Below are 57671 nucleotides of genomic sequence, written 5' to 3'. Positions count from 1 at the left end.
AATAATTACATCTTGTAACGATTTAAGATAGGCTTGGCGAGAAAGTGTACTCGCACCAAGGCTTAAAAGATGATCATTGACCAGTTGGCAATCAATCCACGGAAGCTGATTTTCCTGCCCGATCAGCATTAAGGTATAGAACGCCATTTTCGAAACATCGGTTTCAGTACTAAACATCGACTCACCAAAACAGCCTTTGCCTATGGTAACGCCATATAAGCCACCTACCAGCTTCTCTTGTTGCCAGACTTCAACACTATAGGCATAGCCCGCTTTAAATAAGTCACAATAGCCTTGAATAATGTCTTCACTGATCCAAGTTTCATTGGCATAACTGCGCGGTAAAGAACAGGAACGAATGACCTCTTCAAAAGCATGGTTAATGGTAATTCGGTAATCATGCTTTTTCATATTGCGAATGAGTGACTTACTGGGCTTGTATTGTTGTGGTTCAATCACACAGCGCGGTTCAGGACTCCACCAGCAGATCGGCTCATCTTCATTGAACCAGGGGAACAGACCGTGTGTGTAGGCTTCAAATAATGTAGACGGACTAAGATCAGCACCGATACAGATAAAGCCTTGGCCTTCCGGATCTGCTTCTACAGGATCTGGAAAAATATATTGCGAGGGTGGAAGCTGTTGCATAGCAAAGAAAGTAAATAGGAATGATTCTAAACTAACTGAACTGAGTAGGAATGGCAATCTTGAAGATTGCCATTTGCACTAAGCGCTTAATTAAATAAGCGCAGTTGTTTGGCAATTTGCAGCTTTTTGCTGTCTAGGAAAAATTGAGCCTTGGCTTGAATGACCTCCAGACTCTTTTCTCGATCAGATACAGTTTTACCTTCACTATCCAGTACTAGCCAGTTGAGCTGGCTAATGACATTTTGAACATAGTCTGCAAACTCAGTTGCTGATTCTAAGCCATCAATGAAATGTGCGCGGTAGAACAATTGCTGGAAATGATCGGCTGGAATACCGATACCTGTAATCGGGCTAATTAAGACATTATAGTTTTGATGAAAACTTGCCTGTTCCAATAAATAATGATTTAAGCGATGACTTTGTTGCATTATTTCATTATTCGGTTCCAGTGTCTGACAGGGTTGGGCCAAACCTAGATGAGATAAAATCACCAAAGCATTGAGAATCTGAGCGTAATTCAGTTCTGGAAAACTTTGTTCCAGTTCAGCAATAGTGATTGGACGATAGTTTTCTTCTGCAAATTTATTGCCGATCGGGGTATAGATATCTTCAATTAAATTAAATGTTCCTAAAAGTCCATTGATACTATGAGGCAGTTTTTCTTTGGCAGTCAGTAAAACGAAGGCTGTTTTTCTCAAACGCTCCTGAACTTGCAATGGGGTCAAATTATTTTTGCCACGAATAAATAAATCGCGTCTAAATTGGGTATTGGCAAAATAATCACGACATTGTTCTTTGAAAATAGGATGTTCTATCGCATTTAAAAAGTTCTGATGCTCTTGGGAGAAGTTAATGCTATCTAAATGGGTATTTAAATCAGTAGAGCCTGCATAAGATAATTTGATCTCATCTAAAATTCGCACCACTTGCTGGAAAGAGAAGCATTGCCAGTCCTGATTGAGATATTCATGAATCAAGTAGTTGGGATTTTGTTGTTTAAGATCGGCAACTTTCTGAACCGCATTTGGATTACGTTGTGCAAAAATCGGATTCTGTTTGAGCAGGTCTTCGCTAAAGCTGAGCGCCTCATTGACCTTTTGCAGGGGATTGGTGCTTTTGCTATTAAATTTGAAATGACTATGAAATAGTTCACGGATTGGCATATTGGCTGCCCAGCCTGTGACGCAGTTGTAGCTGATATAGACAATGCCATTAGGTTTTAAGAACTGACGGATAAATTTTAAAATAATGTGCTGATTTTCGTGGCTAATCCAGCTCCAGATGCCATGTAAGCTGATTGAGTCAAACATGGGTAAATCTTGACGGTTGAGTAGCTCTTCAAAACTGTCGTCATAAAAATAATGCTCAACCTTACTTTGCTCCGCCAGTTGATTGGCATGTGCGGCGTGTGCTGGGTTGAAGTCGGTGCCATAAAAGCTGGCTTGGTTGCTGGTGGCATGAATATTAATACTGACACCTTGCCCAAATCCAAGTTCGCAGTGATTCTGGTTTTCCTGAAAGTCTGGACTATCGATCCCATTTAATAATAAACAAAACTTTTGGAAATTCGGGCTGAGATCTCGATAATAACCGTAGGTATAATTCACTTCTGTTTGATAGCCATTTGTCCAGGTCGTTGTCATTTATCTATCCTATTCATCAATGTATTTCTATCTATTAAAAAAAGCAGCTTTGTCTAAAAAGTCATCATTTTTGATTGTAGGGATGCTGGCATAAAAAAACCACCAATGTCTGGTGGTTTTTAAATTGTGGCCCGATTAGTTTAAATTATCGAGATATTTCTCTGCATCGAGGGCTGCCATACAACCTGAACCCGCTGAAGTAATCGCTTGACGGTAAACGCTATCTGCAACATCGCCTGCAGCGAATACACCTTCAATTGAAGCAGCAGTTGCATTACCAGCAGTACCACTGTGTACTTGAATATAGCCATCGCGTAAATTCAACTGACCATCAAACATACCGGTATTTGGTTTATGGCCGATTGCAACAAACAGACCTTGTACCTGAACGTCCTGAGTGCTTTCATCTTGAGTTGATTTAATACGAACAGCGGTTACGCCGGTATTGTCGCCCAAGACTTCATCGACTTGATGATTCCAGATAATGCTGATTTTGCCTTCTTTTTCTTTGGCAAAAAGGTGATCTTGCAAGATCTTTTCTGAACGTAAGCTATCACGACGGTGAACAAGTGTGACATGTGCTGCAATATTCGAAAGATAAAGTGCTTCTTCAACTGCTGTGTTACCGCCACCAACAACCATGACATTCTGGTTCTTATAGAAGAAACCATCACAGGTTGCACATGCGCTTACGCCTTGACCCATGAAAGCTGCTTCAGATTCAAGACCTAAATATTGTGCAGTTGCACCTGTTGCAATAATCAGCGCATCACATGTGTACTCTTCCATATCACCTTTGAGGACGAATGGACGAGTCTTAAGATCAACTTCATTGATATGATCATAGACGATTTCTGTACCAAAACGTTCCGCATGAGCTTGCATACGTTCCATAAGTACAGGACCAGTTAATCCTTCAGGGTCACCAGGCCAGTTATCAACTTCAGTCGTCGTTGTTAATTGACCACCAAGTTGTATACCAGCAATGAGTGTCGGTTTGAGGTTAGCACGTGCTGCATAGACTGCTGCGCTATAACCTGCAGGACCAGAACCCAAAATAATTAACCGTGAGTGACGAGCGCTCATTAAAGAACATCCTTTTTATATTGAAACTGCTAAAATTATACGTGAATCGAGAGGGGAGTGGGGTAAATCGATCCGGATAATATTGATTAACTCAATCGAATTGAGCTATATCAGTGCAGAATGTTAACAACAACAGTAAACAATCGTGCATCTTTTTTGTAAGAACGAGTGCATAATATAAAACTTATTGATTAAGGTAAGTTAGACCTTAAAAGATACCAACAAATAACGAATTGGGTTACAGGACTGTATATGACTGCGGTGTCAAGTGTTTATGCACAACGCTTTTTAATGACATTATTTTTGATTTCCTTTGGCATTTATTTATTTCTTGCCACAGTAACTTATACACCGTTTGATCCTGGGTGGATGCACATTTCCAGCGATACCCAACAGGTTTCGAATGCAAGCGGTGTGGCAGGTGCTTGGATCGCAGATTTACTCTTTGGATTTCTGGGGTGGGCGAGTTTGCTTATTCCTTTGTTCCTGTTTATAGAAGCCATTCAGGTCTGGTGGCCAAGAAGCTTTCTGAATCGCCCATTTCGTTATGCTGCCCAGTTTTTCTTAATTCTTTCGATTTCAAGCTTGTTGTATTTGCACTGGAACATGCCCGCAGATACTTTGGACAATGCAGCTGGCGGTATCATTGGTTATGAGCTGGGTGCGAGCTTATCCCAGTTGCTGACGATTTATGGCGCGACCTTGTTTTTACTCGCATTCAGTATTTTGTTGCTGACTTTGGCTTTTGGCATTCAGTGGAACAAGACTTGGGTAACATTGAAAAATACCCCAGCGTATCTTCAAGATCTATTCTATAAAAACGTACCACAAAATGAATCTGCATATGATTTAACTGAGCAGTTGACGCCCGCTGAAACTCCAGCTGTCACAAGTAAAGCCCAAGCTGCGACTGAAAGCTCGGATGATAAAAATGAGACCAAGACCAATCAGGTTCAAGCGAAGCTAATTAAAATTGATGATTCACATCATCAACTCATGGCAGAAAAATTATTTGCCGATGTGGTTGCGAAAGAACAGCAACAAAGCGCTGAACCACAACAAACAACGGCACCTGATGATGACTTTGAGCAAACCTTACAGCGTGCGCATCAATTTGAAACTGAAAGCCAGCGTTTAGTGAAAACAGGTGAAGTATGGCGTGCATTACAACGTGATGATGCCAGCCATAAACAGGAAATTGATGCATTACTGCGTGCTGCTGATGAGTCAGCCCATGTAGCGCCTCAACTTGAACCTGCAGCACATGCTGATGCAGTCATGCAAAAAGGCAATCCTAGCAGTCTGGACTGGAATGATGACCAGATTTTTGATGAGTTATTGGCTGCGGTACCAAACAGTAAAACAGCAACAGATGCGCATACACCGATCATTCAGGCTGTGCCAGCAATGACACACACACCTGTTGAGCAGGAAAACGAGTTTGAAGCAGATATTGAAGCTTTGATTAGTGAGTCTAATCAGGTGAATACGACTCAAAATCACAGCGCTGCTGTGCAAAATCCACTTCAAGAAGACAAACATAATTTTGTTGCTGAAGAGATTGATGAGTTTAACGATCTTTTGGTTGAAGAGGAGCGTGAACAAACCGCTCCGCGTACCACAAGTTATGCGCAATCGTCTGCTTTTGTAAAAGCCCCGATTGAAGTATCAAATGCACCGAAAGAAGCATTGTCTAAAGAAGCCTTTATCGAAGCATGGCAAGAAACTGCGGGTAAAGCAGAGCCTGAAACCGATTTGGATCTTGAAGAAGATTTTGATTTAGATGCACCATTAACAGATGCATTTGGTCGTCCGATATCGCGTGCGATGCAAGTGGCGAAAAAACGTCTTGATTTGCCAACCTTACCAGGTCTGGAATTGCTGGATGAAGTTGATCCAAACAAAAAGGTGAACTTCACTGCCGAACAATTGGCACGTCTTTCTGAATTGCTAGAAATCAAACTGCAAGAGTTTAATGTCAAAGCGCAAGTGGTTGAAGCTCAACCTGGCCCAGTCGTTACCCGTTTTGAACTGGATCTTGCGCCGGGTGTAAAAGCCTCTAAAGTGACCAATATTTCACGCGATTTGGCACGTTCAATGTCGATGGCATCTGTTCGTGTGGTTGAAGTGATTGCAGGAAAACCGTATATCGGAATTGAAGTACCGAATAGCAGCCGTGAAATGGTGCGGTTGATTGAGCTATTAAAAACGCCAGCTTTTGAAGATCCTGCTGGTTTGCTCTCTATGGCGATGGGTAAAGACATTTCAGGCAATCCTGTCATTACTGACCTTGGTAAAGCACCGCATATGTTGGTTGCGGGAACGACAGGTTCTGGTAAGTCGGTTGCAGTGAACTCGATGATTTTGTCGATGTTGCTGAAATATACACCAGATCAGCTTCGCTTGATTCTGATCGATCCAAAACAGCTTGAATTAGCCAACTATAATGATATTCCTCATCTACTCACACCTGTTGTAACCGACATGAAAGATGCAGTTAGCGCATTAAACTGGTGTGTAAATGAGATGGAACGCCGTTATAAACTGATGTCATTCCTGAAAATCCGTAAGCTCAGTGACTATAACCGTAAAGTTGAAGAGGCGATTGCCAACGGTGAAGACCTGATCGATCCAACGTGGAAAGCCAGTGATTCAGTTGTGGGTGAACGTGCGCCGCGTTTAACGCCGTTACCTTCAATTGTGATCGTGGCCGATGAGTTTGCCGACATGATTATGCAGGTCGGTAAAAAGGCTGAAGAAATGATTACCCGTCTGGCGCAGAAATCTCGTGCCGCAGGTATTCACCTTTTACTTGCGACACAACGTCCTTCTGTGGATGTTATTACGGGTCTGATCAAGGCGAATATTCCAACGCGTGTTGCATTACGTGTGAACAGTAAGATTGACTCGCGTACTATTCTGGATGCGGGTGGGGCAGAAGACTTGCTCGGTCATGGTGATATGTTGTTCCTCGGCCCTGGTAAAATTGAGCCTGAGCGTGTACATGGGGCCTTCATTAGCGATGATGAAGTAAACCGTATTTGTGACGCGTGGCGCGAACGTGGTGAGCCAGATTACGTGGATGAGATTCTCACGCCATTTGATGAAGAGCCTTCATCGCGTGGTTTCGAAGATGGTGATGGTGATCCGAGCCGAGATGCGCTTTATGATCAATGTGTCTCTTTCGTTTTAGAAACACGTAAAGCATCAACCTCTTCATTGCAGCGTAAATTTAGCTTAGGTTACAACCGCGCAGCACGGATCATTGACCAGATGGAAGAGAATGGAATCGTAAGCTCAATGGGTGCCAATGGTAAGCGAGACATTCTCGTTTAACGAAAATTATAATTAAAAAAAGCCTCTTTATAGAGGCTTTTTTGCTTTAGATTTTCGAATTTTTATGTGGTAAAAATCACATTTTTTATTTAAGCTTGCCCTTTAAAATCTCAACGTTGAGGTGAGTCGTGTTAGTTGCATTAAGTACGCTAATTTTTATTCATTTCTGTGCATTGATTACACCGGGACCAGACTTTTTTCTGGTTTCACAAACGGCTATTAGCCGCTCTCGTAAAGAAGCGCTTCTGGTGGTACTGGGCATTTGTTTAGGGGCAATGCTGTGGTCACTTCTTGCTTTGATGGGACTCAATATTATTTTTGAAAAAATGGCGTGGCTTAAACAAGGACTGCTTATTGCGGGTGGCTTATACTTGTGTTGGCTTGGCTTTCAAATGCTTCGCTCTGCCTTCTCTAAAAATAATCAAACCATAAATCCAATTAGCTTACCTCAGTCACCTTATTTATTCTTTATGAAAGGCTTGTTGACCAACCTTTCCAATCCTAAAGCGATTATCTACTTCGGTAGTGTCTTCTCACTGTTTTTGGCAAATCCTTTATTTGATCAGCACCATTCTCTACTTTTTATTATTGTTTCGATTGAGACAATTCTATGGTTTGTCTTGGTCGCTTTTGTATTTTCTCTACCGACATTCCGCAATGCATACCAAAATTTTGCAAAATGGATTGATGGCGTGTCTGGTGGGATATTTACCTTATTGGGTGTTTATCTGATTGGAAGTCGTTAATCAAGAAATCAAAAAGCCTGCATCATGCAGGCTTTTTTATAAATGGATTATTCGTCATGCTTTCATTATTCAATATTAAGAAACAACCCCATCAATAAGAGTATCCAGAAGATAGAGCCAATAATAATGACAATAATTTGAGCAGTATTAAATTTTTCCTGTATTACCACATTGAATTCATGCGACTGTCTTTTTGCATCATTGAGTGCTAAAAATGCGGGGACAAGGAAAATAAAACTGAGCGAAGAAATTAACCAATAAGGGTCAGGTAAGCGAGCCAGCAAGAGAGCGAAAACGAGATAGCCGACATACATCCAGCCTGAAGAGAAATCTTGAGCATAGCCTTTTTCTTTGGCATATTCCCTGATTCTCTTGAAGAGTGAATATAAGAAGAAAATAGAAAAAATAGCTCGGGCAGCAGGCATGATATTTAAATTATCTTTTAGTGCCAGAAAACGCCATGCTTTAAAGATCCACCACAGTTCATATAATCCTAAAGAGATAACCGATAAAAAGATAAATTTCTTCAGGCTAATGATGGTTAAATCGGCTAGATGATGATTTACAGGAGCATTTTCAAATACGCTTGTGTTTTGGTCAGTCATTGTCTTTCTTAAAATAGAGAGGTTAAAAATATAAAAATTATGAGTTGGAGTTATTAATCAGAGCATGTCAAAAATATCATTATTTTAATTAAAACCACATAATTTACGCGTCAATTTGTTCATATTGATAAATTATGTGGCCTTTATTCTAGAATTGATTAAGCAAATTTCGCTAAAACTTCCAGAAAACCCTCTTTCTGGCGAGGAAATTGTGCAATCACATCATGAATGCGTTGGCCTTCAGGATTGGTTGCATTCAAGTCACGACCATCTGCCAAAAACTTGGTAATCAAGCGCTCATAGTCATTTGGGCGCATATGTTTGAAGGCATGATAGAGCACATGAAAGTCGGCATTTACGCCAGCTGGAGGAAGCTGGTTAAGGTAGGCAAACACACGCTCATCTGACCATTCTTCATTGAAAGTTGCTGGCTGTGATAATGCCATGACAATCTCCTCAGTCTTATAAAATAATAAAGGCAAAATATGAGGCAGGATGAGAAAAGCATCGCTTTTCCCTACCGCAACACTAGAAGCTAGGCTTCAAGTGGGGAGGGAAAAGAAAAGTCATACTTTTCAAATTCTACGACGTATTTTGCCCTTATTTACGAAAAATCGCTAATGAAAAAACTTCTAACGATCTTCAGGTAAATTGATATTCATTTCTAGCATTTCAATGTTTGCTTCTGAGCGAACCTGCATTTGAATATGCTGTTCATCTACCCCACGAACATAACGACTCACGACCTGCATGATTTCTTTTTTCATTTGGTCGATTTTGTCTTGGCCTAAGCGACGGCCCAAGCCTTGTTCAGAGGCAACAATAACTTTTAAACGATCTTTGGCAGTTTGTGCACTTGATGGTTTTTCATCACTGCTAAAAAGTTTACTCCAGAATCCTGCCATAATTACGCTCCAAATAGTCTAGCTAACCAACCTTTTGGCTGTACTGCAATGTGTCGATAAGGACGGTCTTCGCCAAGGAAGCGAGCCACTAAGTCATCATACGCTTGTCCAGCTTTTTCTTCTGAATACAGAATCACTGGTTTACCTTCGTTTGATGCTTGAAGTACGCTTGGGCACTCAGGAATTACACCCAGAGTCGGCACACGTAAAATATCTTTAGAAATATCGTCGATCGTTAACATTTCCTGTTTATCAGCACGTTCCGGATTGAAACGGGTGATACATAAATGCTTACGGATGCGACCTTCGTTTTGTTCAACTTTTTTGGTCTTGCTATCAAGCATACCAATAATACGGTCAGAGTCACGTACTGATGAGATTTCAGGATTCGTCACAATGATCGCTTCATCTGCATGATACATTGCTAAAATCGCACCACGCTCGATACCAGCAGGTGAATCACAGATGATGTAGTCGAATTCTTGAGAAAGTTCGTCGATCACACGTGCAACACCTTCATCACTCAACGCATCTTTATCGCGGGTTTGTGACGCAGGGAGAATATATAAGTTTTCAATATCTTTATCACGGATGAGTGCTTGTTGTAAGCGAGCTTCATTATTGATGACATTGACAAAGTCATAAACTACACGGCGTTCGCAGCCCATGATCAAATCAAGATTACGTAAACCCACATCGAAATCGATCACAACAGTTTTATGACCACGTAGGGCTAAACCTGTTGCAAAAGATGCGCTTGTTGTAGTTTTACCTACACCACCTTTGCCTGACGTTACGACAACAATTTTGGCCACCGAATCCACTCCTATTTATGGTCATACGCCCCTAAAAGGGCTTTTTTGGTGTTTAATGAGATAAATTAAAACTGCAAGGCCTCAAATTCAAGTTCTTGCTTGTTATTTAAATAAATATGTACAGACTTTTTGATCATATCTTTTGGAATATCATCTGCAACACAATAGGTTCCTGCAATCGAGATTAATTCGGCTTCTAACGAGTGGCAGAAAATACGTGCTGCAGTTTGTCCACCTGCACCTGCAATGACTCTACCACGAGCATTGCCATAAATGTGAATATTTCCAGATGCAATGACTTCCGAACCACTATTCATGCCTGCATTTAAAATGATATCACCCTGATCTTGCACCAAACATTGGCCTGTACGCAAAATTTCATCATGATACGAGGTGATATATGCATTCGATGTGTTTTTTTGTGGTGTTTGTATTGCTGAATTATCCGCTGCTTTCGCTGGAGCTGGATCAACCACCTGTTCTTTAGATGCCTTGATACGTTGCAATGGCTGATCTACGGGTAGAACAGGGAATTGAATGGCGCGGGCTTCATCACCCAGAATGCCATCAATCACAGCCATAGGCTGTAAACCTAGATCAATCAAAAGCTGAATTAATGCAATCAGTTCTTGCTCAACAGTACTGTCAATAATGACCAATGTACCGATATAAGAACCTTCATTCAGCGTGCTGGTAAGTTGCTGTCGGATTGCATTATGGTCATTTGTGTCGAACGTGAGTCGACTAAAATTCACCATTCTGCCCGTAATCCGTATATCAGCCATAATTTATCCTTCAGGGCTTTTTAAGCGCTCTATTGTGTTAAAGCAGTTGTAAATAAAAGCAAATGCTAGAACAAATTACACGAATTCTCTAGCTCGATTGGTAATTTTTCTTGTAATCATTCCGCTTTTTTATCCAATTGATCAGATTCTTGCAAAATCTGCTGCCATTGCTTCACTTTTACTTGTTTTCTTATCGCTTCAAGGCTTTCAAATACGACAGATTCGACCAGTTCTTCCAGATATTGATTATCAATATTCAACTGGCTGACTTGCTCTGCAATATATTGATAATTTTCATTTGGTCGTTGAGTTGAGCCTGCCGTAAATGGCTCGATCAAACCCGCACTGATATTTTCACCTAAACGTTGACCAATACTTTGAATCTGTTGCTCGATTCTTCCCCCAACAATCGGAATCAGGCGTAAGAGTTGCGTCAGTTCAGGCGTATCTTCAATGGCCTGATTGACAATAACGCCGACTTTTTGGGTAATTAATGGTTGCTGTTGTTGTAACGCTGTTGCAAGTGACTCTTGTAGCAGGGAAGCCAAGGTGACCGTAAACAGTTGTCGATGATGATCAACCAGATCATGAATGATTTTTTTGTGCTGTGAACTGGTTTGCAGCTCATGACGAATGCCATCAATCACGGTGATGACTACACGATCTGATAATTCTTCCATGACTACGCGATAATAAAAGACGGCTTTAATCCGGATTCCATCTGGTACGACTTTGTAGCCCAGCTCATACAAACGATAAGCGATGATCCCGGCACGGAATAAACGTAAAAAACGGAAATGCGGGATCACCGCAAGAATTTCATACCAGTGAATGAAAGGGAAGAACCACCAACGTGCATGGTGTTTTTGTACAATTGAAAGAAACCAGCGAATGACCAGTTCTACAATTAAAAAGATAATAAACCATGCTTCAGTGGTAATTACCCACGGGTGTAAATGGGTTCGATAAAACTCCAGCACCGTCGGGAGTTGGATGGTATTAAAAAACCAAGACCCGATATTGCTCATCAGGAAAAAGTTCATGCCTAAGCAGAACAGGTTAAAAACAATAATAAAAACCATAAAAATGTCATAGACCAAAAACAGCTTAAAGAATTTGCTGTTCGGATTGACATAGTTATATTTAGAGTTCTTTCCTGAGTCCTGCTGGGTCATGTCTTACTACAATTCCTTTTGAAACTATTGCTGGTATTTGGCTTTCATTTGGCTAATGAGCTGGTCTTTTTCAGTCCAGATCTGATCCACCCATTTCTGGAAGCGTTCACGATAAACGGGATCATCCTCATAATTACCACCAAGTACCCACTCTGGAATATCTATTTTACGTAAATCTACTGCAATGCGAGACACATCACCGAGCCAGAATTCGCCGTAACCAGGCGCACCGTCTGGATAAACAATAGTCATATCGACCAATGCATCAATTTTATCTCCAAGAATATTTAATGCTAACGCAAGACCGCCTGCTTTAGGTTTAAGCAGGTTTTGATAAGGGGATTGTTGTGCAGCATGTTTTTCAGGAGTAAAACGGGTTCCTTCTAAATAGTTGAGTAGGGTAAAAGGTTGACTAAGTAGCTGTTCACAGGCTTTACGTGCTTCCAGCATATCGCGTGATTTTAGTTCGGGATTCTTCGCGATTTGCTCTTTTGTATGACGTTTCATCATCGGGAAGCCGAGGATTTTAAATGCTTGCCCGACAAATGGAATAAAAATAAGTTCCCATTTGGTAAAAAAGCGGGTGAGCGGCATACGGGTTAGGCCAAAATATTGATTGACTGTGGTATCGACCCAGCTTTGATGGTTACACATCATCATATATCGACCTTGCAGATTCAGGTCGAGGCTTTTATCAATACTGATATCCCAGTGTAAATCTGGCAATACATTGTCAATTAACCAGTTATTTACCCCTAACCAACTGTTGGTAATCTGAATATTGGTTTCGTCTACTTTTGATGATTTTTTAAATAATTTGGTTAAACCTAATGCCAGTACAGGTGGGCCATGAAAAAATGTACTTCCTGTAATGACTGAACTAACGGTTAATCCTTTACTGACTTTTTGCAATAAGGACGCTTTTTTATTGGCGTTAGACATAAATCGAGCCTTGAGTGCAGATGTTTGAAAAAAGAGATGTTCCAACTATAAACAACAGATGTTGAAATACAACTGTATATTTTCAGATGTTGACAATTTTTATATATTTAGGCGGGTTAACACTGCTTTTTCCGATTAAATGTGATTTTTGAAGGAGGGAAAGCGGATTTTCATGTATGTGATAATTGTCACATAAAATATTTATTGTGTGACAATCATAAACATGAAGAAATTGTGGTGCTTTATTCAAGTAAAATGCATCAAAATATTACAAAAATACAAATAAAGTGTTTATTATTAACAAAATATCAATGGTCTAGGCCAGTTTTCTCATTCATTATTTGTCCAGACAACAAAATACATAGACAGGAGCTACGCAATGCGTGCATTAGTAATTTCAACACTCGTAGGGGCTGGATTGGTACTTTCTGGTTGCCAAACTACAGGTAATAACATCGGTGGCGTAGAATATGACAAATCTGCTCTAGGTGCATTAATTGGTGCAGCTGCAGGTTATGGCGTATCTAAAGGTAACGCAAATACAAGTAAACAAAACAACCGTGCTGCGGCAATCGGTGCTGTTCTTGGTGCTGCTGGTGGTTTATATCTCGACAATAAAGAGAAAAAATTACGTGAGCAAATGGCTGGTACTGGCGTAGAAGTAGGCCGTAACCCAGATGGTTCTGTTCAGTTAATCATGCCTGGTAGCATTACTTTTGATACAAACAAATCAAACATCAAACCTAACTTCTACAGCACTTTAAACAAAGTAGCGCAAACTTTAGGTGAAGATAACAAGAGTGCGATTCTTGTAACTGGTTATACAGATAATACAGGTAACGATTCAATCAACATCCCATTATCTCAAGCACGTGCTCAATCAGTTAAAAACTATTTAGCTAACCAAGGCGTATCTTCTAGCCGTATCGATGCGCAAGGTTATGGTTCTTCTAACCCGATCGCTTCAAACGCGACTGCTGCTGGTAAAGAGCAAAACCGTCGTGTAGAAATCAGCATTTATGCAAAACAGTAATTTTTACTGATTTCTAAAAAACCACCTTCGGGTGGTTTTTTTATTGGGATTTGAAAAGGAATGTTTTGTCAAATGAAGAATACTTTTCTAAGAACTTTATCAACTGACTATTTGATTCTGACTAGACGGGCATTTGCATCCGAGGGTAGAGATACTCTGTATTCTAATTCAGCATTCGACTTAATATTTGCTTCTTGTGAATCTACAATAGTGGGGCAAAGACTATTTTTGCTAGTCTCAAGTCTAAAAATATATGAATCAGGTTTTAAGAAAATTGTTGCTTGTTCATTTTGTTTGAGTGAAAAAGATTTTTGATTATTAATATATAGATCATATGAGCAACCAAAGCCTGTTAGTCCTTTATCCCGGAAGAAAACAACTTTAGCCTCAATACTATTTTTATGTTCTGTAAAATACGTTTGTTGATAGATTCTTTGGGGAGGCACAACATTTGCACTTTCAATTGTTGTGGGGGTTGTTGCACAAGCAGAGAGAGCTGTTATTAGGGCAATTACCGCTAGAAATTTCATGTCAAATCCTTAATAAGTATAGACGTTTGAAGCTAATCTTGATTTATTTTTGAGTCAAAAAGCTATTTTAAGATAATTAAAATCAAGATACTAACTATACTTTTTATGTTGAGCGACAATCAGTGTCGTTATTAAAAATTGAAACATCATAATTTATACATATCCCTAGATTTACTATTGGGATTCTAAAACATAGATGTCTATAATTGTGCTCGAAAAATCAGGCTCGGAAACGAGAGAGGAATAACCAATGTCATCTGCCAGTCAACTTAATGACAAGCAACTTGAAGCCATGAAATATGTTCAGGGGCCTTTGTTGGTACTCGCAGGTGCAGGTTCGGGTAAAACTTCAGTAATTACCCGAAAAGTGGCTTTCTTGGTACAACAATGTGGTATTCCAGCCTATCGTATTACGGCAATGACCTTTACCAATAAGGCTGCACGTGAAATGAAAGAACGTGTAGGTAAATTACTTTCACGTGAAGAGGCAAAAGGACTTTCGGTTTCGACCTTCCATACTTTTGGTTTGAATTTACTTCGTCTTGAATTAAAACATTTACCGCTTAAAAACAACTTTTCTATTTTAGATGCGGATGACTGTAAGCGAATCCTGATGGATTTGATGCAGCGCGATAATTTGTCAGGGGCAGAGAGTAAAGAACTTCTTGCCAAGGCAATGAAGAAAATTTCAGACTGGAAAAACGATCTTATCGTTCCAGAACAAGCACATTCAACTTGTGAAACGGTTGAAGATGTCCAGTTTGCACATCTTTATCAGCTCTATGAGCGTAACTTACGTGCCTATAACGCCGTAGACTTTGATGACCTGATCGTGATGCCGACACGTTTGCTTCAGGAAAATGCTGAAGTACGTGACAAATGGCAAAACCGCGTTCGCTATTTACTGGTCGATGAATATCAGGATACCAATACTGCGCAATATACCTTGGTTAAGCTGTTGGTTGGGGTGATGGGGCAGTTCACCGCCGTAGGTGATGATGACCAGTCCATTTATGCATGGCGTGGTGCAAAGCCTGAAAACATGGCGTTATTGAAGGATGACTTCCATAATCTTAAAGTCATCAAACTTGAGCAGAACTATCGTTCAACCAGTCGTATTCTAAAAGCGGCCAATGCCGTGATTGAGAACAACCCGCATATTTTCGATAAGAAATTGTGGAGTGATAAAGGTCATGGCGAAACCATTCGTGTCATTACCTGCTTAAATGACGATGATGAAGCAGAACGCGTGGTCAAAGATCTGATCACGCACAAATTGATGAACGGTAAAAACTGGAAAGATTATGCGGTGCTATATCGCGGAAACTTCCAGGCGCGTGTCATTGAAACCCAATTACGTCAGATGCAAATCCCTTATAAACTGTCGGGCGGTCAGTCTTTCTTCGCGCGTGCAGAAATTAAGGATGTGATGAGTTATTTACGTCTCATCATTAACCCGGAAGATGACAGTGCATTCTTGCGTATTATTAATACGCCAAAACGGGCGATTGGGCCTGTGACTTTGGAAAAGCTGGGTTTATTTGCCCAAGAAAATACCTTGTCTTTGCTAACAGCATCTTCTGACCAGCGCTTAAGCATGGTGTTACCGAAGAAAGCAGCTACACAATTGCATGAGTTTGCTGATTTTATCGCGACATTTACCCGTGAGTTACTTGATGATGATGAGCCGATGCCAAAGGTTCGTCAGATGATCAATGAAGCTGGTTATATCGATTATATTCGTGAACAGGCGGCAACACCTGCTCAGGAAAAAACCAAGCTCGATAGCATCGAAAGTTTATATAGCAGTATTCAAAACTTATTGAATCGTACGGACGATGTCGATGAGAAAAATATTGAAAGCGTGATTCGTAAGCTGGTACTGCTGGATATGCTTGAGCAGCAACAGGAAGAAGAAGATACTGATAAAGTGAACTTGTTGACTTTGCATGCGGCAAAAGGTCTGGAGTTCCCTTATGTGTATATGATTGGTCTGGAAGAAGAACTATTACCACACAAGAACTCGATTGCATCGGAAACCATCGAGGAAGAACGCCGTTTGATGTACGTGGGAATTACCCGTGCGCGTCAAGGTCTGACTTTGACACTGGCAGAACAGCGTAAGAACGGTGGACAAATGCGTCAGATGACGCCAAGTCGCTTCTTGGATGAAATGCCACAAGATGATCTGGAATGGCATGGCCGTAAAAAGAAACTGGCGCCGAATGTTGATCCAAAAGAGCAGGCGCAGCAGTATCTTGCCAATTTAAAAGCATTGTTGAAACGATAGTTTTTTGTGAAGCGATATATTTTTATTACTTTTCTATCATTGCTGTTTTTTAGCCAAACCGTAACAGCAGAAGAAACCTATTTTACTGCAAAAGGTTTTGAAAATGGAAAAGTTCTAGTATTTCGTGGCAAATATGCAGAAGGTATAGTCAAGTCGAATTATCCATATTTATTGAGAATTTATTGGCATTACTCAGATATTAATAAGAGTGGAATGCCTGATTCTCCAACAATGGGTGCACAATTTGATTTTGAAGAAGATATTTCTAAATTAGATACCAAAGATCTAGGCCAACTAGTTTTAGTTGTAACTGGAAACTCTAGAAAAGAATGGGTCTGGTATGTAAAAAATCCGATTGTTTGGAAAAAGAAATTCAATCAAGTTTTAAAGGGTAAGAAAATTTATCCAATAAAAATTGTTGAAACTTATCAACCAGATTGGGATTTGTATTCAAATTTTATGAGAAATTTAAAAGATTAGTTGATTACATATCTTCTAGTCTTTGGAAGTAGAAGTTTTATATTCGAAAGGTTAGCTTTATGAAAGTCCAAGTTAAAGTATTAGATGCACGTTTAGGTCAAGAGTGGGCTTTGCCTTCTTATGCAACCACAGGTTCAGCAGGTTTAGATTTACGTGCATGTTTAGATGCAGCGATTGATATTGCGCCAGGTGAAACTGTTTTGGTTAAAACTGGTTTGGCGATTTATATCGAAGATCCAAACTTTGCTGGTTTGATTTTGCCTCGTTCAGGTCTAGGCCATAAACACGGTATCGTTTTAGGTAACTTGGTTGGCTTGATTGATTCAGATTATCAAGGTGAATTGATGGTATCTGTCTGGAACCGTGGTCAAAATACATTCCGTTTAGAACCAGGTGAGCGTTTGGCACAATATGTTCTTGTACCAGTCGTACAAGCTGAGTTTGAACAAGTGAGTGAATTTGTTGCAACTGAGCGCGGTGCTGGTGGTTTCGGACATACGGGCAAGCAATAATTTTCCGGTAAATATCACTTAAAATGCAATGTTTTACTGGAAAACATTGCATTTTTCATATTGATTGTTTGTTTAAAGTATATTACAAAGCAACTGATTAATTATTTTAATTTTTCTGAACAAGGGTTAATTAATTACTTAATAATTTCGCCATTTTTGAATAATCGAATGATTATAAAAATAGGGGCTTGCTGTGAATATACAACAAACATTTCCTTTGAATATTTTTCGTGCTTATGATATTCGCGGAAAACTTTCAAATCTCACGCCAAATATTATTTGTTCAATTGCCCACGCCTTAGCTTTACAATATAAAAACGCTGGACAGAATCAGGTTGTTGTTGGTTATGATGCGCGATTAACCAGCCCTCATTATGCTGAAATTATTCAGCACGCGCTTCAACAAGAAGGTCTGCAAGTGACCAGTATTGGTTGCTGCTCATCACCGATGATGTATTACATTGCCCGTGATTTTGGTGGGAATGGCATTATGGTGACTGCAAGCCATAATCCAAAGTCTGATAACGGAATTAAGTGGATTGTCAAAGGAGAGCCTCCGAGTCCTGAAACGATTCAATCCGTTGGTCAACTCGCGCAAATTTCTCTACCGACTGCCAAAGAATATTTTTCCTCAGATATCCGCTCGCATCACACTATTCCGCAATATTGTTTACAGTATCAACACGCATTAATTGATGATATTCAATTGGCTCGACCGTTAAAAGTTGCTCTTGATGGTTTACATGGTTCAGCAGGCCATTGTGCAAAACTGGTGCTGCAACAGTTAGGTTGTGAGGTGTTTGCATTACGTTGTGAAGCCAATGGACATTTCCCCGATCATGCACCAGATCCTTCTCATGCTGAGCATTTAAAGCAATTGCAGGCAGCGATTTTGTCACAACAGGCCGATCTTGGTATCGCCTTAGATGGGGATGGTGATCGTGTCGTTTTGCTAGATGAGCAGGCCACGATTATTAGCCCTGATCGCTTGCTGTCCTTATTTGCACAGATATGTTTACAGCAGCATCCACAAAAAGAAATTGTTTTTGATGTGAAATGTTCGCGTATGGTGTCTGACACGGTTCAGCAACTTGCGGGACAGGCTAAAATGATCCGTACAGGAAGCAGTTTTTTACGGGCTTATTTATCTCAATCCAAAGGTGCTGCGGTCTTTGGTGGCGAATATGCAGGCCATTATGTCTTTAACGACGGACGTGGTTATGGCTATGATGATGGCCTCTATGCGGCTTTGCGTGTGATGGAATACCTCACACAATCAACAGCAAAAAGCCTGTCTGAATTATTAAGTATTTATCCTGAACGTTACTGCACCGAAGATACTTATATCAGCACGCATGATGCCAATCCGAAACAGGTTTTAGATGAGATTGAGATTTTAAGTCACCGTTTAGGTGCACGTTTAAGTAAAATAGATGGTGTAAGACTTGATTTTGATGATGGTTTTGGCATTATTCGAGCATCAAATACTGGTGAATATTTTACCGTCCGCTTCGATGCAGACAATCCGGATCGGTTAGTTGAAATTCGCCAGACATTTGTTGCTATGTTGCAAGACCATTATCCACAGATTGCGCAAGAACTCGCACAGGCTTAATAAGGAGAGACGCATGCCACATGAACATATCGGCATTGATAAAGCAAAAATTTTGATTGAAGCTTTGCCGTATATCCAACGATTTGCAGGAAAAACGTTGGTTGTAAAATATGGTGGTAATGCGATGACTGATCCGGAATTGGAAAGTTCATTTGCCCGCGACATTGTGTTGTTAAAAACGGTAGGTTTAAATCCGATCGTTGTACATGGCGGTGGCCCACAAGTTGATTCATTATTAAAACGTTTAGGGCAAGAATCTGACCGTATTGATGGCATGCGTGTCACCGATGAAGCAACCATGGAAGTGGTTGAGATGGTACTCGGCGGTAGCGTCAATAAATCGATCGTTAACCTGATCAATAAACATGGTGGTCGTGCCATTGGTTTAACGGGTAAAGATGGCAATTTGCTGCGTGCACGTAAATTGTTGATGGAAAAACAGGAAGCAGATGGTTCCGTTTCACAGATTGACTTGGGCATGGTTGGCGAAGTCACAGGTGTAAAAACTGACGTCCTTGAAATGTTTACCCAAAGTGATTTTATTCCTGTTATTGCGCCACTCGGTGTAGATGAGGATGGCAATACTTATAATATCAATGCTGACCTTGTGGCTGGAAAAGTTGCAGAAGCATTAGGTGCAGAAAAACTGATTTTATTGACCAATATCACTGGTGTACTGGACGAAAATAAAAACTTGTTAACGGGTCTGACCACGCAAGAAGTTGATCGTCTGATTGAAACAGGTGTGATTTATGGTGGCATGATTCCAAAAGTGGGTTGTGCACTGGATGCGGTAAAAGGTGGTGTGGTCAGTGCGCATATCGTTGATGGACGTGTACCACATGCAAGTTTGTTAGAAATCTTTACTGATCATGGTGTGGGTACTTTAATTACCAATCGCGTCAAGCATTAATTCTGCTGATGAAAACAAAAGGGGCCTTAATTCGGCCTCTTTTTTTCGTCATGTGTTGTTCATGTTTTAGTCATCTCAATGTCATTTAAGCAATTTAAGGTAAATCTAGCCATAAGGAGCTTTCATTATGCTAGAAAAATTAAATCAATATCGCCAGACATTGACTTTACCTTTACGCCACAAACCAGCTCAAAACCAGTTCCGTTTTGAATGGGTGGATAATTTAAAAGAATTACAAGATGTACAACGTTTTAGAGCTACACAATTTAGCCATCAATTTGGGATGCATTTTGAAGATGGTTTAGATCAAGACCTTTATGATTTTGGCTGTGAACATGCCGTTTTACGTGAGAAGTGGACAGGTGAAATTGTTGCCTATACCCGATTAAAATTATTTCAAGGCCATGAAATCGGGCAGAGTTATAGCGCTCAGGAATTCGAAATTGTTCCGCATTTATCACATTTACCGAGTGTTTTAGAAATTGGTCGAACTTGCGTTCACCCTCAATTCCGTTCTGGTAAAGCACTTTCCATGCTGTGGTTGAATCTGGTGCCTAAAGTATTATGGTCAATGCGTGCCAAATATTTAATGGGCTGTGTCAGTATTCATTTAGACGATAATCTGGCGCGTGCTTATTACACCCATCGCCAGATTCAGCAATTGGGTGAGCATCAAAGTATTGATATCCGTTCAAAGCGTATTTTTGAACCAGAACGCCCTGATTATAGTTTTCCGCAAGATGAACGGATGCCAAAATTATTTCAGACCTATCTAGGTATGCAATCGAAACTTTCAAAACAGGCATTTTATGATGAAGATTTTAAATGTCTGGATTATTTTGTGTTTTTGGAAGTGAATAAGATCGCCATGTCTTTTGTCATGAACAAAATGGTGCAACGTTAGTCTTATATCATTCCTCGTCCAATAGTGAGCACATATTAAGATTTACAAGCGATCTCAACCTCATGCACAATAGGCGTAGATGTTAGATAGTTAAAAGATATGTGCCAGCTATTAGGAATGAATTGTGCTACCCCGACAGATATTACCTTTTCGTTTCGTGGGTTCTCCCAACGAGCAGGGGTCACGTCTGATCATTGTGATGGCTTTGGTATCGCATTCTTTGAAGACAAAGCCTGCCGTTTGTTTGTCGATAATCAATCGGCGGTAGAATCTCCAATTGCAGATCTGATTCGTAACTATCCGATCAAGTCTCGTAATGTCATTGCCCATATCCGTAAAGCGACACAAGGCAAAATCAACTTAGAGAATTCACATCCTTTCTTGCGTGAGTTATGGGGCAGACACTGGATTTTTGCCCATAATGGCGATTTGCATGACTTTAAACCTGAGCTTAGCGGGCGTTTTGAACCTGTCGGCAATACAGATAGTGAGCTGGCATTTTGCTATTTACTAGATCAGATGGTTGAGGCATTTGGCTATACCGAGCCAAGTTTAGAAGAGATCTTTTCACTATTAGAGCGTATTTCTCCACAAATTGCAGAGCATGGAACGTTTAATTTCTGCTTGTCGAATGGTAAGGCTCTGTATAGCTATGCCACTACTAAACTGCATTGGTTGGTACGTGAATATCCTTTTCAACATGCACATTTAATTGATCTGGACGTAGAGGTCGATTTTAGTCAGGTCACGACACCTGAAGATCGTGTGGCGGTAATTACCACTGAGCCTTTAACGCATAACGAAGCATGGACTGCATACCAGCCTGGGGAAATGATCTTATTCCAGTGCGGTAAACCGATTTTGCATGCTTTAACACGAGTAGAGCGTTTAATCCGAGAAGCTGAAAATCCTGCATTAAAACGAATAACTAAAGCAGATCAGTATTAATATAGAAGATATAACCAGAATATATGTTTGAACTGTTTTTTATTAAAAAATTAGTTCTCATTGTTCTGGTTATATCAATAAAATTAGATAGATAGTTTTTCTTGTTGGTTAAAAAATACTTGAGTGTTTTGGTCGGTGAAAATATTAAATTAAATATAAAACAACAGCTTATTTTATTTTATACATAAAAACTGCAAACCTGACAAAAATGCTGCGTTTTTATTTAAATCTTTTGTCGATATTATATTTGTATTCAATAAATCAAATATGGTTTGGGGTTTGATATGGGGATGAAATGGTCTGTCGAATATAATACAGGAATAGAAGTAATTGATGATCAACATCGTCGTATTCTAGATTATATTAATGAAATTGATGAATTAAAAGAAGACGATGACCGTGCGAAGTTAAAGGGGATTCTGGATAATATTATTGATTATACCCAGTCTCATTTTACCTTTGAAGAAAGTTTGCAGGAAGAAGCGAACTATAAGTATCGTGTACCACATAAGCGAGTACATGACTTATTTATCAAAAAGATAGAGACTTATCGTCAGCGTTTTGAGTTGGGGCAGGAAATTGATAGTGAGTTGCATGAAGCACTATCAAAGTGGTTGATTAATCATATTCGTCATGATGATGCCGATTATGTTGGTGCTGTCAAAGAAAATATGATTGGTATTATTAAAGAAAATGAAAAGAAAAAAGGGAAGAACTGGTTTTCTCGATTCTTCTCATAATAAAAAGATAATAAAAAAAGATCCCTTGTTATAAAAAATAATAAGGTTGGTATGAGTGATATACAAGGGATCTAATTAAAAAATAATAACTGGTGCGCAGCAAATCATCTTGACTGGGTGATTTGCTTTTTTCTTTCGATATCTTTTGTTTTGATTTTCAAGCGTGAGAAAGGCAAAATAGATTGAATATTTCATTGCAAACACCATAAAGCGCAATGAGTTCAAAGATTTTTCAAGGAATGCATTATGCAGGACACAACTCTGTCACGCTGGTTTGCCCCAGTGATGGCGTTTTGCCTATCTTTTGTCATGATTACCACATTGGCACCAACTGTAGGTATCCAGATTGATCGTCAGTTCGATTTCTGGTTGCTGTGGTTAGGCACCATGATTTTATTGGCACTGCCAATCGGTTATCTTGAAATCGCTTTAGCAAAGCGTTCGCAAACGACCGCATTACAAGCACTTTCAAGCCTTACACGTGATGCTGATGCTTCACCAAGATGGCGTGTTGTCGGTTGGTTAGCAGTTGTTTTCGTCCCGTTTTTTGCTGGTAGTGTATTAAATACTGCAAGCCATGTGGTGAATGAACAACTGGCATTAAATATTTCGAGCCAGATTCTATTCGCGATTCTTGCTGTTGTTGCATTTGCACTTTCTTTTATCCCTCGTCAATTCCTCATTGCTTTGACAACCATCGGTGTCGTTGCTGCGTTTATCCTTGCCAATGTGATGGGGACTCAGTTACAGGCATGGCACTGGACAGGTGTGGAGTTTAGCGAGTGGGGCAATGCGACAGTACTTGCCTTGGTCGCAAGTGGTTTAGGTTTGGGTTTATATTGGCAGAGTAGCCTAGCTGTGGTGAAAAAGCAGGAAGCTGCAACCACTTCAGTTTTACCGATTTGGATTGCTCAGCTTCTTGCCGTGATTGCATTTGGCTTCTTCTCTGTTCAGGCTCAGCTTCCTGCTTTAGCATGGGGTTTTGCTGCACTGATGTCGGCTGCCTTATTAATCCAGTTTGCAAAAGAGCAATTGGCGCAGCGCCAGCTGGCAGTTGTGGTTCAATGGGCAATTTTGCTTGTGGCGGTTGCGGTATGGGCAGTGCCACAAGTTGAGCAAATTTTTAATACCTTGTTGATGTTATGGGGTCTCATCATTTGCCTAGTCTATGCATTGTTTGCTGGCTGGATCATGAAGATCAGTCATCTACGTAAAGCGATGGGTTTTAGCAATGAATTGTTCTATAACATCTGGCGTATTGCGATCCGTATCATCTTACCGCTTTCAATTGTGGTCGCAATTATTGCGGTTGTTGGGCAAGTGATCTAATGGAACAGGCAAAACAAGTTTGGGTGGCTTATACAACGCCTGAACAGCAATTTCATCTTACTGTTGCATTCAGTGAGGGAATGACGGCTCAGCAGGCAATTGATGCCAGTGGCTTAGCCGAGCAGGTGAGCCTGCCAGAAGTTTTACACTTGGGGATTTTTGGCAACAAGATTGAAGCAGAGACTTTGCTACAAGCTGGTGATCGTGTTGAGATTTATCGGCCTTTGACCATCAATCCCAAAGATATCCGCCGTAAACGGGCTGAAAAGAATCCTGTTGGGCGATTTATTAAAGGTAATCGTTTTAGACCATCAAGCTAATAAAGAAAACCCCTCACGATTATCTCGATGAGGGGTTTCTTTTTACTGCAAAGCCGTTATAGTGGGGGCGCAGTCAAAATCGCTTCTTTTGATGCCGGTAAACCAGGTTGTGATTCTGGAATCGTATCTAAGCCTTCCAGACGTTCAACATTACCATTCGCATCAAAATAAATTTTCAAATGCTGGCCATGTGCCGCAGGTATTTTTGCTTTTTTGGCATAAGTTCCCGGGATGTAGTTATAGATATAGTCCCAACGTAACGGATTCAAAGGATCTGTAACCGTTGGACTACCAAGCAAGAAACGGACTTGCTGAAAGCTCATGCCCACTTGTACTTGAGATGCTTGTGCTTTGGTTAATGGTGTTCCCTGTGGAATATCGACTTTATAAACACCAAAGACTGAACAACCGCTAAGTACTGAAGTGACGAACAACGCCAGCATGATTTTTTGCATTTTGCTACACTATCCTGATAAATGATGATGCATTTGGTTCAAGGATAGATCATACTGCATCTAAACTCTATTGCCTATTCCAACTTAAGATTTGTTGAGAGACCTTTTTTTATGCCGATTTCCAATCAAGACTTACGCAAAGCTGGACTTAAAGTTACCCTTCCTCGTATTAAGATTTTGGAATTATTAGAAAATTCAAAACAACATCATTTAAGTGCTGAAGATATTTATAAAACTTTGCTTGAGCAGGGTGAAGATGTGGGTCTAGCAACGGTTTACCGTGTGTTAACACAATTCGAAGCTGCCGGTATCATTCAGCGTCACCATTTTGAAAACAACCATTCTGTTTTCGAAATCATGCAAGAAGATCATCATGATCACCTCGTTTGCTTGAACTGTAACAAAGTTGTTGAATTTACTAATGATATTATCGAGCAAGAACAACACGCTGTTGCTGATAAACATCAATTTGCTTTAACTGGCCATTCTTTAAACCTTTACGGTTATTGCAGTGATGCAGAATGCCAAGAGGCTTATCGTAAAAAATAAGCTGAGTTGAGTTAAAAATTTAAAGTTCACGAAAATTGAACAAATAAAAAGGGAAGGTTACAAAAACCTTCCCTTTTTTTAATGGCTTAGTTTGAATTATTGACCATCAAAGGTAATGTTGCGGCTGGCACTCAATAACTGGTCTGCGCCTTCTTCTGAAAGTTTGATGGTGAGACGTAGATCGTTTGGTGAGTCTGCATGCTTCAATGCATCCTTATAAGTAATCTGACCTGCTTTATAAAGGTCAAATAAAGCCTGATCGAAGGTCTGCATGCCTAGCTCGCGTGAACGTTTCATCAGATCTTTAATCTCATGAATTTCACCTTTACGGATATAGTCGGCCAGAAGCGGGGTGTTAATCAGAATTTCAATCGCAGCACGACGCGAATTGCCGTCAGGCGTTGGAATTAATTGTTGTGCCACCAATGCTTTTAAGTTCAACGACAAGTCCATATACAGCTGGCTATGACGATCAGCTTCAAAGAAGTGAATAATACGGTCTAAGGCTTGGTTGGCATTGTTGGCGTGCAGGGTCGCGAGTACCAAGTGACCAGTTTCTGCGAAGGCAATCGCATAGTCCATAGTTTCACGAGAGCGAATCTCACCAATCAGGATCACATCTGGTGCCTGACGTAGCGTATTTTTCAATGCCACTTCAAATGAATCGGTATCAATGCCCACTTCACGCTGTGTCACAATGCAACCTGCATGCTGATGCACAAATTCGATCGGATCTTCAATGGTAATGATATGACCTTTAGAATTCTGGTTGCGGAAACCAATCATTGAAGCGAGGGAAGTCGACTTACCTGTACCTGTTGCCCCTACAAAAATGATGATACCGCGTTTGGTCATCGCCAGTTCTTTCAGAACTTCAGGCAGTTTCAGGTCATCCATGGTTGGAATATGGGTTTCGATTTTACGCAACACCATGCCCGGCATATCACGTTGCTGAAAAGCACTGACACGGAAACGTGCCGTCTTTTCACGATTCATGATTGCGAAGTTGCATTCGCGTGTATCTGCAAATTCTTTACGCTGTTTGTCCGTCATAATGGACTGTACCAGCTGACCTACAATTTCCCCTGACAGCTTGGTTTTTGAAACAGGCACAATCTGCCCGTTAATTTTCATTGAAGGCTCAACGTCTGCTGTGACAAATAAGTCCGAGGCATTCTGTTGAATCATCAAATTGAGTAAATCATTAAAGTCCATGATATTTCTCTAATCCCTTTATTTTTATAGGAATGACTCAGGCTGTTTCGCCACTGTACGAGCCGTTTGTGGGCTAATTAAACCTTTAGACACCAATGTTTTTAAACTTTGATCCAAAGTGGTCATGCCGTAGTTGGCGCCAGTTTGAATAGCAGAGTACATTTGTGCGACTTTATTTTCACGCACAAGGTTACGGATTGCTGGAATCCCGATCATGATTTCATGTGCAGCCACACGACCACCGCCATTTTTCTTTAATAGCGTTTGTGAAATGACTGCTTGTAAAGATTCAGACAACATGGCACGAACCATGTCTTTTTCTTCAGCAGGGAAGACGTCGATCACACGGTCAATGGTTTTTGCGGCAGAAGTCGTATGCAGCGTACCAAACACTAAGTGACCTGTTTCTGCCGCGGTCAATGCCAAGCGAATGGTTTCAAGGTCACGCATCTCACCGACCAGAATAATGTCAGGGTCTTCGCGGAGGGCAGAACGAAGTGCGGCATTAAAGCCATGCGTATCACGGTGTACTTCACGCTGGTTGATCAGACATTTTTTCGATTGATGTACAAATTCGATAGGATCTTCTACCGTTAAAATATGGTCATAACGGTTTTCATTAATATAGTCGATCATTGCTGCAAGCGTTGTCGATTTACCCGAACCTGTTGGGCCTGTGACAAGCACAATCCCACGAGGATAATCACAAATTTCCTTGAAAATTGTACCGAGTCCCAAATCTTCCATGGTCAACACTTTCGATGGAATGGTACGGAATACCGCTCCAGCACCACGGTTCTGGTTAAATGCATTGACACGGAAACGGGCAATATTCGGTACTTCAAATGAAAAGTCAGTTTCTAGATCTTCTTCAAAATCACGACGTTGTTTATCATTCATAATGTCGTACACTAAACGGTGTACATCTTTATGTTCAAGTGCTGGTAAATTGATACGACGTACTTCACCATCTACACGAATCATCGGAGGCATACCCGCTGAAAGGTGTAAATCTGATGCACCGTTTTTAACCGAAAAGGCGAGTAATTCTGTAATATCCATAATTTCCCCGAAACAAACTCAAAAGTCTCATTATTTTGTAGAATAATATAAGGCTTTCATTCAGGCTTACCAACACCTTAAAGAATGGGAAAGCAAAAAAACATTTCGTAAATGAGAACTGTGTCAATGAATCAATCGCAACAATCCCGCCAAACTGTTTTAAATCAAATAGAACAAGCCTGTCAGCGTGTTCAACGTGATCCTGCGACTGTGCAATTGTTAGCCGTTTCAAAGACCCATCCTGCTTCAAGCCTGCGTGAAATGTACGCAGTGGGGCAGCGCTGTTTTGGTGAAAATTATTTACAGGAAGCGCTGGAAAAAATTGAAGAACTCAAAGAGCTGGAGATTGAGTGGCATTTTATTGGTCATGTGCAACGTAATAAAACCAAGCATCTAGCTGAGAAATTTGATTGGGTACACGGGGTTGACCGTTTGATTATTGCCGAGCGTTTATCTGGCCAACGTTTGGAATCGCAAGCGCCGTTAAATATTTGTCTACAAGTGAATATTGATGGACAAGATTCAAAAGATGGTTGCCAGCCAGAAGAAGTGGCTGAACTGGTTCAGGACATCAGCCAGCTTCCACATATCCGTTTACGTGGTTTGATGGTCATTCCAGCGCCTGAAAATCATGCTGCATTTGCAGATGCCAAAGCACTATTTGATCAGGTGAAATCGCAACATGCACAGCCGCAAGATTGGGATACTTTAAGTATGGGGATGTCGGCTGATCTGGACGCTGCGATTGCAGCGGGTTCTACGATGGTTAGAGTGGGGACCGCATTGTTTGGTGCAAGGGATTATTCAGCAAAGTCTTAATAATTATTTAATTCAACAAGATGACTCCAGAATTGAATCGGTTTTGGAGTGGCTTGCGGTTGATCAAACAGTGTTTTATTTAGTTTGAATTCATTACAAAAGTAATTGATCAGGTCTGTTCCATAATAAATAATATCGGTTTGCATGATTGAAAATATGGGATTTCCCTTTTCAAGGGGGGTACTCGGAATATAACGATGAGAGTAAACAGGGATCATTTTCGGATAAGCTTTAAACTGCTCCTCAAATATTACCAGACGGTCTGAGATTTCCTCTGGTGCGGCACCCCATTGATCTAACCAAAAGCCATTTTTAATATCAAAGAGAATGCCTTCATGAGGCCCGTTGAGCTGCGCTATCAACATATTTTTCGCTTTATCGCTATGAAGTGCTTCTCTCCAGCGAGGAAATTTCCATTCATTTTCTGAAACAGGAAGTCCGTACTTTAAAAATAGCTTCAAATCAGAAGGAAAGTGAAATCTAAAAAGCTGCTCTATTGCTTCTATTTCAGTTTCTGTTAAGCCAGTGTCAAACTGGATACCGTGCTTTAATAGTTCTGTATGAAGCAATTGAATGTTCATTAGCCCACTACTTCAATCCGACTCGAACCTGATCCAACAGGTTGTACCTGAATCTGTACAGGAATCCGTTCATGCATTTCCTGAATATGCGAAATTAAGATTACTTTACGACCTTGGCTTTGCAACTGATCCAGCGCATTCATCACCATGTGCAAGGATGAGGCATCCAGCGTCCCAAAACCTTCATCAATAAACAGTGATTCGATTTTCATCGAACCAGAAGCCATATTGGCAATCGCTAATGAAATCGCAAGGGCGGTAAGGAATGATTCTCCACCAGAGAGAGAGGCAACCGAACGGGTTTCACCATCCATATCATGGTCGATAATTGCCAGACTGAGTGAGTTTTCCAAGCGCTTTAATGTATAACGTTGCGATAACATCGCCAATTGCTGATTGGCATATTCCAGCAAAATATCCAGATTGTATTGCTGCGCTAAATCACGGAAATCTTTGCCTTTAGAATCACCAATCAAGCTCGAAATCTTATTCCAGCGATGTTCCTGTTGCTGAATTTGCTGGATTTGGTCGGCAAACTGTTTTTGCTTGGCAAGGTTTTGCTGATGTAATTCGAGTTGAACTTTATATTGATCGCGTTGTTCAAGTTGCTGTTGTAGTTTTTCCTGATTTAGCTGAATCAATTCGGTCAGCTGTTGATGTTGAATCTCAGGCTGTTGCTGCTGATGCTCATTGGATAGCTGCTGCGCGGTTTTAAGCGCATAGGCTGCTTCACTCAAGACACGATCTGCATTTTGTAACGTTAAGCGAATCTGCTGTTCCTGCGTTGAAGAAATGGCTAGCAACTGACTGAGTTGCTGTTCTTTAAAATGCACATGCTGCTTCAACCATGCACCGATTTCTGTTGTGCATTGTGTGAATGATCGTTGGTTATGCTGATGCTGTGCTTTGAGCTGCTCTAGTTCATTCTTGTGTTGCTCAAAGTTTTGTCGTGCCTGTTCAAAATTCTGTTTTACTTGCTGATATTGATGCTGCACTTGCTGGCGTTGTTGGTCATGTTGATGCAACCATTCATTGGCTTTCAATTCAGTTGAACCAGCCATTGCCAGAATGAGTTGATTGGCAGCCTCACTATTTTGTTGACCCTTTTTCGCAATTTCCTGCAATTGCTGATTTAGCTCAGTATGTTGCGTGCTTAAACTATTCAGATTTGATATTAATAAATTGAGTTGTTGTGTGTTGTGCTGTTGTTGTTTGCTGAGTCCATCCGCATGATCAAGCTGTTGCAGGCGTTGTTTTAAACGCTGCACAATCTGTTGTGACTGGCGAAGCGGTTGTTCCAGCCAAAGTGTTTTCTCATCTGAATCCAGACAATCCACAATATGCTGAATCTGTCGCTGTAACTGCTGTACAGTTTCCAGTTGGTAGGCCGTGTTCTGGATAGACTGATTTAAATTAAACTGCTGTTTACTGGCCTGATTGAGCTGTTGTAATTCCTGATCAACCTGTTGTTTTGTTTGTGTAGATTGAGCGCTTAAGTGCTTTAACGATGCCTCAAGCTCGTGTTGAGCTAAATTGAAATCGAGTTGAATATGACTTTGAGCCAGATATTGCTGTAACTCTTGTTGTTGAGCGTTTAATTTTTCCTGAGTTTGTTGCAAGACTGCTTGGCGCTGTTTTTGCTCAGATTGAAGTTGGGTAAATTGTTGCTGTGTATTCTGCCAAAGCTGGAAGGATTGTTGCTCTTGTTGTAGCGCCTGTTGTTCCTGCTGTTGCTGTAATGCATATAGGGCTTTCGAAACTGGACTTTCATCCTCACGATAGGGATGTTCAGTACTGCCACAGACCAGACAAGCTTCACCTTGTTTCAGTTCAGCACGTAAATGTTCAATATTCTCGGCATGGAGTAAGCGTTGCTGTTGCAGGATAAGCTGTAATTTTTCCCGCTCGGTTTTTGCTGCCTGAAATTCACTTTCTGCTTTTTGAGTATTTTGCTCGAGCTGTTGATACTGAACTTGTATCGTATTTAGTGTGTGTTGCAGCTCTGAGACTTCATTTTTTAATTGAAAATGATGCTGTAGTTTTTGTTGAATCACATCCAGTTGATTCAGCTGAGTCAACACTTGCTCTTTCTGTGCCTGTTTCTGCTCAAGGGTGCGATCAATCTGCTGTGTTGTACCGAACTGCGTGATCAATTGCTCAAGTTGGCTTTTATCTTGCTCAAGTTTGCTTTGAGCCTGTTGAATATTCCCCAGCGTATTTTCAACTTTTTGATAATGCTGAATAAACTGCTCTAATTGTTGTACATGAGCATGCAGGCCCTTATCTAAAGCTGAGAAGTGGGCACTTTGCTGTAATTGCTCAAGGCAGGATGTCTGTTGTGTACCTATATTCTGGAGGCTCTGCTCAAGCTGTTGTTGCTGTTGTAGCAAAGGTTGTTGCTGGGTTTCGATAAGCGTCAGTCTGCTTTTGGTTTTTTTATAATCTTCGGCAATATAGTCACGTTCCTGAACGTATTTACGCACCTGACTCAACTTATCTTGATGTTGCAGCTCAAAATTTTGAAACTGTTGCAGCGCCGTTTCCGCTTGCGTATAGCGGATTTTTTCCTGCTCAAATTCTGTGGTTAAGCGACTAAACTGTTGCTGTTTTTGTTGAAGCTGTGGCTCAAGTTGTTGCAGTGTTTTTTGGATTTGCTGCTGTTGAAACACAACAGGACGAATCTCGGAAAAGATTTCCAATTGTTCAAGCAACTGGCGATCTGTTGCGAGGGCAGTATGGGCATTGAGTTGCGTTTCATGCTGCTGTTGTTTGAAGATAATTTCACTTTCAAGCTTTTGTTGTTGCTCAAACCACTGCTGTTGTTGCTTGAGTTGAGTCCGTTCGGTTTCAAGCTGCTGGACTTGTTGTTGTGTCTGTTGAAATTGAGTTTGTAAGGCAGCAACTTCCTCATCGGAACGAATTTCAATATGACCTAAAACATTTTCCAGCTGTTTGCGCTGGTTGGTCATTTCGCGGGTTTTTTCAAACGCCAGTTGCCCAATTTTGGCAAAGATACTGGAGTTGGTCAGGTATTCTAGCAATTCGCCTCGTTCAGTATCACGCGCCTTTAAAAATGCGGTAACTTCCGATTGTGCCAGTAAAACGGCACGGGTGAATTGTTCAAAACTGAGTTGGGTAATTTGCTGGATATGGCTTTCGACGGCTTTGGTTTTGTCTGCAACCACCACGCCATCCGTCAGGCATTTAAGCGAGCGTTGTACACTTTGCAATTTGCCACTGGCATTTTCACGGGCACGCTTAATTTCCCAACGCGCCTGATAATGTTTCTGATCTTGTGCCACAAAACACAGTTCAGCAAAACCATGTCCTGTACCGCGACGTAAAACGGTCAGGGGAGAGTTGGTCAGCAGCTCCGAACCATCTACGTCCAAAAGCTTGCCGTCACTTTCTTTGAGACGGGGAATTTTATTAAAGAGTGCCAGACACATGGCATCTAAAATGGTGGATTTACCTGCACCTGTTTTTCCGACAATCGCGATCAAGCCTGCATTGGCTAAAGGATCGCACTCAAAATCAATAAAGTGCTCACCCGCAAGAGATGCCAGATTTTTTAGTCGAATCGATAAAATTTTCATGGCAAATCCTTAAGAACTTTGATCATCTTCAAGTTTTTTCTGTGCTTCATTCACCAGACTTAAGAAATCTTTGGTGACTTCATCATCGGCGTGATAGCCCTTTTTCTCCCAGATCTGCTGGAATAATTTTTCTGGTGTGGGTGGCTCTAGGCTAATGCTTTGCTTGTTTTCAGCATTACTTTCATTCAATAAATATTGTCTGGAAATACGCACCAGACGGTAGCGATCCTTCGGCAAGGCATCTTCGAATTGTTGGCGTAAATTTGGCTGTGGGGGAATCGCCGTATGATATTCAATATCGACATATTCACGATGGTCAATATTTTCGATGGGGCCACTGGGTAGATTTTTAAGCTGCTGCATGACTGCTGTGAGTTCATCTTTAATTTTATGCAGTTGAATACTTCGCGGAATTGCCAATGCTTCAAAATCCAGCTTATTTTCTGGTTGGGTTGAATCAACGGTGACTTCGACCACTTGGTGCTTATAGTTGATTTCACTAAATGACAGTGGAATCGGAGAGCCACTATAACGAATATGGGGATGCTGTACCTTTTGCGGTTTATGCAGATGTCCAAGTGCCACATAATCAATACTGTCATCAAACAGGCTGGTGGAAAGTGCTTCTTCATTGCCAATAATAATCGGTCGTTCTGAGTCCGAAGTTTCTCCACCTTGCATATGTGCATGTGACATCAGAATCAAGGCCTGATCATCAGATTTGCGACGCTTGGCTTCTTCGATTAATTGTTGGTGTAGATAAGCAATCGCATTTTGGCTATTGGTGGTGTGTTCATTAAAGCCTGTGATTTCGGCTGAACGCAAGAAAGGTAGGGCAATACACCACGCGACAATCTGTTTTTGCTCATCATAAATCGGCAAAATTAAGCGTTCCAGATCTAGTGTTTTATCTTCATTCCAGCGAATTACACCAACCGTTTTGGCATTATATTTCGCCAATAATGGCTCAACCTGTTCAATTCGATAGCCCGAATCGTGATTGCCTGCGATCATGAGGGTTTGCATATGCGGTGCAAATTCATGCGCATCGGCAAGGAACTGGTAGAGCTGTTTTTGTGCCTGCGAGCTCGGATTGATGACATCAAAAATATCACCCGCAATCAGCAAGGCATGCGGTTGTTTTTGCTTGATTTGCTCAAGTAACCATGCCAGAAATTGTTCATGTTCATAATGGCGGGAATGATTATAAAAGAATTGCCCCAAATGCCAGTCAGAAGTATGAAAAAAACGCACAGTCATAAATGAATCTAAAAATGAATTGAACCAGAATAAGGTAGCACGTATTTAAGCGGAAAGGAGAATCTTACTCAGCAGAAAAGCAGTACATGATACCGCTTGATCATTTTTAAACGTTCCTCTAGTTTGAAGATAAAGTCATGATTTAAAAATGAGGACATATCAATGAGCTTAGGTAAAGTAAGCCGCGAAATTAGGGATCAGATCATGTTGATTGGCCTAGACCGCGCCGATAAACGGAATGCCTTTGATAGCCATATGATTCAGGATTTGTCGCTGGCATTGACGGAATATGAAAATGATCCAGAACTCCGTTGTGCTGTGATTTTTGCACATGGTGACCATTTTACAGCGGGCTTGGATCTGGTTGAGCTACAACCGAAAATATCCGAAGGCATTTTTAACTTTGCTGAAGAACAAATTAACCCGTGGGGAACAGCAGGCCGACATCGAAGCAAACCTGTTGTGGTGGCGGTGCAGGGAATTTGTTATACCGCTGGAGTCGAATTAATGCTGAATGCTGATGTGGTGATTGCCAGTGAAAATACAGTGTTTGGTCAGCTTGAAGTATTACGTGGCATCATGCCATTTGGCGGGGCAACGGTACGTTTTGTGCAAGCTGCGGGATGGCAAAAAGCCATGCCATATTTATTAACAGGCAAAACTTTTGATGCTAAAACGGCAGATCAATTAAACCTGATTTCCGAAATTGTAGAAAATGGGCAACAGTTGCAGCGTGCTATCGAAATTGCCAAAGACATCTGTATTTCAGCACCGCTTGCAGTACGGGCTTTATTGGCCTCTGCAACCGATGCGGTAACGCAAGGACAGACAGCAGCATTTGAGAAAATGAACAGTTATTTGATGCCGCTGTTTGAATCGCAAGATGCACAAGAGGGCGTTCGTGCCATGTTAGAAAAACGTCCACCACAGTTTAAAGGGCAATAACTGACAAAAGAAATATGGGGTCATTTTCAGCAAATATTTTTATTCAGTTATTTGGAATACTGAGAAGCTTTCTTTAAATACCTAAAACCCGCTACTGGGCATTTTCATCTATCTCGCAAATACCAAAGGTATTATGGTCAGGATCAAGAAAATAGCCTTGCCAGCAGCGATTTGGGATCGCGAATTTATCCATCGCTACAATGCCACCTAGACTGAGAATTTTAGCCGCCGTTTCATCAAAATTTTCAACTTCAATGGTACAGGTAAATGCATTGGTTCCGCATCCTGTTGGTGGAATCGCCACTGGGCGTTGTAGTAAGCCGCCGTGAATTCCCACTGTTTCAATGCGATAATATTCAATCGGGAGACCTTCCACTTTTTCGAAATTCCAGCCAAATGCAGACTGGTAAAAATGGACGTCACGTTGTGGATTGGATGACTGAATTTCAAAATAAGTGACTGCGTTCATGATTCGATTCCTTTATCTTTATTGTGCTTAACTTATTCTAAATAGAACTGGCATGAGCGTGCTGAAGCTTTATGTAAATGAGTAAACTTGTCCGATCTGGATTGAGCACTCAAGTAAATTTTATGAATTTAACTCGAATAGCGGAGATTGATTAAACATTGATGAATATAATGAAGTTAGCTGATCATCCTGAATGGTTAGATCAAGCGGCAAATTGGTTTGCCAATCAATGGGGTATTCCTGTTGAAGCGTACCGTGACAGCATTCAGATGTCGATTGAACAGCAGGATGGTGTTCCGCAATGGTATGTGATTCTAAATGACGAGCAGCAAATTATTGCAGGAGCAGGGATAATCGAAAACGATTTCCATAACCGCAAAGACCTTGCGCCAAACTTATGTGCTTTATTTGTTGAAGAGGCTTATCGCAAGCAAAATATTGCCAAAAAGTTGTTAGATTTCGCTCGAACAGATATGAAAAGGGCGGGATTTGAAAAGTTGTATCTGGTGACAGAGCTAAATGATTTCTATGAAAAGTGTGGCTGGACATTTTTAACCACGGTTCAAGATGATGAAGGTGAGCCGATCAAAATGTATGTTGCAGATACGCTTTAAAACACAAATTTTAGGCAAATAAAAACCGACGATTCGAGTGATGATAAATCGTCGGTCAAAATCTTTTTCAATGGTTCTGGCTGCTAACACAACCATTGTTAAAGATGGAGAGTCATAATGAAAGGTCACCGAAAACATTGCGGATGCCGTGCAATGTCCAATCGGTTGCTGCGACCTTGTACCCTATATAACGCTGCTGGTTGAGGATTGGTTGACATAAAAATGAAAAAAAAGTGAAAAAAATTTATAATTATTTCTTAAAGCCAGTCTAATTAGGTTTATCTTTATGATTTCATTGCGTTTGTATTATCTCTGGTTTTTTATTATTTGTTTGGCCTCGACTTTAATCGCAGGCGTGTTGGCTGCGATTTTACCAAATAGTCTGGGCGGTGTGCTCACCGCAATTCCTTATCTCATTGCCATCATTTTTGTTTTGTTTAAATTTCTCAAGCAACAACGCCGTGCGCCGACGCAGCAAGAGAAGAAACGCTTAAGTATCGGTTTTAGTCTGATCTTCTGGGGCTACAACGCATGTGGTTTATTACTGGGGCTGTATATTTTTGCGCGTAAAGATCCTGAAATCTGGCAGAATTTCTTACTCTATTTAAAACAGCCACAATTTTTACTTGCCGTTTTAGCCATGTGGTTGGTGATTGCCTTGCCGTTATTTTTAATTACGTACTGGTTCTATGGGCCGCAAGCACAAAGAATGGCCAATAAGATGTTTCACTAATTAAAGAAAGTTTACTTGTTATTCAGTTTTATTCTGCTAAGACTTAAATATAGAACGAATCAAAATCATGCGGGATGAGGGTAAGATGCAAAAGCAGACGGTTTTAATCACAGGCGCAAGTGGTTTTATTGGTTCGCATTTGTTGCCCTTCCTGTTAGAGCGAAACTATCAGATCATTGCATTAACCCGACAGCCAAATCGGGTTGCTCAGCATTCTGCGTTGCGGTGGGTGAATGATCTGGATCAAATTGAAACACAACAGATTGATTATGTGATTAATCTGGCTGGTGAAAATATTGGTGCAAAACGCTGGACTGAAAAGCGTAAGCAGCAATTAATACACAGCCGTGTTGCGGTAACCGAGCAACTGTATCAATGGCTGCAACGTAAGAAAATTTTTCCGAAGTGTATTATCTCAGGTTCTGCGATTGGCTATTACGGTATTGATCCTCAACAGCAATGGCAGCTGATTTGTGATGAAAATACAGCGCCGCAATCCATTTTTATGTCTGAGCTTTGCCAAGTGTGGGAGCAAACGGCTTTAAAGTTTAGCCAACAAAATACCAAGATTATTCGTTTAGCTGTGGTTTTTGGACAGGGTGGGATTTTGCCGCAGATGCTGTTACCAATTCGCTTGAATACTGTGGCAAAAATTGGTTCAGGACAGCAACCGGTAGTGTGGATTCATATTCAAGATGTATTGAATGCCATCCTTTTCTTGTTGCAATCTACTCATCCTCAACAGGTATATAACCTTGTTGCGCCTGATCAAATCAATCAACAACGATTTGCTCAAATAGCCTCTCATATTTTAAAGCGCAAACCTTTTATGACGGCTCCAAAATGTATCTTCGAATTGATATTGGGCGAACAATCGCAATTGATTTTAAATGGTCAATATGTGATTCCTCAGGCTTTGCTCGAACAGGGTTTCCAATTTCAATATCCAGATTTGAATGGAGCTTTGACCGAAATTCTAGCAAGACATTAAATTCTGTTGCTTTAGGCGCAGCGGTGAATACGCTTGAGGATCGACAATCGTCTCTTGTCCTAACATAAGTTGGCGCAACAGTCGGGCCGAGCCAGAACCCATACATAAGCCATTACGGAAATGTCCAAAATTGGCCCAAAGATTTTCCAGTTCAGGCATGGCACCAATATAAGGAATGCCTTGTGGAGAACTTGGGCGTAGGCCTGCCCAACGTTTCACAATCGGGAAGTGTTGTAGCTCAGGCACCATTTCCAGACATGCCGTTAAAATATCTTGCTGGGTTTGCTCATCAACTGCTGTACTAAAGCCAGTTTCGGCCATACTAGAACCACAAACAATGTGACCATCTTGGCGTGGAATCAGGTACATCACCCGATTCATACACATGGTCGGTAACCAGTTTTCAGGGGTTTTAAATAATAGCATTTGCCCTTGTACGGGCTGCACAGGAATATGGCGTTGTAGTTGCTCGGCCCATTGCTGACTCCATGCACCAGAAGTGATGACTACATGATCCGCAGTAAATTTTTGCCCATCTTCGATTTCAATTCCGAGCACTTTCTTATTCTGAATAATTAACTTTTCAACAGGGCAATGCTCAAAGAAACGAACAGCGGGATGTTGTTTTAAATAGCAAATTAACGATTGTAACAGGCGTGGATTCCGAACATTGGACAGGTGTGGGAAATAGATTGCTTGTTGGAATTGTTGGGAAATATAAGGATTAATCTGTTCAAGTTTGGAGCGATTGAGCAACTCACATTGCTGCATTGGTTCCTGATATTGGGTGGCATAATTCAAGCCAACTTCGAAATCTTCCTGATCAAAGATCAGCATGCCTGTATCGTGGATCTGAAAATCAATGCCAGTGATGGGGAGGAGCTTCTCATTCCATGTCTGATAGAGCGATTTTCCGTATTGCGCCAGTTGATTGACTTCGGGTGCATAACGCCATGGATACATTGGGGAGAGAATACCGCCACCTGCCCATGAGGCAGCTTGACCTGCTTGTTGTTGGTCAAAAATATCGACAGAGCAGCCTTGTTCAGCTAGTTCCAATGCTGACATTAAGCCGCTAATACCCGCACCAATGATGGCAATATGCATGATAAAGTTAAACCAGTTTTATTTGCTTAATTTTGTTGAGCACCCAAATTTGATCTAAATTAATAAGAATAAATACACGGCAGAGTCTTGCCGAGTTCTCAATCTATTTTAGGCTTAGCCTTCAGCTGGACTTACTTTGGTTTTGCCCAAAGTAAGCAAAGGCATTGTCATCTGCAAAACCTGTTCAATTGTTTCAGCTTTATATATTCAGCTATAAGACCAATATCTTATATCTTTTTAGTACTGCGCAGGTTGCAGATGACGTTTCCGCGTATCAAATTTAAGAACATTCTAGATTAAAAGAAATTATCTCATCTCTTTTAATTTACGTGCTGCATCTTCAGCAAAATACGTCCAGATCCCATCAGCGCCTGCACGACGGCAGCACATCAAAGATTCCAGAATCACGCTCTCAGATAACCAGCCATTCTGAATCGCACCTGCAAGCATGGCATATTCACCACTCACCTGATAGAGGAAAGTTGGCACGCCAAAAGTATCTTTTACTTCACGCACCACATCCAGATAAGGCATGCCTGGTTTAACAATCACCATATCTGCACCTTCTTGTAGATCAAGTGCAATTTCATGAAGTGCTTCGGCACGGTTGCCAATATCCATTTGGTAATTGTATTTATTGCCGCCTTTCAGGTTGCTGGCAGAGCCGACAGCATCACGGAAAGGACCGTAGAAACTAGAAGCATATTTTGCTGAGTACGCCATGATATTGGTGTAGATAAAATCATTTTGCTCAAGCGCTTGGCGGATCGCACCGATACGGCCATCCATCATGTCACTGGGTGCAATTACATCGGCACCTGCTGCAGCATGACTCAATGCCTGTTTCACTAGGCATTCGACAGTTTCATCATTTAACACATAACCTGTGTCATCAATAATGCCGTCTTGACCATGTGTGGTATAAGGGTCAAGAGCGCCATCGGTAATTAGCACCATTTCTGGTAATTCTTTTTTGAGTAGACGGCAAGTCGTTTGAACTAAACCATTTTCGTCCCAAGCGGCTTCCGCTGTTAAACTTTTATCTTCTTGTGGTGTTACAGGGAATAAAGCAAGTTTGGATACACCGAGTTCAAGCAGGGTTTCTGCTTTTTTAAGTAGTAAATCAGCTGACAAACGCTGCACATTTGGCATGCTTGGAATGTCTTGAGTTTGTTGTTGTCCTGGTAATACAAACACTGGATAAATCAAGTGATCTGCCGTTAAATGTGTTTCGCTGACCATGGCACGAAGTTGGTCATTTTTACGGATACGGCGCATGCGAGTCGCAGGAAAAGCTGGACGATTGAACGTATAAGTCATAACAATCTCGATGTTCAGTATTACACTAGGGGAATAATTGAGGTATTAAGTCACGCGAGGGAGAGCTTGGCGACTTCGCTCAATTACGAACCCCGCTATTGTAGCCCCATATTTTTAGATTTGTGCAAAATAATGGAAAGTTATTCTTTCCATTGAGTGTAGGCCGCGTATGAATGATGTAAAGAAAAACTGGACTGGCAATATTCAGTTAGGTGCAAAGGCAGATCACCAAGTGGTCTTGAAACAGTTATGTAAAGCATTTAATGCCTGTCCATTTTTTAAATACAGTGGCATGGTCATGCGAGTAGTCGATGATCAAATTGAAGCCTATGTGGAGATGCAGCCAGAACTGGTCGGGAATCTGGCATTTCAGATTTTACATGGTGGTGTGGCTGCCACGATTCTAGACAGTATTGGTGGTGTGGCGGCCATGGAGCAGCTTTATCGCCGTGCCTCACCAGAAGATTTGCCTGATACTATCAAAAAAGTATCACGCTTAGCCACGGTAGATATGCGTGTCGATTATCTGGCGCCAGGGCGTGGTAAATATTTTATTGCGCGTGCCGAAACCTTACGTTTAGGTCGTAAAGGATGCACCATGCGCATGACCATGGTGAATGATGAAGACAAACCCATTGCGACTGCAATCGCGTCTTATGCCTATTAATTTCTTAAAATAAAAATATCGAGCACCTCTCATGCAAAGTGTGAGAGGCGGCTTTCATTTCCAAGTCCATCTTTTATTCCTTTCAATTCTATTTTTATACGAGTCAATCCTGCTGTCCTCCCGTGAAACATGTCATGGCGAGCTGATCCAAAATTATTCACAAACTGGATAGAGATCTGGAAAAAGCGGATAGAGCCAAGAACTAAATCACGCTTCAATCAAGAAAAGGTTTTTATTGATTGGAGGACATAAAAATGACGACACGTAATATTGCCGAATGGCAGGATTTTATTACAGGCTGTCTCGACTTTCGCCCTAAGGATGGGGTATTTCGTATCGCACGTGATATGTTCACTGAAGCTGAACTTTTCGATTTGGAAATGGAATTCATTTTTGAAAAAGTCTGGATTTATGCCTGCCACGAAAGTGAAATTCCTAACAATCATGATTTCCTGACGGTTCAGATTGGACGCCAACCGTTAATCATTAGCCGTGATGGTCAAGGCCAACTGCATGCCATGATCAATGCCTGTGAGCATCGTGGTGCGACCTTGACGCGCGTTGCCAAAGGCAATCAATCCACTTTTACCTGTCCGTTCCATGCGTGGTGCTATAAATCAGATGGTCGTCTGGTCAAAGTCAAAGCGCCTGCTGAATATTGTGAAGATTTTGATAAGTCCAGTCGTGGCCTCAAGCAAGGACGTATTGCCAGTTATCGTGGTTTTGTTTTTGTGAGTCTAGATACACAGGCAACGGATAGCCTTGAAGACTTCTTGGGAGATGCCAAAGTCTTTCTGGATTTAATGGTAGAGCAGTCACCGACTGGCGAGTTAGAAGTTCTACAAGGCAAGTCGGCCTATACCTTTGCAGGAAACTGGAAGCTGCAAAATGAAAATGGACTGGATGGCTATCACGTCAGTACCGTGCATTATAACTATGTCTCGACCGTGCAACACCGTCAGCAAGTCAATGCAGCCAAAGGTGATGATATGGATACTCTGGATTACAGCAAATTAGGCGCAGGTGATAACCAAACCGATGATGGCTGGTTCAGTTTTAAAAATGGTCACAGCGTTTTATTCAGCGATATGCCAAATCCTGCGGTCCGTCCTGGTTATGACACCGTCATGCCTTATCTGCTGGAAAAATATGGTGCCAAGCGTGCGGAATGGGCCATGCATCGCCTAAGAAATTTGAATCTCTATCCAAGTTTATTCTTTATGGATCAGATCAGTTCACAGCTGCGCATTGTGCGTCCAGTGGCATGGAATAAAACAGAAGTGATTAGCCAGTGTCTCGCTGTAAAAGGGGAGTTAACCGAAGCGCGTCGTAACCGTATTCGCCAGTTTGAAGACTTTTTCAATGTCTCTGGATTAGGTACGCCAGATGATTTGGTGGAGTTCCGTGAACAGCAAAAAGGTTTCCAAGCGCGTCTGGAACGCTGGAGTGATATCTCTCGCGGTCATCATAACTGGTGTTATGACATGACCCCAAATGCACAAGATCTTGGAATCCGACCTGTGATTACGGGGCGTGAACTGACGCATGAAGGTTTATATGTCAATCAGCATGGTCATTGGCAACGTTTAATGCTGGATGGTTTAAATCGCAAAGCTTTAAAAATGCAGGATATTACTTATCAACTTGATACAGCAACGGAAGAGGTATAAGTCATGACTGCTGAACTACATTTTGCTGTTTCACAATTCCTTTATCAGAAATCAGAGCTATGTGACCGTTATGACTGGGATGCCTATCTGGAACTGTATGATGAAGATAGTGAATATCACATTCCGCAATGGATTGATGATCATCAGTATGTCGAAGATCCGAATCAGGGACTGTCTTATATCTATTATGCAGACCGTTCGGGTTTAGAAGACCGCGTATTCCGTATCCGTACAGGGAAAGCGGCATCGGCGACACCATTACCACGCACTCAGCACAGTATTCAAAATGTACAGGTCAAAAGCCTGCCAGATGGTTTGATCGAAGCCAGAGTCGGTTGGAGTACCTTATATAACCGTCAAGGGCTGGAAGGTTGTTTCTATGGCCATGCCACTTATCTGTTAAGACCAACCGCTGAAGGATTCCGTATTCGCCGTCAGCACACGATTTTGCTGAATGACAAAATTGATTCGGTCTTGGATTTTTATCATGTTTAAGGGAGCATCATGATGGGACATTCAGTTGCGCTTAATTTTGCCGATGGAAAAACCTTCTTTATTTCGGTACATGAAGATGAACTGTTACTTAATGCTGCGATTCGTCAGGGCATCAATTTACCCTTGGATTGCCGTGAAGGCGTGTGCGGAACCTGTCAGGGACAATGTGAAACTGGCATTTATGAACAGGAATATGTGGATGAAGATGCGTTAAGTGAACGTGATCTGGTAGAGCGCAAGATACTGGCTTGCCAAACGCGGGTCAAATCCAATGCGGCATTCTATTTCGATCACAATTCTGAAATCTGTAACGCTGGCGAAACACAGAAAATTGCGACGAAAGTGACTCAGGTTGAACTGGTGTCCGAGACAACCGCGATTTTGCATGTTGATGCCAGTGCATCTGCCAAGCAACTTGAGTTTTTACCCGGCCAATATGCGCGGTTGCAGATTCCCGAGACGGATGACTGGCGTTCTTATTCTTTTGCCAATCGTCCGAATCAGACCAATCAATTGCAGTTTTTAATCCGCTTATTACCCGATGGCGTGATGAGCAATTATTTACGTGAACGTTGCCAAGTGGGTCAAACCATTTTGATGGAAGCACCTTTGGGTAGTTTCTATTTACGTGAGGTTGCGCGACCGCTGGTGTTTATTGCGGGTGGAACAGGGCTGTCGGCTTTTTTAGGCATGCTGGACAATATTGCGGAACAGGCAAATGCACCCGCCATTCAGCTGTATTACGGGGTCAATCAGGAAACCGACTTATGTGAACAATCCCGTTTGCAAGGCTATGCAGAACGTTTACCAAATTTCAATTATCAACCTATTGTCACACAAGCTTCGGAGACTTGGGCAGGCAAAACCGGTTATATCCATGAGCATCTGGATCAGGAGCAACTGGCAGAACAGCCGTTTGACATATATCTATGCGGCCCGCCACCGATGATCGAGGCTGTTAAAGGCTGGCTGGATGGACAAGCCTTAGACAACTATCGTTTGTATAGCGAAAAGTTTTTACAGAGTAATACGGCTGGTCATTGATCGGCTGCGTTGCCAGACGATTGATGCAAAACAGGGGGGAGAGGAAATCCCCCTGATTAAGATAAATCAGCAGTTTGAAAAATTAAAAATCTCAACGTGAGCATACGTTGAAACATCGACTTTTAAGGGAATAAAAATGAAGACAATTGATGTGAATCATGTGATCAATCGGGAGCGGCTGTCACCCTTGCAATGGCTGGTGTTTGCCTTGGGCTTTCTGGTGTTTTTCTGTGATGGTTTGGATACTGGAATTATCGGTTTTATTGCGCCTGCCTTGCTGGATGACTGGGGGATTAGTAAACCTGAATTGGCGCCAGTGCTGAGCGCGGCACTGGTGGGGATGTCGATTGGTGCAATTATTTCTGGGCCGTTGGCGGATAAATTTGGACGTAAAGGCGTGATTGTGTCCACGACTTTATTATTTTCTATATTTACCATCCTGTGTGGTTTTGCTTCTTCTACACAAGACCTGATGATTTACCGCTTCATCACAGGCGTTGGATTAGGCGCTGCCATGCCAAATATCAGTACTATCGTTTCAGAATATATGCCTGCAAAACGCAAAGCTTTCCTCACGGGACTGGCTGGTTGTGGCTTTATGTTGGGCATTTCTTGTGGTGGGGTGTTGTCGGCCTATTTACTGGAAAATTTAGGTTGGGCCAAAGTGGTAATTCTAGGTGGGATTATTCCTTTATTTTTAGTGGTCGCTTTAATCTTGAAATTGCCAGAATCTGTACCGTATCTGATTAAAAAAGATCAGCAAAATAAAGCTCAAAGCATTCTGGAAAAAGTTCAAGGTCATGCTTTTGCTGACACGGTCAAAATTGAGTTAGCTCAAGTTGATGTCAATCATACCGATAGTCCAGTCAAAACTGTACTAACGAAATATCTCTGGGGATCGGTGATGCTATGGCTGTGCTGTTTCATGAGCCTGTTAGTGTTTTATCTACTCACCAGCTGGATGCCTACGATTTTAAAAACCGCTGGTTTCAGTACGCAGCAATTTAGCTTGATTGCTTCTATTTTCCCATTTGGTGGAGTGGTCGGCGCTGTGATTATGGGCTGGTATATGGATAAGCTGAATCCAACCATCGTGATCAAATATGCATATTTAATGGCATTTATGCTGTTTATCGTTGCGGGTTTCGTCAGCTCAAGTATTTTGTTGCTCGGAATCAGCATTTTCCTGATTGGTGCTTTGTTGACGGGCGCTCAATCGTCACTGTTACCTTTGGCTGCTTTATTTTATCCATCGCAGTGTCGTGCAGTCGGCGTGTCATGGATGCATGGGATTGGACGAGTTGGCGCAATTTTTGGGGCATTTTTCGGTTCGTATATCTTTACCTATGAAATCAGCCTCGGTGGTATTTTCTACCTCTTAGCCTTACCGACGTTTATTGCCTTTATTGCGTTAAGTTTAAAAGCGATGCGTCAAAACAATAAAGCCAATCCTGTCTTAAGCACCAGTTAAGACGTTAAAAAAGCCCAGTGCTTTCTGTCACTGGGCTTTGATTTTATGAATACATCGCACTAGATTTTATTTCGGGTTTCACTCGGTTTTTCGCCAAATTCCTCTTTGTATTCTTGCGCAAAACGGCTGAGGTGATTAAAGCCCCAATCATAAGCGAGTTTGGAAATGGAAATTTTTTGCTGTTTACTTGCATGACTCAATATTTTATAGATTTGCTGCAACCGATATTTACGTAAATAGGCCATTGGACTGAGTCCATAATATTGCTGAAACTCTTCATACAGTTTGGATTTAGAGACACCTGCCAAGCGCTGTAAACTCTCGGCATCGAAGGATTCCTGTGCGTGTTGCACAATAAAATTCTTCACTTTTCGGATATATGCGGGCTCCATCTGATTGCTGCGTTCATACAGTGCCGCAGAATAATTATTTTCCTGAGACAGTAGCAGGGCTTTAATCACAAAATTTTCATAGTCTTCAGAAAACATCGACAAACCAGAAAATTCTGCATAATGTGATTTGAGTTGTAAAAAGTTTTCAATGTTATTCCACCAAGCTTTCATCAGCCCAGTCATGCTGAGCGAGATTTCAGGGTTAAAGACCAGCGCCTGTTCAAGTGGTTGATTGAGCAGCTCTGATAGCACCAGATGCAGACTTTTTTCGGGAATCACGACCTGAAATTTTTGACAATCCTGATTAATGACTAAGTCCTGTAAATCCTGATTGGAAACGATGAGCCCAGTATTCGCATCGGATTGATATTTGGCACCACGAATGCTCAGTGTTTGCTTGCCATGAAACGGCAGACTAATGCTATAAGCTTTTAGATTGGAAATGTTGATCGCAACATTGGCACCATAACTAATAGTCCCGATCGCCATTTTTTTATGAGGAAGTCGCATGCCGTCATAATGAAAGTCGAGTGTCTCCCGACACAAGGTATCCAGACGATGTTCGCCACAAATCATCGACATTACATTTTGTGCAAAATCGGCTTGATGCGAATGATGGATAAGATCCATGTTTTGGCTGAGTGATGTCATAGTCCTTTCACCTAGCGAAGTGCTTATTGTTTTAGCAGCAAGAAAAATGCCATTTTGATCCATAAATGAGCGTATTTATTCTTAGCTCTCTGGAAGTGCAATTGAATAGAAATGCTGTTCCAGCTTGTTTCATTAGAGCAAACTCAAGCAAATATACAAGCCCATAGGGAATATATCTTTATGCTTTATAGGTATGTTAAATGCAGGTCTCGAGCGTAGGTATTGATTTGTGCAATGGCTAAATAGCCAAACTTTAAGTTTTAAATCATTCATAAAATATCAATTTATAAGAATTGAACGCATCAGTTATTTTTTTTAATCTCGCCATATGATTTTTTATCGGTAAAATGCGAAATAATTTTTGCTCCTATTTTTTGCGCTTTGGTTTTTAACATTCAGTTAAGTTTTCAAAATTAAACTGATCGGCTGATTAAACCAAAAGTTAAAAATCTCTTTAATTTTCAGGAATAACTTATGACTGACGCTCAAGCCAACCCACAGGATGCTGCTTCAGATTCGGCATCAGATGATGCAATGAAAGCAAAACGTAAAAAATTTCTCGGATTTTTCGCGCTCATTCTCATTCTTGCTGCAATTCTGTATGGCATCTGGGCGTTATTCTTTAATCATTCTGTCAGTACCGATAATGCTTATGTGGGAGCTGAAACAGCGCAAATTACCTCAATGGTGAGCGGGCAAGTTTCTGAAGTATTGGTGAAAGATACCCAACAGGTAAAAAAAGGCGATGTGTTGGTGCGTGTTGATGAGCGGGATGCCAAGATTCAATTAGCACAGGCGCAAGCTGAACTTGCCAAAGCACAACGTCAATATAAGCAGACTCAGGCAAATAGCAGTTCTTTAAACTCTCAGGTTGTTGTGCGTAATGATGAGATCAGCAGTGCGCAAGCACAAGTGACCAAAGCCCAAGCGGATTATGATCGTGCGGCATTGGAACTCAAACGCCGTAATGAACTTGCTGCGACAGGTGCAATTTCTAAAGAAGAATTAAGTAAAGCGCAAAGTGCTGTTTCGACTGCAAAAGCCAGTCTAGAGCTGGCTCAAGCAGGTTTAGCTCAGGCAACCTCTAGCCGTAAAGCCGCTGAAAGTACCTTTGCTGCCAATGAAGCCTTGATTCAAGGGGTAAATGAAGCGTCAACACCAGATGTTCTCGTCGCAAAAGCTCATGTAGAACAAGCTGCGCTGGATTTGGAACGTACTGTGATTCGTGCACCTGTGGATGGTGTGATTGCCCGTCGTAATATTCAGATTGGTCAACGTGTAGCACCAGGTACAGTCATGATGTCGGTAGTGCCTTTATCTGCACTGTATGTCGATGCAAACTTTAAAGAAAGCCAACTGGCGAAAGTCAGAGAAGGTCAGCAAGTTACGCTACGCTCAGACCTGTATGGCGATGATGTGGTTTATCACGGGACGGTGCAAGGTTTCTCAGGTGGAACAGGGGCAGCATTTGCCTTGATCCCTGCGCAAAATGCAACAGGCAACTGGATTAAAGTGGTACAGCGTTTACCCGTACGTATTACCCTTGATCCAAAAGAACTTGCACAACATCCATTGCGCGTCGGGTTATCGATGCAAGCGGATATTGATCTCGCATCGAAGTAATCAGCCATGAAAACGCAAACTCCTTTTGCAGAACTCAGTGGCGGGCGCTTACTGCTTGCAGCTTTTGTGATCGCCCTTTCAAATTTTATGGTGGTACTGGATACCACCATTGCTAACGTTTCTGTGCCTCATATTACAGGGAACCTTGCAGTTTCTAGCTCTCAAGGGACATGGGTCATTACTTCTTATGCTGTTGCAGAAGCAATTTGTGTCCCTTTAACGGGTTGGCTTGCAGGACGCTTTGGTACGGTTCGGGTATTTGTCTTCGGATTGATTGGTTTCACCATTTTCTCATTCCTTTGTGGTTTAGCGACTTCACTGGAAATGCTGGTCTTTTTCCGAATTGGGCAAGGTCTTTGTGGTGGCCCACTGATGCCGCTCAGCCAAACCTTGCTCATGCGAATTTTTCCACCAGAAAAGCATGCTCAGGCAATGGGGCTTTGGGCCATGACCACGGTCATTGGGCCAATTCTAGGGCCGATTCTCGGGGGCTTGATTAGTGATAATCTGTCTTGGCACTGGATATTCTTCATTAATATTCCAGTGGGTATTGTCTGTACCTTAGCTGCCATACGCTTATTGTCTGTGGCTGAAACCAAAACCGAAAAACTACGGATTGATGCCATTGGCCTAGGTTTATTGGTGTTGTGGATTGGCGCATTGCAATTAATGCTGGATCTCGGACATGAACGCGACTGGTTTAATAACTCCAGCATCATTATTCTGGCGCTGGTCGCAGCAGTAGGCTTTATTGTCTTTATGATCTGGGAGCTGACTGAAAAGCATCCCGTGGTCAATCTTTATGTTTTCAGGCATAGAGGCTTTGCTGTTTCAGTACTGGCGCTGGCCTTTGGCTTCGGTTCCTTCTTTGGCAGTATTGTACTGATTCCGCAGTGGCTACAGATCAATCTGGGGTATACCGCGACATGGGCAGGTTATCTCACTGCCACGATGGGCTTTGGTAGTTTGACCATGTCGCCGATTGTGGCGAAGCTGTCGACCAAATATGATCCGCGGGCATTGGCAAGCTTTGGGTTGGCCTTGCTTGGCGTTGTCACTCTGATGCGTGCATTCTGGGTGACTGATGCTGACTTTATGGCCTTGGCGTGGCCTCAAATCCTGCAAGGTTTTGCGGTGCCATTCTTCTTTATTCCGTTGTCGAATATTGCAATGGGATCTGTATTGCCACAAGAAATGGCATCTGCCGCAGGCTTAATGAACTTCCTTCGAACTATGGCTGGTGCGATTGGTGCGTCGATTGCAGTCACCATTTGGGATGATCATGCCAAAGTCGCACGTAGCGAAATGGTCAATAATTTGCATCCGCAAGAAGTCCAAAATAGTCTGCTTCAGAATGGATTCTCACCTGATGCAACGCTGGGTGTGATTGCTAATTTAGTGGATAAAGAAGCGATTACCATGTCGGCCAACCATGTGTTTATGCTGTTGGCGATTGTGTTTGTATTTGCCAGTGCCTTGATCTGGTTAAGTCCAAAACCGAAAGGGAATACGGCTGGCATGCCGACCCACTAAAAATTATGAACTAAAAAAGCATCTCTTCTGAGGTGCTTTTTTTATGTATAAAAATAGTGTTTTAAGCTGTAATTGATAGATTTTGCCTATTTTTTTCTAGAGAAAGCATGCCAGAATCCAGTTGAAAGCGATAAGGATTGAATTGTAATCACACGGAGGGATATTACTGGGCGTAGGAGATAAAGCCTAGAATCATTGAATATTATTAAAAATTTATTTTTATCAAAGATTAAAACCTCTATACCTGAAAATAAATAAACTAGCATGGCAATTGCATGGATAGGCAGGTATATATAATGGAGTTATCACGTGAATCATAGACATTCATTTTTTTTCAGCAGCTTATTGGCTGTTGGTTTATTACAGGGATGTGGGAATGATTCCTCATCAGATCAATCAGGCAAAGACTCAAATACAGGCCAACCTTCAAAACCCGATCTGATTATTGATCAGGACCAAAGTAGTTGTAGCAAACTGGCAGAGGATGGCTCGAGTATTGTGGTCGGTTCGGATCAGAATGGTGATCCTGCGGCACCTGAAGGTGCATCGGGTTATCGTTTAAACAATACAGTCAAATATGCCGATAAATATATGGTGGTGGCGAATACGCCATTGGCAGTAAAAGCTGGATGTGAAATTTTAAAAGCGGGTGGAACTGCGGTGGATGCCGCCGTAGCTGTACAAGCGGTGTTGGGTTTGGTGGAGCCACAATCCAGTACCATTGCGGGTAGTGGTTTCATGATGTATTACGATGCAGAAAGCAAAACGGTTACCGCCTATGATGGACGGGAAACTGCACCTGCTGCTGCCAATGAATACTATCTGGTTCGACAGGATATACATGATCCAGAATCTCCCGCACCTGTGCCGAGTGCCCGTCGCAGTGGCCGTTCTATTGGTGTGCCTGGGGTAATGCGTTTGCTGGAACAGGCACAACAGGAACATGGCAAACTGAAATGGGATCAGCTTTTTGATCAGGCCATTGTTCTGGCAGATCATGGCTTCCGTATTCCTGGACGTCTGGCTGATGCGATTGCAAGTAATGCCGCTCATCTGGCGCTGGATGCAAATGCAGTCGCAACCTACTTTTATCCAGATGGTACACCGCGTAAAGTGGGTGAAACCATGACCAATAAAGCCTATGCCAAAACGTTAGAAACACTTGCAACTCAAGGTGCGAAAGCCATGTACAGTGGGCCGATGGCGAAAAATATTGTGGCTAAAGCAGGACAAACTGTCGGGGATGATACAGCCCAGACTCCAATTACCCCAAGTTTGATGACCTTACAGGACTTATCCAATTATCAAGTTAAAAAACGGACGCCAATCTGTACCACTTACAGAGACAGTTACTATGTATGTACCATGCCACCGCCATCATCAGGTGGGATCGCTGTTGCACAAACGCTGGGCATTTTAGAAAACTTTGAGATGAGTAAATACTCGCCTAAAAATCCAGAGAATGAAGGTGGGATACCTGATGTCATGGGCGTACATTTAGTTTCTGAAACGGAACGACTGGCTTATGCAGACCGCGATAAATATGTAGCAGACACAGATTTTGTGCCTTTACCTGCGAAGGGCATTGCTAGTCTAATTGACAAAAACTATTTGAAACAACGTGCGGCATTGATCAATCCAGATCAAAGTATGGGCGTAGCCCCAGCAGGTGAATTTAACTCAAATGCAGGGATTGATAAGACAGTTGAACATGGTACAACTCAATTCACGATTGTCGATGCGTATGGCAATGTGGTTTCAATGACATCGACAGTAGAAGCAAGTATGGGTTCATTCCATATGGTAGATGGCTTCCTGTTATCCAACCAGTTAACTGATTTTAGTGCCAATCCTGTCGATCAAACTGGTGCATTATTGGCAAATCGGGTAGAAGGTGGTAAACGTCCACGCAGCACCATGGCACCAACTTTGGTATTTAAAGGAACAGCACCTGGTGATTTTTATATGGCAACAGGTTCACCAGGTGGTGGCACGATTATTCAATATGTAGTAAAAACGCTGGTCGGTGCATTGGACTGGAATTTGAATGCACAGCAAGCCACGTCTTTGGTGAACTTTGGGGCAACCAATAGCCCAAATACCAATATTGATAGCTCGAATGATCAGTTGTCCTTACTTGAACTGATTGATGCGTTGAAAGCAAAAGGACATGGTATTTCTAATACCGCTCAAACCAGTGGGATTGCGACGATTATGAAAGTGAATATTGATAATCAAAGCAAATACGCGGGTGGAGTCGATCCACGCCGTGAGGGCATTGTGTTAGGTAATGGTGCGCTATAGGTAAAATTCAAAAAAGCTGTCCTTGTGGCGGCTTTTCAATTTTGAACTTGAAAAATAAAGTGTAGTCACAATATAGAAGAATAAGCGTATATTTCGCTGATTGGTTAGAAATTAAGATTTAAATTCTAACGATCTATGTTATGATTGCGCTGTACTTTGGGGATGTTTCTGGCTTCGACGCTGGTGATGAAACTCATAGATGCATGCCGAGAGCGCATTTTCTCTCGTAAATAAAATTTGCATTTTAATAGTCGCAAACGACGAATCATACGCTCTAGCTGCCTAAGGGCAGCTTGTCCGCTTCACTGAATACTTGTGGTCAGTGAACCCGACTGAAGCGCACGCACACAAGTCCGTATAGAGTCAAGCCTCGGGGCTTTATACCAAACTTAGAGGATCGCGCTTTGTACCCTGTTCGTCGGGTCGCTTAGTGTTAAAACAATAGACGATATCTAAGCATGTAGTATTCTCGAGCGTAATGCTGGCGGACGCGGGTTCAACTCCCGCCATCTCCACCAAAATTCTCTATAAATCAGCCACTTATTCTAAGTGGCTTTTTTATTGGATGGGATTTTGATAGGTGCATCAAGTTAGCTAGTCGTGAATAGGGAGCAGATGCTCCCTATTTTTCAATTAGATTATTTTTTATAAAATACAAATTAGAGTCTAATTAAAGATATAAGAAATCAAAGTAAGAGAATACTATTATTTCAACCAATTATTGGCGTGATTGAACAGAGGAATAGGTGGTAGATCATGTTGCATGGCAGGATTATGGCAATCTGTACTTAAATCTTAGTGGATTAATAAAAAACAAATATAATTTTCTATTTGATATGAGAAAAAATCATAGGTTGAATACTTTTTCTCACTTTTTATTAATTTATATTTATGACACTTTATTAACAATAAATAGCTTAATCGTAAATTGGGCTAGATATACATGCGCTGAGGAAGCATTTAAAAAAATTAAATAATTCTAGGACATATGTAGTTTTTACTACGTTGAAGATGTAACGGACAAACTAGGAGTGTCCATGAAGATTAGGCCATTACCACCAATGAACAGCTTAATTGTATTCGAGGCAGCTGCACGCCACCTCAGTTTTACAAAAGCTGCAGATGAATTAAATGTTACTCAAGGAGCAATTAGTCGCCAAATCAGACACCTTGAAGAATATTTAGGTAAAGAGTTATTTATTCGTGCAAATCGTAATATTTCACTCACACCTACGGGGCTACAGTATTATCAGACGATTTATAGTGCGTTACTGGAAGTTTCTCAAGCTACAGCTGAGATAAAGAAATGGCAAGGTGAGCATCAGGTTACGGTTGTTACAACCAATGCCATGGCTGCACTCTGGCTTTTACCTAAAGTAGCTACTTTTCAGCAGAATGAGGGAGTTGATTTAAGAATTTTAACCACTGAAAATATTCTTGATTTGCATAAAATGGATTGTGATTTAGCATTATTTTATAGCAAGGCACCTCCCGCAAATATGAAGGTAACTCCATTATTTCCTGAAGAAGTATTTCCTGTGTGTAGTCCTCATTATTTGGCACAATTCCAAGGAGAGATTACGCCTGACAAGATTTTTGGCAAAAGCCTACTTTCTTTAGATGAATCACAAAAAGATTGGATTAATTGGGCAGAATGGTTTGCCTTAGTAGGTTATCCAATGTTTAAACCCAAAAATAGAGTGAATATAAATAATTATCCTTTATTAATCCAAGCCGCTATAAATGGTCAAGGTATAGCTCTAGCCTGGGGATCTTTAGTAGATGATTACTTGAAGAGTGGAGCTTTAGTTCGCCCTGTAGAAACTGTACTTCGCACTCAGGCAAATTTTTGTATGTTAGAGCCAACAGACAGAGGTGTGATTCCTTCAAGTGTAAAACAGTTCCGTAATTGGTTACTAGAGCAATTACCAGGTCAAGTCGGGCAGAAAGGTTTAGGGTGATTATTAGTGTTGGAAATTTAAAAATGGGGGATCTTTTTAAGATCCCCCATTTTTTTCATCAAAATTTATTTTTCTATAATAAGTTCTGTTTTAACTTCTACTAATTTCTCTGGCTCTTTACAAAAGTCAGGACGAACATGTGTTGGTAACATTTCCCAAGCCTGAGGCTCTCTTCTTAATGTTTTAATTAAGGAAATAGCCATGATAATAAGTAAGATAGCAATGGGAAATCCAGCAATGATAGAAGCCGTTTGTATTGCTTTTAGCCCACCAGCAATAATTAATCCTCCGCCAATTAATGGAATAATGATGCTCCAAATTAAACGAATACTGATCGATGGATTGGTAGAACCGTTTGCATCAAGGAAGCAAAGTACTAATGTTCCTGAATTGACTAATGTAATGATATGAATTGCAAGCAGAAGACATAACAATGCACTTAAGAACACTTGAGTATCTTTATCGGGAGAGAGATGATCAAAGAAAACAAATACAGCACGAGTAGGATCTTCTTTTGTTGCTTCGGAAATTGAAACTTGGTGAGGAGTAGTTTTTTCAATATTAGCTATATTTGAATGATTGTTTATAACTAATTCATGGGTTGATTTTGCATTTTGAGCATCTTTTTCAATTTTAAGAGCAGCCCCACCAAAGGCAGCAATCCAGATAAAGGTTAATAATGTTGGAGCAACTAAAGTTCCACAAATTAACTCTCGTATAGTACGACCTCTAGAGATACGAGCAATAAACATTCCTACAAATGGTGCCCAAGTCATCCACCAAGGCCAGTAATAAGCAGTCCACCAATTTTGCCAACCTGAATCTTTTTGAGCATCACTCCATAAGCTCATACCTACGATATTTTGTAAATAATCACCTAAACCCTCAAAGAAAGTATTAAAGATATAGCGCGTAGCACCAATAAAAATAAGCATGAATACGAGGAAATAAGAAATAATCATATTTCCCTCCGCAATGACTTTAAATCCTTTACTAATTGCTGACATTAAAGAAATAGTCGCAATTGTACAAAGCAAGACAACCATTACTAATTGAATTTTTAAATCGATACTGACGCCAAAGGCATGATTCAAACCTGTATTAAGCTCTAGGATACCCATACTTAGAGATTGAGAAACTCCAAATGCCGTAATTACAATAGTTAAAATATCTACTGTATGCCCAATAGGACCATATATACGGTTCCCTATTAATGGGTATAAGATTGAACGCATTGCAAAAGGTAAATCTTTACGATAAGCGAAATAACCTAGAGCAACCGCTGCCAGACAGAAAAGCGCCCAAGGATGAAGTCCCCAATGGAAAAAGGTTAATTGCATTGCCATACTAGCTGCTTCATCTGTATACCCTTGAGTAAACGGATTACTTGCATAATGAGTAATTGGCTCTGCTACAGACCAAAATAGTAATCCAACTCCCATCCCACATGAAAAAAGCATAGAAATCCATGCAATATTACTATATTCAGGCTTCTCATCATCTTTACCTAAACGTATATGACCATAACGGCTCATACATAAATAAACTAAAAAAGCTAACAATGACGTTGCTAATAATAATAAAAACCACTTGGCATTTTGCAATAACGCTGTAGAGATAAGCTGGAAATATTCACCAGCTTGTTTTTCTCTAAAGATACAAAAACTAATAAAAACAAATAGTAATAATTTTGCGCCGATTGAAACGGTAGGATTTAGTCCTGACAGGAATCCTGATGTAGTATTACGCATAACTCCTCCTTGGATGCGCTCAGAAACGAACTGCCTGTTCGTCGCTGTAAATGCGAATAATAAAAGAGTAGTGATGTGTGCCTAGAAAGCTCAACTGATTTATTCTCACTAATCAGTGAGTTTTTATCATGCACAACTATTTTTTATAAAAGTTCTAATCGCCTAAAAGTCATATTTATCTAGCATGATAAAAACTCATAGATACCTAGCTAAAAAGTAGTTTGTCACTTTTCATCACGTTTTACACAATCTTTATTAAGCAGCACTGGGTGCTAACGAATAGTTAATGCCAACGCAGGGAGCACTGCGTTATTCAAAATAAATGGAGATTGCCAGATGAATAGTCGAGTAAGCCAGCAACTAATTACAGTTCAGCAAGTAGACAATGTTTTAAATCCAATTACTGAATCAAATGGTATGCCTAATTTAGCATATACCAGTAACGAATATTTTAATTTTGAACGTGACAATATCTTAAGTAAAACTTGGGTGTGTGTAGGTTTCGCTTCTGATTTACCTAAAAAGAGCTATGTGAAACCTGTTAATTTCATGGGTATGCCTCTTGTAATGATGCGTAATCGTGAAGGGGAAGTCCAAGTTTTCCATAACGTTTGTAGCCATCGCGGTATGATTTTGGTGCAACAAGAAGGAACGATTGAAGGTGTAATTCGTTGCCAATACCATTCTTGGAGTTACGACTTAAACGGTAACTTAAAAGGTACTCCACATGTTGGTGGCATTAACCAGCATAAAGATGAACGCTTTAAATGTGAAAAACATGGCTTAAAAGCACTCCGTTCTGCGATCTGGATGGATATGGTCTTCGTAAATATCTCTGGTGATGCACCAGCTTTCGAAGATCATATTGCACCATTAGTGGAGCGTTGGAAGCCTTTCCTTGGTGAAAACGGTTTAGAGCTTATTCGCAGTAGCAAAATAGGTTCAACTTTTGAGTTACCTGTAAAAAGTAACTGGAAACTTACAGTTGAAAACTATTGCGAAGCTTATCACTTACCTTGGGTACACCCAGCGCTAAATACCTATTCAAAACTTGAAGATCATTACAACATTATGTTCGAAGATCGCTTCGCTGGTCAGGGTAGTTATAAATATAACTTGTCAGCTACAGCGGGTACACATTTGCCAAAATTCCCAAGCTGGCCAGAAGACCAATTGCGTCATGCGGAATATGTCGCTGTTTTCCCGAACGTATTATTAGGAATTCAAGCTGATCATGCATTTGCAATGATGATTGACCCAATTGCTCCAGAGCAAACCATTGAAAAATTACGTTTGTATTACGTGAGTGATGAATCATTAGATCCTAAATATGATGCATGTCGTGAAGCAACTTTAGAATCATGGAAAGTTGTATTTGCTGAAGATGTATTTGCGGTTGAAACCATGCAAAAAGGCCGTCATTCACCTGGTTTTGGCGGAGGCGTTTTCTCTCCTGAAATGGATTTGCCAACACACTTCTTCCAAAAATGGTTAGCAAGCCAAGCTAAAAAAGCATTGGAGGCTTAATATGCAACATTACCTCAACTATGTTGATGGCCAATGGCGAGATGCTTCTCGCCAATTGGAAATTATCAACCCAGCAACAGATACAGTTTTTGCAACAGTAGCTCGTGCAAGTATTGAAGATGCTGATGCTGCAATGGCTGCAGCTAGACGTTGTGTGAATAGTGGTGCATTAACTGATGTACGCCCTGCACAACGTACAACTTGGATGTTAAAAGCAGCAGAAGCTATTCGTGAAATTGCTGACGAAGGCGCATTACTTCTTTGCCGTGAAAACGGTAAAAATGTTGATACGGCACGTGAAGAATTCGATGAAGCAGCGCGTTATTTCGAATACTACGCGGGTATGGCAGATAAAATTGAAGGAATCTCAGTACCTCTAGGTAAAGATTATGTAGATTTCACTTCATATATTCCAATGGGTGTATCGGTTCAAATCGTACCGTGGAACTTCCCTGTATCAATTTGCGCTCGCTCGCTTGCACCTGCTTTAGCAGCTGGCAATGCGGTCGTAATTAAGTCACCTGAAGTTTCTCCTTTAGGAATGGTTTTACTCATTAAAGCAATTG

52 protein-coding genes and 1 other RNA gene (2 of these 53 cut by a window edge) are annotated in these 57671 nt (G+C 41.2%); 31 read left to right on the top strand and 22 right to left on the bottom strand.

The features are described 5' to 3' along the window. The 3 genes from aat to trxB all read right to left on the bottom strand — a co-directional run. Positions 1 to 648, bottom strand: partial view of a leucyl/phenylalanyl-tRNA--protein transferase gene (gene aat / locus IEV36_RS16365; protein ID WP_005256374.1) — the 5' portion only. Its footprint begins 84 nt before the window's first position; 648 of the gene's 732 nt are visible here — the first part of the coding sequence; its start codon is at positions 646 to 648; its stop codon lies off the left edge, out of view. 86 nt (positions 649 to 734) lie between these two features. Further along, positions 735 to 2291 (bottom strand): methyltransferase regulatory domain-containing protein, encoded by a 1557-nt coding sequence (locus IEV36_RS16360; RefSeq protein WP_005256376.1) that lies wholly within the window; start codon positions 2289 to 2291, stop codon positions 735 to 737. A gap of 135 nt (positions 2292 to 2426) precedes the next feature. After that, positions 2427 to 3377 (bottom strand): thioredoxin-disulfide reductase, encoded by a 951-nt coding sequence (gene trxB, locus IEV36_RS16355; protein WP_005256378.1) that lies wholly within the window; start codon positions 3375 to 3377, stop codon positions 2427 to 2429. Positions 3378 to 3629: 252 nt separating this feature from the next. Between trxB and IEV36_RS16350 the strand changes: the two genes are divergently transcribed. Together IEV36_RS16350 and rhtC are read left to right on the top strand one after the other, a co-directional pair. Beyond that, a complete protein-coding gene (locus tag IEV36_RS16350; protein WP_005256379.1) occupies positions 3630 to 6713 on the top strand; it encodes a DNA translocase FtsK in 3084 nt (1027 codons plus the stop codon). Between the two features lie 128 nt (positions 6714 to 6841). Further along, positions 6842 to 7459, top strand: coding sequence for a threonine export protein RhtC (rhtC, locus tag IEV36_RS16345; RefSeq protein WP_005256380.1), 618 nt, complete (start codon positions 6842 to 6844; stop codon positions 7457 to 7459). A 65-nt stretch (positions 7460 to 7524) separates the two neighbouring features. Here rhtC and IEV36_RS16340 read toward each other — a convergent pair whose 3' ends face one another. From IEV36_RS16340 to yihG, 7 genes are all read right to left on the bottom strand, one after another. Next, entirely contained in the window at positions 7525 to 8064 is a 540-nt protein-coding gene (locus IEV36_RS16340) for a hypothetical protein (RefSeq protein ID WP_005256381.1), read from the bottom strand. A gap of 158 nt (positions 8065 to 8222) precedes the next feature. After that, on the bottom strand, positions 8223 to 8510 hold the full coding sequence (locus IEV36_RS16335; protein ID WP_004770953.1) for a PA4642 family protein: 288 nt from the start codon (positions 8508 to 8510) through the stop codon (positions 8223 to 8225). A 186-nt stretch (positions 8511 to 8696) separates the two neighbouring features. Beyond that, positions 8697 to 8969, bottom strand: a complete 273-nt coding sequence (gene minE, locus IEV36_RS16330) for a cell division topological specificity factor MinE (protein ID WP_004655180.1) — start codon at positions 8967 to 8969, stop codon at positions 8697 to 8699. A 2-nt stretch (positions 8970 to 8971) separates the two neighbouring features. Further along, positions 8972 to 9784 carry a septum site-determining protein MinD gene (gene minD, locus IEV36_RS16325; RefSeq protein WP_004770954.1) on the bottom strand — a complete coding sequence of 271 codons (813 nt, stop codon included), beginning with the start codon at positions 9782 to 9784 and terminating at the stop codon, positions 8972 to 8974. A gap of 65 nt (positions 9785 to 9849) precedes the next feature. After that, the gene (gene minC, locus IEV36_RS16320; RefSeq protein WP_005256382.1) at positions 9850 to 10569 is read right to left on the bottom strand and encodes a septum site-determining protein MinC; all 720 of its coding nucleotides are present in this window, start codon (positions 10567 to 10569) and stop codon (positions 9850 to 9852) included. Positions 10570 to 10685: 116 nt separating this feature from the next. Beyond that, positions 10686 to 11744, bottom strand: a complete 1059-nt coding sequence (locus tag IEV36_RS16315; protein WP_005256384.1) for a hypothetical protein — start codon at positions 11742 to 11744, stop codon at positions 10686 to 10688. Positions 11745 to 11768: 24 nt separating this feature from the next. Then, positions 11769 to 12686 carry a 1-acylglycerol-3-phosphate O-acyltransferase, YihG family gene (yihG, locus tag IEV36_RS16310; RefSeq protein WP_005256385.1) on the bottom strand — a complete coding sequence of 306 codons (918 nt, stop codon included), beginning with the start codon at positions 12684 to 12686 and terminating at the stop codon, positions 11769 to 11771. Between the two features lie 379 nt (positions 12687 to 13065). On the opposite strand from yihG, the gene IEV36_RS16305 reads away from it, so the two are divergent. Beyond that, on the top strand, positions 13066 to 13719 hold the full coding sequence (locus IEV36_RS16305) for a YiaD family glycine zipper/OmpA-like lipoprotein (RefSeq protein WP_005256388.1): 654 nt from the start codon (positions 13066 to 13068) through the stop codon (positions 13717 to 13719). Between the two features lie 107 nt (positions 13720 to 13826). On the opposite strand, the gene IEV36_RS16300 is transcribed toward IEV36_RS16305, so the two are convergent. Further along, on the bottom strand, positions 13827 to 14249 hold the full coding sequence (locus tag IEV36_RS16300; protein WP_005256391.1) for a hypothetical protein: 423 nt from the start codon (positions 14247 to 14249) through the stop codon (positions 13827 to 13829). A 250-nt stretch (positions 14250 to 14499) separates the two neighbouring features. Here IEV36_RS16300 and rep point away from each other — a divergent pair, with 250 nt between their 5' ends. The 10 genes from rep (at position 14500) to IEV36_RS16250 (ending at position 24300) form a co-directional block, all read left to right on the top strand. Next, on the top strand, positions 14500 to 16539 hold the full coding sequence (gene rep, locus IEV36_RS16295) for a DNA helicase Rep (protein WP_004655168.1): 2040 nt from the start codon (positions 14500 to 14502) through the stop codon (positions 16537 to 16539). 6 nt (positions 16540 to 16545) lie between these two features. Further along, entirely contained in the window at positions 16546 to 17019 is a 474-nt protein-coding gene (locus tag IEV36_RS16290) for a DUF695 domain-containing protein (RefSeq protein ID WP_005256393.1), read from the top strand. Positions 17020 to 17078: 59 nt separating this feature from the next. Then, complete coding sequence (dut, locus tag IEV36_RS16285; RefSeq protein WP_004770966.1) at positions 17079 to 17531, top strand: dUTP diphosphatase; 453 nt, start codon at positions 17079 to 17081, stop codon at positions 17529 to 17531. Between the two features lie 193 nt (positions 17532 to 17724). Continuing rightward, on the top strand, positions 17725 to 19146 hold the full coding sequence (locus IEV36_RS16280) for a phosphomannomutase/phosphoglucomutase (RefSeq protein WP_005256396.1): 1422 nt from the start codon (positions 17725 to 17727) through the stop codon (positions 19144 to 19146). A 13-nt stretch (positions 19147 to 19159) separates the two neighbouring features. Further along, positions 19160 to 20059 carry an acetylglutamate kinase gene (gene argB / locus IEV36_RS16275; protein WP_004770969.1) on the top strand — a complete coding sequence of 300 codons (900 nt, stop codon included), beginning with the start codon at positions 19160 to 19162 and terminating at the stop codon, positions 20057 to 20059. Positions 20060 to 20186: 127 nt separating this feature from the next. After that, the gene (locus IEV36_RS16270) at positions 20187 to 20963 is read left to right on the top strand and encodes a GNAT family N-acetyltransferase (RefSeq protein ID WP_004770970.1); all 777 of its coding nucleotides are present in this window, start codon (positions 20187 to 20189) and stop codon (positions 20961 to 20963) included. 99 nt (positions 20964 to 21062) lie between these two features. Then, positions 21063 to 21911, top strand: coding sequence for a class II glutamine amidotransferase (locus tag IEV36_RS16265; protein ID WP_032863849.1), 849 nt, complete (start codon positions 21063 to 21065; stop codon positions 21909 to 21911). Positions 21912 to 22195: 284 nt separating this feature from the next. Further along, a complete protein-coding gene (locus IEV36_RS16260) occupies positions 22196 to 22651 on the top strand; it encodes a bacteriohemerythrin (protein WP_004770972.1) in 456 nt (151 codons plus the stop codon). Positions 22652 to 22897: 246 nt separating this feature from the next. Then, on the top strand, positions 22898 to 23980 hold the full coding sequence (locus tag IEV36_RS16255) for a hypothetical protein (protein ID WP_005256401.1): 1083 nt from the start codon (positions 22898 to 22900) through the stop codon (positions 23978 to 23980). Next, the gene (locus IEV36_RS16250; RefSeq protein ID WP_005256404.1) at positions 23980 to 24300 is read left to right on the top strand and encodes an RnfH family protein; all 321 of its coding nucleotides are present in this window, start codon (positions 23980 to 23982) and stop codon (positions 24298 to 24300) included. Before IEV36_RS16255 ends, IEV36_RS16250 begins: the two co-directional genes overlap by 1 nt. Positions 24301 to 24356: 56 nt before the next feature. Here the strand turns inward: IEV36_RS16250 and IEV36_RS16245 are convergent, their stop codons facing one another. Beyond that, a complete protein-coding gene (locus tag IEV36_RS16245) occupies positions 24357 to 24755 on the bottom strand; it encodes an outer membrane protein assembly factor BamE (RefSeq protein WP_004770975.1) in 399 nt (132 codons plus the stop codon). A 111-nt stretch (positions 24756 to 24866) separates the two neighbouring features. Here IEV36_RS16245 and fur point away from each other — a divergent pair, with 111 nt between their 5' ends. Further along, on the top strand, positions 24867 to 25304 hold the full coding sequence (gene fur, locus IEV36_RS16240) for a ferric iron uptake transcriptional regulator (protein WP_004770976.1): 438 nt from the start codon (positions 24867 to 24869) through the stop codon (positions 25302 to 25304). 96 nt (positions 25305 to 25400) lie between these two features. Here the strand turns inward: fur and IEV36_RS16235 are convergent, their stop codons facing one another. After that, the gene (locus tag IEV36_RS16235) at positions 25401 to 26519 is read right to left on the bottom strand and encodes a PilT/PilU family type 4a pilus ATPase (protein ID WP_004770977.1); all 1119 of its coding nucleotides are present in this window, start codon (positions 26517 to 26519) and stop codon (positions 25401 to 25403) included. A 24-nt stretch (positions 26520 to 26543) separates the two neighbouring features. Continuing rightward, positions 26544 to 27581, bottom strand: coding sequence for a type IV pilus twitching motility protein PilT (locus IEV36_RS16230; protein ID WP_004770978.1), 1038 nt, complete (start codon positions 27579 to 27581; stop codon positions 26544 to 26546). Positions 27582 to 27707: 126 nt separating this feature from the next. Between IEV36_RS16230 and IEV36_RS16225 the strand changes: the two genes are divergently transcribed. Continuing rightward, a complete protein-coding gene (locus IEV36_RS16225; protein ID WP_005256406.1) occupies positions 27708 to 28400 on the top strand; it encodes a YggS family pyridoxal phosphate-dependent enzyme in 693 nt (230 codons plus the stop codon). Here IEV36_RS16225 and IEV36_RS16220 read toward each other — a convergent pair. From IEV36_RS16220 to IEV36_RS16210, 3 genes are read right to left on the bottom strand one after another with little or no spacing between them, the layout of a single operon-like run. After that, the gene (locus IEV36_RS16220; RefSeq protein WP_005256407.1) at positions 28397 to 28981 is read right to left on the bottom strand and encodes a hypothetical protein; all 585 of its coding nucleotides are present in this window, start codon (positions 28979 to 28981) and stop codon (positions 28397 to 28399) included. The two genes, IEV36_RS16225 and IEV36_RS16220, sit on opposite strands and share 4 nt — an antisense overlap. Beyond that, positions 28981 to 32577 carry an AAA family ATPase gene (locus IEV36_RS16215; protein WP_005256408.1) on the bottom strand — a complete coding sequence of 1199 codons (3597 nt, stop codon included), beginning with the start codon at positions 32575 to 32577 and terminating at the stop codon, positions 28981 to 28983. Before IEV36_RS16215 ends, IEV36_RS16220 begins: the two co-directional genes overlap by 1 nt. Before the next feature lie 9 nt (positions 32578 to 32586). Beyond that, positions 32587 to 33837 carry an exonuclease SbcCD subunit D gene (locus IEV36_RS16210; RefSeq protein ID WP_005256409.1) on the bottom strand — a complete coding sequence of 417 codons (1251 nt, stop codon included), beginning with the start codon at positions 33835 to 33837 and terminating at the stop codon, positions 32587 to 32589. Between the two features lie 162 nt (positions 33838 to 33999). On the opposite strand from IEV36_RS16210, the gene IEV36_RS16205 reads away from it, so the two are divergent. Further along, the gene (locus IEV36_RS16205; RefSeq protein WP_005256410.1) at positions 34000 to 34782 is read left to right on the top strand and encodes a crotonase/enoyl-CoA hydratase family protein; all 783 of its coding nucleotides are present in this window, start codon (positions 34000 to 34002) and stop codon (positions 34780 to 34782) included. Positions 34783 to 34873: 91 nt separating this feature from the next. Here IEV36_RS16205 and IEV36_RS16200 read toward each other — a convergent pair whose 3' ends face one another. Continuing rightward, positions 34874 to 35251, bottom strand: a complete 378-nt coding sequence (locus tag IEV36_RS16200) for a VOC family protein (protein WP_005256411.1) — start codon at positions 35249 to 35251, stop codon at positions 34874 to 34876. A gap of 161 nt (positions 35252 to 35412) precedes the next feature. Here IEV36_RS16200 and IEV36_RS16195 point away from each other — a divergent pair, with 161 nt between their 5' ends. The 3 genes from IEV36_RS16195 (at position 35413) to IEV36_RS16185 (ending at position 37589) form a co-directional block, all read left to right on the top strand. Next, entirely contained in the window at positions 35413 to 35865 is a 453-nt protein-coding gene (locus IEV36_RS16195; RefSeq protein WP_005256413.1) for a GNAT family N-acetyltransferase, read from the top strand. Between the two features lie 286 nt (positions 35866 to 36151). Then, positions 36152 to 36598: an ABZJ_00895 family protein gene (locus IEV36_RS16190; RefSeq protein WP_004770993.1), complete on the top strand. Its 447-nt coding sequence runs from the start codon at positions 36152 to 36154 to the stop codon at positions 36596 to 36598. Positions 36599 to 36683: 85 nt separating this feature from the next. Continuing rightward, complete coding sequence (locus tag IEV36_RS16185) at positions 36684 to 37589, top strand: TIGR01777 family oxidoreductase (RefSeq protein WP_005256415.1); 906 nt, start codon at positions 36684 to 36686, stop codon at positions 37587 to 37589. On the opposite strand, the gene thiO is transcribed toward IEV36_RS16185, so the two are convergent. Both thiO and hemB read right to left on the bottom strand, forming a co-directional pair. Further along, positions 37575 to 38696 (bottom strand): glycine oxidase ThiO, encoded by a 1122-nt coding sequence (gene thiO / locus IEV36_RS16180; protein ID WP_005256417.1) that lies wholly within the window; start codon positions 38694 to 38696, stop codon positions 37575 to 37577. The genes IEV36_RS16185 and thiO overlap by 15 nt on opposite strands. Positions 38697 to 39002: 306 nt before the next feature. Further along, positions 39003 to 40016, bottom strand: coding sequence for a porphobilinogen synthase (gene hemB, locus IEV36_RS16175; RefSeq protein WP_005256419.1), 1014 nt, complete (start codon positions 40014 to 40016; stop codon positions 39003 to 39005). A gap of 169 nt (positions 40017 to 40185) precedes the next feature. On the opposite strand from hemB, the gene IEV36_RS16170 reads away from it, so the two are divergent. The 5 genes from IEV36_RS16170 to IEV36_RS16150 all read left to right on the top strand — a co-directional run bounded on the left by IEV36_RS16170 (position 40186) and on the right by IEV36_RS16150 (position 45363). Further along, a complete protein-coding gene (locus tag IEV36_RS16170; RefSeq protein WP_004770998.1) occupies positions 40186 to 40683 on the top strand; it encodes a thioesterase family protein in 498 nt (165 codons plus the stop codon). 254 nt (positions 40684 to 40937) lie between these two features. Then, complete coding sequence (gene antA, locus IEV36_RS16165) at positions 40938 to 42353, top strand: anthranilate 1,2-dioxygenase large subunit (RefSeq protein ID WP_005256423.1); 1416 nt, start codon at positions 40938 to 40940, stop codon at positions 42351 to 42353. A gap of 3 nt (positions 42354 to 42356) precedes the next feature. Beyond that, positions 42357 to 42848 carry an anthranilate 1,2-dioxygenase small subunit gene (gene antB, locus IEV36_RS16160; protein ID WP_005256425.1) on the top strand — a complete coding sequence of 164 codons (492 nt, stop codon included), beginning with the start codon at positions 42357 to 42359 and terminating at the stop codon, positions 42846 to 42848. Between the two features lie 6 nt (positions 42849 to 42854). Beyond that, positions 42855 to 43892, top strand: a complete 1038-nt coding sequence (gene antC, locus IEV36_RS16155) for an anthranilate 1,2-dioxygenase electron transfer component AntC (RefSeq protein ID WP_155757679.1) — start codon at positions 42855 to 42857, stop codon at positions 43890 to 43892. A 136-nt stretch (positions 43893 to 44028) separates the two neighbouring features. After that, the gene (locus tag IEV36_RS16150) at positions 44029 to 45363 is read left to right on the top strand and encodes an MFS transporter (RefSeq protein ID WP_005256429.1); all 1335 of its coding nucleotides are present in this window, start codon (positions 44029 to 44031) and stop codon (positions 45361 to 45363) included. A gap of 59 nt (positions 45364 to 45422) precedes the next feature. Here IEV36_RS16150 and IEV36_RS16145 read toward each other — a convergent pair whose 3' ends face one another. Beyond that, positions 45423 to 46406 (bottom strand): AraC family transcriptional regulator, encoded by a 984-nt coding sequence (locus IEV36_RS16145; RefSeq protein ID WP_005256431.1) that lies wholly within the window; start codon positions 46404 to 46406, stop codon positions 45423 to 45425. Between the two features lie 474 nt (positions 46407 to 46880). Here IEV36_RS16145 and IEV36_RS16140 point away from each other — a divergent pair, with 474 nt between their 5' ends. From IEV36_RS16140 to IEV36_RS16120, 5 genes are all read left to right on the top strand, one after another. After that, a complete protein-coding gene (locus tag IEV36_RS16140; protein WP_005256433.1) occupies positions 46881 to 48029 on the top strand; it encodes an HlyD family secretion protein in 1149 nt (382 codons plus the stop codon). 6 nt (positions 48030 to 48035) lie between these two features. Further along, positions 48036 to 49562, top strand: a complete 1527-nt coding sequence (locus tag IEV36_RS16135; protein ID WP_005256435.1) for a DHA2 family efflux MFS transporter permease subunit — start codon at positions 48036 to 48038, stop codon at positions 49560 to 49562. Positions 49563 to 49871: 309 nt separating this feature from the next. Continuing rightward, the gene (gene ggt, locus IEV36_RS16130) at positions 49872 to 51866 is read left to right on the top strand and encodes a gamma-glutamyltransferase (protein WP_005256436.1); all 1995 of its coding nucleotides are present in this window, start codon (positions 49872 to 49874) and stop codon (positions 51864 to 51866) included. Positions 51867 to 52024: 158 nt separating this feature from the next. Beyond that, positions 52025 to 52384: a transfer-messenger RNA gene (ssrA, locus tag IEV36_RS16125) on the top strand. 519 nt (positions 52385 to 52903) lie between these two features. Further along, entirely contained in the window at positions 52904 to 53827 is a 924-nt protein-coding gene (locus tag IEV36_RS16120) for a LysR substrate-binding domain-containing protein (protein ID WP_005256442.1), read from the top strand. 65 nt (positions 53828 to 53892) lie between these two features. Here the strand turns inward: IEV36_RS16120 and IEV36_RS16115 are convergent, their stop codons facing one another. Further along, entirely contained in the window at positions 53893 to 55578 is a 1686-nt protein-coding gene (locus IEV36_RS16115) for a BCCT family transporter (protein WP_005256444.1), read from the bottom strand. A 336-nt stretch (positions 55579 to 55914) separates the two neighbouring features. On the opposite strand from IEV36_RS16115, the gene IEV36_RS16110 reads away from it, so the two are divergent. Continuing rightward, a complete protein-coding gene (locus tag IEV36_RS16110; protein WP_005256446.1) occupies positions 55915 to 57105 on the top strand; it encodes an aromatic ring-hydroxylating oxygenase subunit alpha in 1191 nt (396 codons plus the stop codon). 1 nt (position 57106) lies between these two features. Then, positions 57107 to 57671, top strand: partial view of an aldehyde dehydrogenase family protein gene (locus IEV36_RS16105; protein ID WP_005256448.1) — the beginning only. The gene runs 866 nt beyond the window's last position; only the first 565 of its 1431 coding nucleotides appear in the window; the start codon lies at positions 57107 to 57109; the stop codon falls past the right edge of the window.

Origin of the sequence: Acinetobacter vivianii, from assembly GCF_014635885.1 — a bacterium.
Lineage (GTDB): Bacteria > Pseudomonadota > Gammaproteobacteria > Pseudomonadales > Moraxellaceae > Acinetobacter > Acinetobacter vivianii.
The sequence above is the reverse complement of the archived record's forward strand: the minus strand, read 5'-3'. Positions and strand labels throughout refer to the sequence as shown.

Bases quoted from the DNA above. Each gene is read 5' to 3' on its own strand.
- IEV36_RS16200 (WP_005256411.1), bottom strand. From the start codon at position 35,251: ATGAACGCAGTCACTTATTTTGAAATTCAGTCATCCAATCCACAACGT.
- IEV36_RS16360 (WP_005256376.1), bottom strand. From the start codon at position 2,291: ATGACAACGACCTGGACAAATGGCTATCAAACAGAAGTGAATTATACC.
- IEV36_RS16300 (WP_005256391.1), bottom strand. From the start codon at position 14,249: ATGAAATTTCTAGCGGTAATTGCCCTAATAACAGCTCTCTCTGCTTGT.
- minE (WP_004655180.1), bottom strand. From the start codon at position 8,969: ATGGCAGGATTCTGGAGTAAACTTTTTAGCAGTGATGAAAAACCATCA.
- IEV36_RS16115 (WP_005256444.1), bottom strand. From the start codon at position 55,578: ATGCGTAATACTACATCAGGATTCCTGTCAGGACTAAATCCTACCGTT.
- IEV36_RS16260 (WP_004770972.1), top strand. From the start codon at position 22,196: ATGGGGATGAAATGGTCTGTCGAATATAATACAGGAATAGAAGTAATT.
- thiO (WP_005256417.1), bottom strand. From the start codon at position 38,696: ATGCATATTGCCATCATTGGTGCGGGTATTAGCGGCTTAATGTCAGCA.
- IEV36_RS16170 (WP_004770998.1), top strand. From the start codon at position 40,186: ATGAATGATGTAAAGAAAAACTGGACTGGCAATATTCAGTTAGGTGCA.
- IEV36_RS16150 (WP_005256429.1), top strand. From the start codon at position 44,029: ATGAAGACAATTGATGTGAATCATGTGATCAATCGGGAGCGGCTGTCA.
- IEV36_RS16305 (WP_005256388.1), top strand. From the start codon at position 13,066: ATGCGTGCATTAGTAATTTCAACACTCGTAGGGGCTGGATTGGTACTT.
- IEV36_RS16185 (WP_005256415.1), top strand. From the start codon at position 36,684: ATGCAAAAGCAGACGGTTTTAATCACAGGCGCAAGTGGTTTTATTGGT.
- IEV36_RS16350 (WP_005256379.1), top strand. From the start codon at position 3,630: ATGACTGCGGTGTCAAGTGTTTATGCACAACGCTTTTTAATGACATTA.
- antB (WP_005256425.1), top strand. From the start codon at position 42,357: ATGACTGCTGAACTACATTTTGCTGTTTCACAATTCCTTTATCAGAAA.
- dut (WP_004770966.1), top strand. From the start codon at position 17,079: ATGAAAGTCCAAGTTAAAGTATTAGATGCACGTTTAGGTCAAGAGTGG.
- IEV36_RS16250 (WP_005256404.1), top strand. From the start codon at position 23,980: ATGGAACAGGCAAAACAAGTTTGGGTGGCTTATACAACGCCTGAACAG.
- IEV36_RS16225 (WP_005256406.1), top strand. From the start codon at position 27,708: ATGAATCAATCGCAACAATCCCGCCAAACTGTTTTAAATCAAATAGAA.
- IEV36_RS16140 (WP_005256433.1), top strand. From the start codon at position 46,881: ATGACTGACGCTCAAGCCAACCCACAGGATGCTGCTTCAGATTCGGCA.
- hemB (WP_005256419.1), bottom strand. From the start codon at position 40,016: ATGACTTATACGTTCAATCGTCCAGCTTTTCCTGCGACTCGCATGCGC.
- IEV36_RS16145 (WP_005256431.1), bottom strand. From the start codon at position 46,406: ATGACATCACTCAGCCAAAACATGGATCTTATCCATCATTCGCATCAA.
- trxB (WP_005256378.1), bottom strand. From the start codon at position 3,377: ATGAGCGCTCGTCACTCACGGTTAATTATTTTGGGTTCTGGTCCTGCA.
- IEV36_RS16215 (WP_005256408.1), bottom strand. From the start codon at position 32,577: ATGAAAATTTTATCGATTCGACTAAAAAATCTGGCATCTCTTGCGGGT.
- antA (WP_005256423.1), top strand. From the start codon at position 40,938: ATGACGACACGTAATATTGCCGAATGGCAGGATTTTATTACAGGCTGT.
- rep (WP_004655168.1), top strand. From the start codon at position 14,500: ATGTCATCTGCCAGTCAACTTAATGACAAGCAACTTGAAGCCATGAAA.
- IEV36_RS16270 (WP_004770970.1), top strand. From the start codon at position 20,187: ATGCTAGAAAAATTAAATCAATATCGCCAGACATTGACTTTACCTTTA.
- IEV36_RS16235 (WP_004770977.1), bottom strand. From the start codon at position 26,519: ATGGACTTTAATGATTTACTCAATTTGATGATTCAACAGAATGCCTCG.
- IEV36_RS16255 (WP_005256401.1), top strand. From the start codon at position 22,898: ATGCAGGACACAACTCTGTCACGCTGGTTTGCCCCAGTGATGGCGTTT.
- yihG (WP_005256385.1), bottom strand. From the start codon at position 12,686: ATGTCTAACGCCAATAAAAAAGCGTCCTTATTGCAAAAAGTCAGTAAA.
- IEV36_RS16230 (WP_004770978.1), bottom strand. From the start codon at position 27,581: ATGGATATTACAGAATTACTCGCCTTTTCGGTTAAAAACGGTGCATCA.
- IEV36_RS16220 (WP_005256407.1), bottom strand. From the start codon at position 28,981: ATGAACATTCAATTGCTTCATACAGAACTATTAAAGCACGGTATCCAG.
- IEV36_RS16210 (WP_005256409.1), bottom strand. From the start codon at position 33,837: ATGACTGTGCGTTTTTTTCATACTTCTGACTGGCATTTGGGGCAATTC.
- argB (WP_004770969.1), top strand. From the start codon at position 19,160: ATGCCACATGAACATATCGGCATTGATAAAGCAAAAATTTTGATTGAA.
- IEV36_RS16135 (WP_005256435.1), top strand. From the start codon at position 48,036: ATGAAAACGCAAACTCCTTTTGCAGAACTCAGTGGCGGGCGCTTACTG.
- IEV36_RS16335 (WP_004770953.1), bottom strand. From the start codon at position 8,510: ATGGCATTATCACAGCCAGCAACTTTCAATGAAGAATGGTCAGATGAG.
- IEV36_RS16205 (WP_005256410.1), top strand. From the start codon at position 34,000: ATGAGCTTAGGTAAAGTAAGCCGCGAAATTAGGGATCAGATCATGTTG.
- IEV36_RS16110 (WP_005256446.1), top strand. From the start codon at position 55,915: ATGAATAGTCGAGTAAGCCAGCAACTAATTACAGTTCAGCAAGTAGAC.
- IEV36_RS16190 (WP_004770993.1), top strand. From the start codon at position 36,152: ATGATTTCATTGCGTTTGTATTATCTCTGGTTTTTTATTATTTGTTTG.
- IEV36_RS16195 (WP_005256413.1), top strand. From the start codon at position 35,413: ATGAATATAATGAAGTTAGCTGATCATCCTGAATGGTTAGATCAAGCG.
- minC (WP_005256382.1), bottom strand. From the start codon at position 10,569: ATGGCTGATATACGGATTACGGGCAGAATGGTGAATTTTAGTCGACTC.
- IEV36_RS16245 (WP_004770975.1), bottom strand. From the start codon at position 24,755: ATGCAAAAAATCATGCTGGCGTTGTTCGTCACTTCAGTACTTAGCGGT.
- IEV36_RS16315 (WP_005256384.1), bottom strand. From the start codon at position 11,744: ATGACCCAGCAGGACTCAGGAAAGAACTCTAAATATAACTATGTCAAT.
- IEV36_RS16120 (WP_005256442.1), top strand. From the start codon at position 52,904: ATGAAGATTAGGCCATTACCACCAATGAACAGCTTAATTGTATTCGAG.
- IEV36_RS16265 (WP_032863849.1), top strand. From the start codon at position 21,063: ATGTGCCAGCTATTAGGAATGAATTGTGCTACCCCGACAGATATTACC.
- IEV36_RS16340 (WP_005256381.1), bottom strand. From the start codon at position 8,064: ATGACTGACCAAAACACAAGCGTATTTGAAAATGCTCCTGTAAATCAT.
- fur (WP_004770976.1), top strand. From the start codon at position 24,867: ATGCCGATTTCCAATCAAGACTTACGCAAAGCTGGACTTAAAGTTACC.